Annotated in this window: 61 protein-coding genes and 2 pseudogenes (2 of these 63 running past the window's edge); 23 read left to right on the forward strand and 40 right to left on the reverse strand. The window is 51.7% G+C overall.

The genetic code is table 11. From position 1 onward, the window contains the following. From C1752_RS16045 to C1752_RS16055, 3 genes are all read right to left on the reverse strand, one after another. A protein-coding gene (locus C1752_RS16045) for a mechanosensitive ion channel family protein (protein WP_110987068.1) crosses the window boundary here: on the reverse strand, positions 1-1,471 show its 5' portion. 239 nt of this gene lie to the left of the window's left edge; only the first 1,471 of its 1,710 coding nucleotides appear in the window; it begins with the start codon at positions 1,469-1,471; its stop codon lies beyond the left edge, outside the window. 143 nt (positions 1,472-1,614) lie between these two features. Further along, entirely contained in the window at positions 1,615-1,962 is a 348-nt protein-coding gene (locus tag C1752_RS16050) for a hypothetical protein (RefSeq protein ID WP_110987069.1), read from the reverse strand. A 17-nt stretch (positions 1,963-1,979) separates the two neighbouring features. Further along, positions 1,980-2,603: a hypothetical protein gene (locus C1752_RS16055; protein WP_110987070.1), complete on the reverse strand. Its 624-nt coding sequence runs from the start codon at positions 2,601-2,603 to the stop codon at positions 1,980-1,982. 291 nt (positions 2,604-2,894) lie between these two features. Between C1752_RS16055 and C1752_RS16060 the strand changes: the two genes are divergently transcribed. Genes C1752_RS16060 through C1752_RS16070 form a run of 3 tightly spaced genes read left to right on the forward strand, consistent with a single transcriptional unit; the run spans position 2,895 to position 8,974 of the window. Next, a complete protein-coding gene (locus C1752_RS16060; RefSeq protein ID WP_110987071.1) occupies positions 2,895-4,268 on the forward strand; it encodes an AAA-like domain-containing protein in 1,374 nt (457 codons plus the stop codon). A 20-nt stretch (positions 4,269-4,288) separates the two neighbouring features. Next, on the forward strand, positions 4,289-7,810 hold the full coding sequence (locus C1752_RS16065) for a WD40 domain-containing protein (RefSeq protein ID WP_110987072.1): 3,522 nt from the start codon (positions 4,289-4,291) through the stop codon (positions 7,808-7,810). A 42-nt stretch (positions 7,811-7,852) separates the two neighbouring features. Continuing rightward, entirely contained in the window at positions 7,853-8,974 is a 1,122-nt protein-coding gene (locus tag C1752_RS16070; protein WP_110987073.1) for a trypsin-like peptidase domain-containing protein, read from the forward strand. 57 nt (positions 8,975-9,031) lie between these two features. Here C1752_RS16070 and C1752_RS16075 read toward each other — a convergent pair whose 3' ends face one another. After that, a complete protein-coding gene (locus tag C1752_RS16075) occupies positions 9,032-9,670 on the reverse strand; it encodes a CPP1-like family protein (RefSeq protein ID WP_110987074.1) in 639 nt (212 codons plus the stop codon). Between the two features lie 298 nt (positions 9,671-9,968). Next, a complete protein-coding gene (locus C1752_RS16080; protein ID WP_370664154.1) occupies positions 9,969-10,331 on the reverse strand; it encodes a DUF3465 domain-containing protein in 363 nt (120 codons plus the stop codon). Positions 10,332-10,418: 87 nt separating this feature from the next. Here C1752_RS16080 and pyrC point away from each other — a divergent pair, with 87 nt between their 5' ends. Further along, positions 10,419-11,447, forward strand: a complete 1,029-nt coding sequence (gene pyrC / locus C1752_RS16085; protein ID WP_110987076.1) for a dihydroorotase — start codon at positions 10,419-10,421, stop codon at positions 11,445-11,447. A gap of 624 nt (positions 11,448-12,071) precedes the next feature. Further along, on the forward strand, positions 12,072-13,043 hold the full coding sequence (locus C1752_RS16090; protein ID WP_110987077.1) for an integron integrase: 972 nt from the start codon (positions 12,072-12,074) through the stop codon (positions 13,041-13,043). Between the two features lie 152 nt (positions 13,044-13,195). Here the strand turns inward: C1752_RS16090 and C1752_RS16095 are convergent, their stop codons facing one another. From C1752_RS16095 to C1752_RS16120, 6 genes are all read right to left on the reverse strand, one after another. Next, positions 13,196-13,387 carry a hypothetical protein gene (locus C1752_RS16095; protein WP_110987078.1) on the reverse strand — a complete coding sequence of 64 codons (192 nt, stop codon included), beginning with the start codon at positions 13,385-13,387 and terminating at the stop codon, positions 13,196-13,198. Positions 13,388-13,485: 98 nt separating this feature from the next. Continuing rightward, positions 13,486-13,785 carry a type II toxin-antitoxin system RelE/ParE family toxin gene (locus tag C1752_RS16100; protein ID WP_110987079.1) on the reverse strand — a complete coding sequence of 100 codons (300 nt, stop codon included), beginning with the start codon at positions 13,783-13,785 and terminating at the stop codon, positions 13,486-13,488. Continuing rightward, a complete protein-coding gene (locus C1752_RS16105; protein WP_110987080.1) occupies positions 13,782-14,051 on the reverse strand; it encodes a ribbon-helix-helix domain-containing protein in 270 nt (89 codons plus the stop codon). The genes C1752_RS16100 and C1752_RS16105 overlap by 4 nt, the downstream gene beginning before the upstream one ends. A gap of 88 nt (positions 14,052-14,139) precedes the next feature. Continuing rightward, complete coding sequence (locus C1752_RS16110; RefSeq protein ID WP_110987081.1) at positions 14,140-16,323, reverse strand: AAA family ATPase; 2,184 nt, start codon at positions 16,321-16,323, stop codon at positions 14,140-14,142. 207 nt (positions 16,324-16,530) lie between these two features. Further along, on the reverse strand, positions 16,531-17,808 hold the full coding sequence (locus C1752_RS16115; RefSeq protein ID WP_110987082.1) for a S41 family peptidase: 1,278 nt from the start codon (positions 17,806-17,808) through the stop codon (positions 16,531-16,533). Positions 17,809-17,882: 74 nt separating this feature from the next. Continuing rightward, complete coding sequence (locus C1752_RS16120; protein WP_110987083.1) at positions 17,883-18,251, reverse strand: hypothetical protein; 369 nt, start codon at positions 18,249-18,251, stop codon at positions 17,883-17,885. A 107-nt stretch (positions 18,252-18,358) separates the two neighbouring features. On the opposite strand from C1752_RS16120, the gene C1752_RS16125 reads away from it, so the two are divergent. Beyond that, on the forward strand, positions 18,359-19,246 hold the full coding sequence (locus C1752_RS16125) for an SDR family oxidoreductase (RefSeq protein WP_110987084.1): 888 nt from the start codon (positions 18,359-18,361) through the stop codon (positions 19,244-19,246). An 82-nt stretch (positions 19,247-19,328) separates the two neighbouring features. On the opposite strand, the gene C1752_RS16130 is transcribed toward C1752_RS16125, so the two are convergent. The 4 genes from C1752_RS16130 to C1752_RS16145 form a co-directional block, all read right to left on the reverse strand. Further along, a complete protein-coding gene (locus C1752_RS16130) occupies positions 19,329-19,592 on the reverse strand; it encodes a hypothetical protein (protein ID WP_110987085.1) in 264 nt (87 codons plus the stop codon). Positions 19,593-20,041: 449 nt separating this feature from the next. Next, positions 20,042-20,497: a hypothetical protein gene (locus C1752_RS16135; protein WP_110987086.1), complete on the reverse strand. Its 456-nt coding sequence runs from the start codon at positions 20,495-20,497 to the stop codon at positions 20,042-20,044. A gap of 126 nt (positions 20,498-20,623) precedes the next feature. After that, positions 20,624-21,970 carry a DUF3370 domain-containing protein gene (locus C1752_RS16140; protein WP_110987087.1) on the reverse strand — a complete coding sequence of 449 codons (1,347 nt, stop codon included), beginning with the start codon at positions 21,968-21,970 and terminating at the stop codon, positions 20,624-20,626. A gap of 465 nt (positions 21,971-22,435) precedes the next feature. Further along, on the reverse strand, positions 22,436-23,017 hold the full coding sequence (locus tag C1752_RS16145) for a DUF2808 domain-containing protein (RefSeq protein ID WP_110987088.1): 582 nt from the start codon (positions 23,015-23,017) through the stop codon (positions 22,436-22,438). Positions 23,018-23,221: 204 nt separating this feature from the next. On the opposite strand from C1752_RS16145, the gene C1752_RS16150 reads away from it, so the two are divergent. The 3 genes from C1752_RS16150 to C1752_RS16160 are packed head-to-tail and all read left to right on the forward strand — an operon-like array spanning position 23,222 to position 24,464. Next, the gene (locus C1752_RS16150) at positions 23,222-23,578 is read left to right on the forward strand and encodes a hypothetical protein (RefSeq protein WP_110987089.1); all 357 of its coding nucleotides are present in this window, start codon (positions 23,222-23,224) and stop codon (positions 23,576-23,578) included. Between the two features lie 8 nt (positions 23,579-23,586). Then, positions 23,587-24,084 (forward strand): gamma-glutamylcyclotransferase family protein, encoded by a 498-nt coding sequence (locus C1752_RS16155; RefSeq protein WP_110987090.1) that lies wholly within the window; start codon positions 23,587-23,589, stop codon positions 24,082-24,084. Continuing rightward, entirely contained in the window at positions 24,081-24,464 is a 384-nt protein-coding gene (locus C1752_RS16160) for a hypothetical protein (protein ID WP_110987091.1), read from the forward strand. The genes C1752_RS16155 and C1752_RS16160 overlap by 4 nt, the downstream gene beginning before the upstream one ends. A 7-nt stretch (positions 24,465-24,471) precedes the next feature. On the opposite strand, the gene C1752_RS16165 is transcribed toward C1752_RS16160, so the two are convergent. Genes C1752_RS16165 through C1752_RS16175 form a run of 3 tightly spaced genes read right to left on the reverse strand, consistent with a single transcriptional unit; the run spans position 24,472 to position 26,872 of the window. Continuing rightward, positions 24,472-24,744 carry a YciI family protein gene (locus C1752_RS16165; RefSeq protein ID WP_110987092.1) on the reverse strand — a complete coding sequence of 91 codons (273 nt, stop codon included), beginning with the start codon at positions 24,742-24,744 and terminating at the stop codon, positions 24,472-24,474. Between the two features lie 30 nt (positions 24,745-24,774). Next, entirely contained in the window at positions 24,775-25,950 is a 1,176-nt protein-coding gene (locus tag C1752_RS16170; protein WP_233501642.1) for an alpha/beta hydrolase, read from the reverse strand. A gap of 49 nt (positions 25,951-25,999) precedes the next feature. Further along, positions 26,000-26,872, reverse strand: a complete 873-nt coding sequence (locus tag C1752_RS16175) for an S-methyl-5'-thioadenosine phosphorylase (RefSeq protein ID WP_110987153.1) — start codon at positions 26,870-26,872, stop codon at positions 26,000-26,002. 230 nt (positions 26,873-27,102) lie between these two features. On the opposite strand from C1752_RS16175, the gene C1752_RS16180 reads away from it, so the two are divergent. After that, entirely contained in the window at positions 27,103-27,420 is a 318-nt protein-coding gene (locus tag C1752_RS16180; protein WP_110987093.1) for a hypothetical protein, read from the forward strand. 164 nt (positions 27,421-27,584) lie between these two features. On the opposite strand, the gene C1752_RS16185 is transcribed toward C1752_RS16180, so the two are convergent. The 6 genes and pseudogenes from C1752_RS16185 to C1752_RS16210 form a co-directional block, all read right to left on the reverse strand. Then, positions 27,585-29,024, reverse strand: a complete 1,440-nt coding sequence (locus tag C1752_RS16185; RefSeq protein WP_158535112.1) for a S1 family peptidase — start codon at positions 29,022-29,024, stop codon at positions 27,585-27,587. Positions 29,025-29,200: 176 nt separating this feature from the next. Then, on the reverse strand, positions 29,201-30,214 hold the full coding sequence (gene chlG, locus C1752_RS16190) for a chlorophyll synthase ChlG (protein WP_110987095.1): 1,014 nt from the start codon (positions 30,212-30,214) through the stop codon (positions 29,201-29,203). Between the two features lie 184 nt (positions 30,215-30,398). Then, positions 30,399-30,694 (reverse strand): annotated as a pseudogene (locus C1752_RS16195) (hypothetical protein). Then, complete coding sequence (locus C1752_RS16200; protein ID WP_110987096.1) at positions 30,678-30,899, reverse strand: DUF433 domain-containing protein; 222 nt, start codon at positions 30,897-30,899, stop codon at positions 30,678-30,680. The pseudogene C1752_RS16195 and the gene C1752_RS16200 overlap by 17 nt, the downstream one beginning before the upstream one ends. Then, positions 30,899-31,090: a hypothetical protein gene (locus tag C1752_RS16205; RefSeq protein WP_110987097.1), complete on the reverse strand. Its 192-nt coding sequence runs from the start codon at positions 31,088-31,090 to the stop codon at positions 30,899-30,901. Before C1752_RS16205 ends, C1752_RS16200 begins: the two co-directional genes overlap by 1 nt. Before the next feature lie 120 nt (positions 31,091-31,210). Continuing rightward, positions 31,211-31,534 (reverse strand): VOC family protein, encoded by a 324-nt coding sequence (locus C1752_RS16210; RefSeq protein WP_110987154.1) that lies wholly within the window; start codon positions 31,532-31,534, stop codon positions 31,211-31,213. A gap of 105 nt (positions 31,535-31,639) precedes the next feature. On the opposite strand from C1752_RS16210, the gene C1752_RS16215 reads away from it, so the two are divergent. The 8 genes and pseudogenes from C1752_RS16215 to C1752_RS29000 all read left to right on the forward strand — a co-directional run bounded on the left by C1752_RS16215 (position 31,640) and on the right by C1752_RS29000 (position 37,294). Beyond that, positions 31,640-32,719 (forward strand): site-2 protease family protein, encoded by a 1,080-nt coding sequence (locus C1752_RS16215; RefSeq protein ID WP_110987155.1) that lies wholly within the window; start codon positions 31,640-31,642, stop codon positions 32,717-32,719. Positions 32,720-32,850: 131 nt separating this feature from the next. Next, a complete protein-coding gene (locus tag C1752_RS16220; protein WP_110987098.1) occupies positions 32,851-33,420 on the forward strand; it encodes an SRPBCC family protein in 570 nt (189 codons plus the stop codon). Between the two features lie 18 nt (positions 33,421-33,438). Next, positions 33,439-33,731, forward strand: a pseudogene (locus C1752_RS30320) (antibiotic biosynthesis monooxygenase family protein). A 128-nt stretch (positions 33,732-33,859) separates the two neighbouring features. After that, entirely contained in the window at positions 33,860-34,174 is a 315-nt protein-coding gene (locus C1752_RS16230; protein WP_110987099.1) for a DUF2605 domain-containing protein, read from the forward strand. Between the two features lie 100 nt (positions 34,175-34,274). Continuing rightward, positions 34,275-34,574, forward strand: a complete 300-nt coding sequence (locus tag C1752_RS16235; protein WP_110987100.1) for a DUF2973 domain-containing protein — start codon at positions 34,275-34,277, stop codon at positions 34,572-34,574. A 14-nt stretch (positions 34,575-34,588) separates the two neighbouring features. Continuing rightward, positions 34,589-35,899 carry a GTPase family protein gene (locus tag C1752_RS16240; protein ID WP_110987101.1) on the forward strand — a complete coding sequence of 437 codons (1,311 nt, stop codon included), beginning with the start codon at positions 34,589-34,591 and terminating at the stop codon, positions 35,897-35,899. Between the two features lie 56 nt (positions 35,900-35,955). After that, positions 35,956-36,168 carry a hypothetical protein gene (locus C1752_RS28995; protein ID WP_199464419.1) on the forward strand — a complete coding sequence of 71 codons (213 nt, stop codon included), beginning with the start codon at positions 35,956-35,958 and terminating at the stop codon, positions 36,166-36,168. A 361-nt stretch (positions 36,169-36,529) separates the two neighbouring features. Next, the gene (locus tag C1752_RS29000; RefSeq protein ID WP_199464420.1) at positions 36,530-37,294 is read left to right on the forward strand and encodes a cytochrome P450; all 765 of its coding nucleotides are present in this window, start codon (positions 36,530-36,532) and stop codon (positions 37,292-37,294) included. Between the two features lie 20 nt (positions 37,295-37,314). Here the strand turns inward: C1752_RS29000 and infC are convergent, their stop codons facing one another. Next, entirely contained in the window at positions 37,315-37,806 is a 492-nt protein-coding gene (gene infC / locus C1752_RS16250; RefSeq protein ID WP_110987102.1) for a translation initiation factor IF-3, read from the reverse strand. 325 nt (positions 37,807-38,131) lie between these two features. Between infC and C1752_RS28500 the strand changes: the two genes are divergently transcribed. Further along, positions 38,132-38,446 (forward strand): hypothetical protein, encoded by a 315-nt coding sequence (locus tag C1752_RS28500; protein WP_110987103.1) that lies wholly within the window; start codon positions 38,132-38,134, stop codon positions 38,444-38,446. A gap of 158 nt (positions 38,447-38,604) precedes the next feature. Here the strand turns inward: C1752_RS28500 and scpB are convergent, their stop codons facing one another. Both scpB and C1752_RS16265 read right to left on the reverse strand, forming a co-directional pair. Next, on the reverse strand, positions 38,605-39,099 hold the full coding sequence (gene scpB / locus C1752_RS16260) for an SMC-Scp complex subunit ScpB (RefSeq protein WP_110987104.1): 495 nt from the start codon (positions 39,097-39,099) through the stop codon (positions 38,605-38,607). A 30-nt stretch (positions 39,100-39,129) separates the two neighbouring features. Beyond that, a complete protein-coding gene (locus C1752_RS16265; protein WP_110987105.1) occupies positions 39,130-40,008 on the reverse strand; it encodes an ABC transporter ATP-binding protein in 879 nt (292 codons plus the stop codon). 208 nt (positions 40,009-40,216) lie between these two features. Here C1752_RS16265 and C1752_RS16270 point away from each other — a divergent pair, with 208 nt between their 5' ends. Then, positions 40,217-40,420: an Asl3888 family RNA-binding protein gene (locus C1752_RS16270; RefSeq protein WP_110987106.1), complete on the forward strand. Its 204-nt coding sequence runs from the start codon at positions 40,217-40,219 to the stop codon at positions 40,418-40,420. Here C1752_RS16270 and C1752_RS16275 read toward each other — a convergent pair. Next, complete coding sequence (locus C1752_RS16275) at positions 40,417-41,178, reverse strand: DUF8738 domain-containing protein (RefSeq protein WP_146242363.1); 762 nt, start codon at positions 41,176-41,178, stop codon at positions 40,417-40,419. The genes C1752_RS16270 and C1752_RS16275 overlap by 4 nt on opposite strands. A 502-nt stretch (positions 41,179-41,680) precedes the next feature. Here C1752_RS16275 and C1752_RS16280 point away from each other — a divergent pair. Further along, complete coding sequence (locus C1752_RS16280) at positions 41,681-42,010, forward strand: hypothetical protein (RefSeq protein WP_110987108.1); 330 nt, start codon at positions 41,681-41,683, stop codon at positions 42,008-42,010. On the opposite strand, the gene C1752_RS16285 is transcribed toward C1752_RS16280, so the two are convergent. From C1752_RS16285 to C1752_RS16300, 4 genes are all read right to left on the reverse strand, one after another. After that, complete coding sequence (locus C1752_RS16285; RefSeq protein WP_110987109.1) at positions 41,997-44,909, reverse strand: BRCT domain-containing protein; 2,913 nt, start codon at positions 44,907-44,909, stop codon at positions 41,997-41,999. The genes C1752_RS16280 and C1752_RS16285 overlap by 14 nt on opposite strands. Before the next feature lie 144 nt (positions 44,910-45,053). Beyond that, positions 45,054-45,461: an acyl-CoA thioesterase gene (locus tag C1752_RS16290; RefSeq protein ID WP_110987110.1), complete on the reverse strand. Its 408-nt coding sequence runs from the start codon at positions 45,459-45,461 to the stop codon at positions 45,054-45,056. Between the two features lie 174 nt (positions 45,462-45,635). After that, a complete protein-coding gene (locus C1752_RS16295) occupies positions 45,636-46,040 on the reverse strand; it encodes an NIL domain-containing protein (RefSeq protein WP_110987111.1) in 405 nt (134 codons plus the stop codon). A gap of 21 nt (positions 46,041-46,061) precedes the next feature. Continuing rightward, positions 46,062-46,295, reverse strand: a complete 234-nt coding sequence (locus tag C1752_RS16300; RefSeq protein WP_233501646.1) for a DUF4327 family protein — start codon at positions 46,293-46,295, stop codon at positions 46,062-46,064. 148 nt (positions 46,296-46,443) lie between these two features. Here C1752_RS16300 and C1752_RS16305 point away from each other — a divergent pair, with 148 nt between their 5' ends. Beyond that, on the forward strand, positions 46,444-47,574 hold the full coding sequence (locus C1752_RS16305; protein WP_110987112.1) for an NAD(P)/FAD-dependent oxidoreductase: 1,131 nt from the start codon (positions 46,444-46,446) through the stop codon (positions 47,572-47,574). A gap of 11 nt (positions 47,575-47,585) precedes the next feature. Here C1752_RS16305 and C1752_RS16310 read toward each other — a convergent pair whose 3' ends face one another. From C1752_RS16310 to C1752_RS16335, 6 genes are all read right to left on the reverse strand, one after another. Beyond that, on the reverse strand, positions 47,586-47,951 hold the full coding sequence (locus C1752_RS16310; RefSeq protein ID WP_110987113.1) for a DUF1823 family protein: 366 nt from the start codon (positions 47,949-47,951) through the stop codon (positions 47,586-47,588). 4 nt (positions 47,952-47,955) lie between these two features. After that, positions 47,956-48,573 carry a DUF3611 family protein gene (locus C1752_RS16315; RefSeq protein ID WP_110987114.1) on the reverse strand — a complete coding sequence of 206 codons (618 nt, stop codon included), beginning with the start codon at positions 48,571-48,573 and terminating at the stop codon, positions 47,956-47,958. A 3-nt stretch (positions 48,574-48,576) separates the two neighbouring features. Continuing rightward, positions 48,577-49,764, reverse strand: coding sequence for a Coenzyme F420 hydrogenase/dehydrogenase, beta subunit C-terminal domain (locus C1752_RS16320; protein WP_110987115.1), 1,188 nt, complete (start codon positions 49,762-49,764; stop codon positions 48,577-48,579). Positions 49,765-49,898: 134 nt separating this feature from the next. Beyond that, entirely contained in the window at positions 49,899-51,521 is a 1,623-nt protein-coding gene (locus tag C1752_RS16325; RefSeq protein ID WP_110987116.1) for a hypothetical protein, read from the reverse strand. Between the two features lie 278 nt (positions 51,522-51,799). Next, positions 51,800-53,089: a PQQ-dependent sugar dehydrogenase gene (locus C1752_RS16330; RefSeq protein WP_110987117.1), complete on the reverse strand. Its 1,290-nt coding sequence runs from the start codon at positions 53,087-53,089 to the stop codon at positions 51,800-51,802. A gap of 26 nt (positions 53,090-53,115) precedes the next feature. Then, positions 53,116-53,814 (reverse strand): DUF2459 domain-containing protein, encoded by a 699-nt coding sequence (locus C1752_RS16335; protein WP_110987118.1) that lies wholly within the window; start codon positions 53,812-53,814, stop codon positions 53,116-53,118. A gap of 622 nt (positions 53,815-54,436) precedes the next feature. Here C1752_RS16335 and C1752_RS28505 point away from each other — a divergent pair. After that, positions 54,437-54,592, forward strand: a complete 156-nt coding sequence (locus C1752_RS28505; protein WP_158535113.1) for a hypothetical protein — start codon at positions 54,437-54,439, stop codon at positions 54,590-54,592. A gap of 6 nt (positions 54,593-54,598) precedes the next feature. On the opposite strand, the gene C1752_RS16340 is transcribed toward C1752_RS28505, so the two are convergent. Together C1752_RS16340 and btpA are read right to left on the reverse strand one after the other, a co-directional pair. Next, positions 54,599-55,075: a hypothetical protein gene (locus C1752_RS16340; RefSeq protein WP_110987119.1), complete on the reverse strand. Its 477-nt coding sequence runs from the start codon at positions 55,073-55,075 to the stop codon at positions 54,599-54,601. Positions 55,076-55,205: 130 nt separating this feature from the next. Continuing rightward, positions 55,206-56,031, reverse strand: partial view of a photosystem I biogenesis protein BtpA gene (gene btpA / locus C1752_RS16345; protein ID WP_110987120.1) — the 3' portion only. The gene runs 26 nt beyond the window's last position; the window shows 826 of its 852 coding nt (coding positions 27-852); the start codon falls outside the window, past its right edge; the stop codon is at positions 55,206-55,208.

Here is a 56,031-nt window from a genome sequence, read left to right on the forward strand (position 1 = left end):
TATAAGCATTGATCTCGTAGCTGACATTGAAGTCTCCCAAGCTGGTCTGTAAGACAAAGGGAGATGGCTCTGGCAGAATATGTTGCGTTGCTAGGGCTGCAGCAATTAAAACCTCGTGTACCCTGGGCCAGGGTACATCATATCCGAGGGTGATTGTGGTGTGCAAAATTAAACCGGCGGGATCTTCTGCGGCGCTGAAGTTGATGATGTGATTGGCCAGCACCATACTGTTGGGAATCGTCACGACTACATTTTTAGGTGTGCTGACTCGGGTCACTAAGAAGGTGCGCTCCACCACGTCTCCAGTGGTGTCGGCAATTTTGACGCGATCGCCGGGATGAAACGCACGGGTATAGGTCAGTGCTAAACCGGCAAACACGTTGGCAACGACGGCGGTTGCCCCCAAGGAAACGAAGATTCCTAAAAAGATAGAAATTCCCTGCAGGGCGGGGGAACCGGCACCAGGGAGATAGGGAACGGCAATGGCGATCGCACCGGTAATAATCAGAAATTGCACAATCTGAGAGGTGGGTTTTGCCCATTCTTGATAGAAGCCCGGAAAGCCAATAATGCCTCGCTCAATGCTGGAAAGAATCAGCTTGAAGAACTTCGTGATGTAGTAGGCGAATGCACCAATCACAACCAGAACAGCGAGATTGGGTAAATAGGCAATGAAGCCGTCCCACAGCAGTTTGATGGCTGCAATCAAGTAGTCTAGAAGCTGCATGGCAAGGCCCTTCGTACCTGGGAATATCCCCAGAACTGCCAGCACATAACAATAGAGCAGCCCCAGCACTAGGGGCTGACGCAGGAATTTAGTGGTGCTGACCAGTAGACCGATGATCTGGTCTTCTGATAAAAGCTCAAGCTGCTGAATTCTAATCGCCCGAATCCGGCTGCCTTTCCAACTGTTGAGTCTGGCGTGGAACCTTGGCAATAAAATTCTGAGAAAAATTAAGGCAATCAGGAAAAGGGTGGTTGCGATCGCAACATAAATCCCACGATGCAGCACATGCCTAGAGTCATGGGTCTCTCGGTATTGATCGATAGCCTGCTGAATGATGCTGACGTGGCCACTAGCTAAATCTTGAGTTGAACGACCCGCAGATTGCGCATCTTTGGTTGTGATTGTGAGAATAATCTGTTCGCCCGCTACAATGTCAGCCCTATCGGGGGCTGACCTCACCTGGAAAGACGTTGCAGCATCAACCTCAGGATCTTTTGCTAGACGTTTTAACCGCTGGCTGACCGCACTCGCTCGCTCTTGAACCGAAAACGCCCCCATAGGATGCTGTAGGGGAAAGAGCGGCTGATCGTCGAGCGTCACCTGAGCCATCGAAGCACCATTGGCTGAAGGGCTGGGTGTCAGACTCGGGGACGAACTCTGGGCCATGGCTCCAAGACTGGCCCAGAAAAACATAGCTGCGGCCAGCAACAGAGCCACTAACCGGTGCTTGACTATCCATTTCATGCTTTTTGGAGCCAATCGCTACAGTTCTCTACTCTCAGCGTAAAAGCAGATGTTGAGAACAGAGAAAAAAGTAGGAGAAGCTTAAGACCCAGTTCACTATTCAGTCAGACCTCAAGTCTCAGACAGGCAAAGTGATTAGCCCCCTAGTCACAGGGCGGATATTTACAGTCTGGGTCAGATTGATGCAGCGTATCACTATCTAAAATGACGATTGCTAGCGATTCTGCATCACCGCTCAAACCATTGAAGCCGCCTGATGCCGCGGCTGAACTAGCGCCCAACTGACCGACGAGCGCCATACAAAACGCAATGCTGCCCAGTGCCTTGGTCACGCCGAGTCCTTTTATATCTTGTATATCTCTACTCAATTTCTTAAACCAGCCCTTTTGAGGTGCCATTGAGTGCTCCTCTAGCGTATGCGATTGACCCATCCATTGCCACTGGGAACAGAGGACTACTGACAGAGTACCCATCAGTAGTTCGTGATCCATCATGCCCCCGGCAAACTTTAATCGTCGTCTCGATTTCTGCGTCTACGAGCGCGCCGTCGATCACGGTTGCGATCGCGTTCTGTAATATCTTCAAGACGATCCTTAAGCTCGTCAATTCTCTGGTCTCGACGATTCAACTGCCGATTTCTCAGCCTGATCTGCTTCTTAAGAGAGTCTCGCTGATTTTTAAGACGTCGATCTGGCGAAAGCACTTTAATGCGTCTCCGGTCTCGCAGTCGCCAGAGATCATCCGCGTCTTTACTGCGTCGCCACAGGTCATTGTCATAGCGGCCAAACACTCGCTGTCCACGCAAAACCCTGCGCCGCCGGAAGCGATCTCTTCCTCTGCTGCCATAGCGATAATCGCGTTCGAAGAGGGAGTAGCACTGTTCCAGCGTCAGGCGATATCGGCAGTTCTTAATGTAATAAAGCTCAAAACTATCCTCGTAAACCCGTTTCCCCGAATGGCGCTGCCGCTCCCAAGGGATCCGTCCCGCAACCAGTTCTCCGTCCCCCACATCCTGAACCAAAACATCTGCTTCTTCCACGAGGCTTTCAGGGCTGACAGCTGTCGCCGGGGAAGTCAACGCAGCGGCTCCCAACACGATGGCTGTTGCGAGTATGGTTGGTAACTTAACCATTCTTCTTGCACTCCAAAACATTTCACCTTGACTGTACTCACAACCTTAGCCACGCCAAGACGGCATGTCAGTCTAATCAGATGGGGCAAGTAAGGGCAATCCGTAACTCTAAACTTCGCGTAAAGTAGAAATTGGTAGAGATTAATAGAAGAAGGTAATCGTCCCCTCCACAGCACTCTATATTTCAGGAACTCAAATCCACCATATGCCGGTCATATAGCTTAAACGCAAGCCGTCATCGGGGAAAAGGAGCGACGGTACGCTGAGCACTCAATTCGTGAATGTTAGCCCATGAAACCCCAAGGCTGGGATAATTTCCTGCAACAGATTGCCAAAGACTATCAGCTTCGCGGTCGACTCAAAGCGGTCTTCTTGGTTCGATTTGCCTATGAGAACTGGCGTAAACCCGACAAACAGGTCTGGAAGCTCGCAGAAGCCGCCAGCCACGAGACCTACAAGAAGCAAATGACCTCGGTGTATGCCTCATTTACCCAACAGGGAGACAACGCCGTTTACTGTCCAGAGCTAGAAGTTTACGGTAGAGGACCTGGGAAGTTTAATATCTTGCGAGAATGGCTGCAGGAGACCCAGTATCCTCAATGGCAGCAGAGCAGTGCCCTCCCCACCTCTACCGGCGATCTATCCTTTAGCTATCGAGTCCCGGTTCCCTACGATTCACCCTTCTATATCGAACGTCCCCCCGTAGAGGCAGACTGCAGTCAGCAAGCGCTGCAGCCCGGAGCACTCATCCGCATCAGAGCGCCAGAGAAGATGGGCAAAACCTCTCTACTGCGCCGTATTTTGGCCCATGCCGAAAGTCGAGGGTGCCAGCCGGTTTACCTAAATTTGCGAGAGGCAGAAACGGGGATTTTCGCAACGCTGGATAAGTTTCTGCGTTGGTTTTGCGCCAATATCAGTCGAGAGCTAGGCTTGAAGCCGGTCTTAGATGAAGACTGGTCAGAGGAACTGTACGGCAGCTTAATTAGCTGCAAAACCTATGTGCAAACACAGGTTTTATCGCAGCTTGAAAGTCCGTTAGTGCTGGGCCTTGACAACGTTGATCGCATCTTCGAATTTCCTGAGATTGCCCAGGATTTCTTGCCCATGCTGCGCTCTTGGAATGAAGAGGCCAATAATCAAGACATCTGGGCCAATCTACGCCTCGTCATTGCCCATGCCACTGAAATATACATCGACCTTGATGCCAATCAATCACCCTTCAACGTTGGGTGGCCAGTGCATCTGGAAGGTTTTAATCTTGCACAAATGCAGCAGCTAGCACAGGTTTGGGGATTAGACTGGTCTGCCCCCACCTTAGAGCCGATAGCAAAAACGCTGATGGAGCAGGTGGGGGGACACCCATACCTCGTTCAGATTGCCCTTGATGCCCTACAAAATCAGCAGATGCCCTGTAACCAGCTTTTGGAGCAGGCCCCCACCCAGGGCGGCATCTATGGCGATCATCTGCGTGCTGCCTGGGATACGCTCCATCGACAACCGGATCTGGCAGCCGCGATGAAACAGGTGGTCGAGTCTCAGGACGGCGTACAGCTTGAACCGAGGCAAACATATCAGCTTGAAAGCATGGGCCTTGTAACGCTTACGGGTGATACGGTCCGGCCTAGCTGCGAGCTTTACCGGCAGTACTTTAGCACCTGTCTTTAGGGACGGAACGGGAGCCGCCGATGCAAACATTACCGGATCGTTACAAGGTAGGGGGCAGCCTGGGATTCAACCATCCCACCTACGTGGTTCGTCAGGCCGATACTGAGCTATTAACGGCGCTCAAGGCAGGCCAGTTTTGCTATGTTTTTAACTGCCGCCAGATGGGCAAGTCGAGCTTGCGGGTACAGGCGATGCACCAGCTTCGGGCGCTGGGCATGTGCTGTGTCTCTATCGATATGACGGTGATGGGGGGACAGGCCACGCCACAGCAGTGGTACGGCGGCGTGATGACGCAGCTTTGGCAGGGCCTACAGCTCACGCAAGACGTGAATCTTAAGAGTTGGTTGTTAGACCATGCCCACTTAAACCCGGTACAGCAGCTCAACCAGTTCCTAGAGGATGTGCTGCGGGTCTATTGCCCCGATCTGCAGATCTTTATCTTTCTCGATGAGATTGATAAGGTTTTGAGCCTTGACTTTTCTCTGGATGATTTCTTTGCCCTGATTCGCTCTTGCTATAACCAGCGGGCCGATGACCCTGCCTACGAGCGCCTGACCTTCGCTCTATTTGGCGTGGTGGCACCCGCTAATCTGATCCGAGATAAGGCTCAGACACTCTTTAATATTGGGCAAGCGATTGAATTGACGGGGTTTCAGTTTGCTGAAGCTCAGCCGCTGGCGCAGGGGTTAGAGAGCATTGCAGAGCGTCCGGGAGAGGTGCTGCAAGAGATTTTGGACTGGACCGGCGGTCAGCCTTTTTTAACGCAGAAGCTGTGCCAGGGCATTGCTCGAGCTGATCTTGAGATTAAAGCAGGGCAAGAAGCTGAGGCAGTGGAGCAGTTTGTGAGATCGCAAGTGATCACCCACTGGGAATCTCAAGATCAGCCGATTCACCTGCGAACCATCAGAGACCGCATCTGCCGCAACCCCCAGACCCTCGGCCAGCTTTTGGGCCTTTATCAAACCATTTGGCAGCAGGGACAGATGGCCATCGATAACAGTCCTGAGCAAAGTGAGCTACGTCTGTGCGGTCTCATCGTTCAGCACCAAGACCAGCTCCGTCTCTACAACCGCATTTACCGCGAGATCTTCAACCAGCAGTGGATTGACCTCACCTTCAGCCGCCTGCGCCCCTACGCCAGTGCGATCGCAAATTGGGAAGCCTCCCACCGCATTGACGAATCTCAACTTCTGCAGGGACAGGCCCTACAGAGCGCCCTGCAGTGGGCCACCGGCAGCAGCCTGAGCAGCCAGGACTATCAATTCTTAGCCGCCAGCCAAGCCTTAGATAACAGACTGGTTTTGGCTGCAGAACGCGAAGCGCGACAGGTTCAACTTCTAGAAACACAGCTAGCCGCCGAGAAAAACGCCAAGCAGCAGCTTGCCGATGCCTATAGAGAAGCCCAGCGACGGCTGCGGCTGGGGTCCGGTATTTTGGCGTTCTCTTTAATCGGGGCGATTGTCTCAACCGGCTGGCTCGGCTATAGCTGGCGACAGCAGCGTCAATCGCAGGCTCAGGCGCTAGAGTGGGCCGGCAAGAGCGCCCTAAAGCAATTTGAATTTAGTCAGATCGAGGCCCTAATTACAGCAATGGAGTCCAGTCAGGTCTTAACGACCCTTGTCTCAGCTCAGCAACTCCGCGAAGATTACCCCACCACATCACCCCTGACGGCCCTGCAGGAAATTCTGGACAAAATTGATGAGCGAAACCGCTTAGAAGGCCATGAAGCCAGCATCACTAGCATTCGATTTAGCCCCACCAAAGATCAGATTGCGACCGCCTCCCGAGACGGAACCATCAAGCTTTGGACTGTACAGGGCAAGGAAATAAACACGTTCAAGGGTCACCAAGGCGATGTCTACAGCGTCAATTTCCGTCCAGATGGGCAACAGTTGGTCACCGCCTCCAAAGATGGCTCGGTTAAGCTTTGGACGCTACGGGGGAAGAACCTGGCAACCTTTACAGGACATCAGGGCGACGTCTACAACGCCGTCTTTAGCCCCGACGGTCAACGCATCGCCACGGCCTCTCAGGACGGCACCGCCCGCCTCTGGACGCTACAGGGACAGGAACTCATACAGCTCAGTCACCCAGGCGACGTCTACAGCATTGCCTTTAGTCCTGATGGTGAAATACTAGCCACCACCTCACGGGATAAAACCGCGAAGCTGTGGACGCTTCAAGGCCTGGAACTCGCAACCCTCAGCGGCCACCAGGAACCCGTCTTTGACGTCAGCTTCAGCCCCGATGGCCAGTATATTGCGACGGCCTCCGGTGACACACAGGTGAAGCTCTGGTCCCCGCAAGGCAAGCTCATCAAGACGCTACAGGGACATCAGCGACCGGTCTACGACCTGAGCTTTAGTGCCGATGCTCAACGGTTGGCAACCACCTCCGGAGATCGCACCGTCAAGGTCTGGGACGTCCGTAATCCTAAGCAGGCAGTTCTACAAAGAACGCTGGCGGGTCATCGCGGGGCAGTCTATGCAGCGGAGTTCAGCCCTAAGGGGCAGGCCCTAGCAACCGCAGCCGATGATGAAACCATCGCTCACCTCTGGACGCTAAAGCAGCCCAACGAGCTACCCCGACAGGCAGATGCCCAACGCATTACCAGCCGAAGCCTTAGCCCAAACGGACAGTACATCCTCACGGCCCTAAAAGATGGAACGCTATTCCTCTCAGACCGCCAGGGCCGCAAGCTACGAACCTTTCCTCTTAAGTCAGAAGTGATGACCAGTCTGGCCTTTAGCCCTGACAGTCAAAAATTTGCGGCGGCTTCTAGACAGGGCACCGTCCGCATCTGGACGCTGAAGGGACGACAGCCCACCACATTTTTGGCCCACCCCGATACAATTTATCGTCTACAGTTCAGTCCAGATGGCTATCAACTGGCCACTGCTTCCAGAGACGGCACAGCTAAGCTATGGACGGCAGAAGGGCAGCAGCTCGCCTCCTTTGAAGGCCATCGCGCAGCGGTCTATGGCGTCAGCTTTAGCTCAGACGGGCAAAAAATTGCCACAGCTTCAGATGATGCCACCGCCAAGTTATGGACGGTTCAGGGTCAAGAGCTGGTAACGTTAACGGGGCATCATAGCGCAGTCCACGACGTTGGATTTGGCCCCCGAGGTCAGCGAATTGCCACGGCGGCAGGGGATGGCACAGCCAAGATTTGGACGGTCCAGGGCAAGCAGCTAGCCACGCTGAAGCATGAGTCTAGCCTCGTTTATCGGACGAGCTTTAGCCCCGATGGGCAGTATCTTGCCACCGGCACCAAGGATGGCACGCTCGAAATCTGGAACCGCCAAGGCAAGCTAAAAACGGCCTTCACAGGGCATCAAGATCTGATTCATAGCCTGCAGTTCCTCTCAAATCAAGAGCTACTGGCCATTGCCCAAAACGATCTGCAGGCGAAAGCTTGGCCCGTCGAAGAGACGACGCTAGAGCGGACTCAGTTGCTTCTCGGCCAAGGCTGCCAGTGGTTAGCAGACTATTTTGCCAGCCATCCCCAAGCGCGCCAAGAGATCTGTCGCTCAAGACAATGACCGCCCCAGGTTAGAGTGAAGACAGTTCTACCCCCGCCTCAGATGTTACGACCCCTGTCCCCCATACTTGCGATCGCACTTTTAGGACTGCAAGGCTGCACCGCAATTCAGCCGAGGAATAGCGAGTCTCCACTCCAGCCCGCGACGACAGCCCCACCCGCAGTCGATCTGCCCGCAGACAATGAAGACATCGTCAAAGTCGTCGATCAGGTCGGACCTGCCGTCGTTAGAATCAACGCTTCTCGCACCGTGGGTCAATCCGATCCCTTCTTTGAGCGGCCTCAAGAACGGACTGAGCGCGGCACAGGCTCAGGCTTTATTTTTGATTCTAAAGGGCTGATTTTGACCAATGCCCACGTCGTTGATCAGGCCGATCAGGTGTTTGTTGTCCTCAAAGACGGGCAGCAGTTTCAGGGCGAAGTCCTCGGGGCCGATCCCCTGACAGACGTAGCCGTTGTGAAAATTGACGCCCAAGATTTACCCGTCGCCAAACTTGGCAACTCAGAGAACCTCTTGCCAGGACAGTGGGCCATCGCCATTGGTAACCCCTTGGGGCTGAACAACACCGTCACCGTCGGCATCATCAGCGCCACCGGACGCTCCAGCGCCGCCATTGGTAGTCCTGACCAGCGGGTTGACTTTATTCAAACCGACGCCGCCATCAATCCCGGCAACTCAGGTGGCCCCCTCCTTGATCTCAGAGGAGAAGTCATTGGCGTCAATACAGCGATTATCAGTGGTGCCCAAGGCCTAGGGTTTGCGATTCCTGTCGCCGTCGCGAACCGAATTGCCCAACAGCTAATCGCAACCGGGAAAGCCCAGCATGCCTATCTTGGCATTCAGATGGCAAATCTATCTCCAGAACTGCGGGCGCGGCTGCAGGAGCAACAGCCTGATATCTCACTGCCCGATAGCAAAGGGGTTTTAGTGATGCAGACCGTTCCTAACTCGCCCGCTGAGCAAGCTGGGCTTGAGCCGGGCGATCTGATCACTCAAATAAACAAAACGCTCATCGAGGACAGCGAGCAGGTGCAGCAAGTCGTTGAGGGTACGGTTCCCGGCGATCTGCTTGAGATTGAAGTCAAACGCGAGAATCAAACGCAAGTGCTGCAAGCCAGGGTGGGTGAACTCAAACCGTCCAGCTTCGAGGAGCGAAATGAGTAGAAACCGGACCTTGCGAACGTATGCTCATTGCCTAGCATAGAGAGCTGGAGCCGCTCCCTAGCGGAGGAAACTACTCACCAACCAAAATATAAACAGAACGGCCACGGTAATCACGGCATCGTCTTGAGCCGCTCCCGCAAGCAGGCCACTTTGATGGAAGCCCTGCAGGAATGCAGCTCCAATTAGTCCGCCAATGACCAATGCGGCGAGGGAGAGCAGCACCGCCCGTCCCAGCTTCTGTTCTTTGCGGTTGAGCCAATAGAGATTGATACCAAAGCCAATGGCGAGCAAGAACTGTAGAACGCTAGGGCTGGCCGCACCGTTCTGCTGAGCCAAGACGCCCACGAGGCCGAGAGCCGCGTAGGTACCGCCCAGTATCGAAATTTCTCGGGTGTTGGGGGTATCCATCGTCCGCTGCATCCAGGACGATGACGGGTTCACTCTGGGCAGTGACAGTTTCGGCTGCTTATCCGTGAGCCGCTCTGCAAACCGGATCCCTTCTGGAACCTTTATTTTGCCTTCTTGGCGCTTACGCAGTCGATCCATAAGAATGGCGTCGTAGGCCACCTCAACCTGCGCTCGGTTCCGCTCATCGTCTTGATAGACTTTGAACATGCGATCGCGGGCGGATTGGATATCGTCGAAGGTTGCATCTTCTGCAACTTCGAGCTGCTCGTAGGGGGTCTGCTCGCTCATGCGTTTAATTTATGATTGTCTTTACAGCTTAGCTTGATGATCGATTTTAAGTAATTCTACTGGCTTTGAAAAGCCGCCCTGCTACGCTCTGCCTTAAAGAAAATTAATGGTTTTCCCGCTGCCTAGCGCGATGGCTTGAACGATTGCGCATCCGTAATTGACCGCTTCTGGAATATACGATCGGGCAGTTCTTGAGGGTGGGCGATTTGAACCCGGCGTAGACAGATCCCAAAACATTGGTGCGAAAAGGCTGTTAGAGACGTATTGGAAATCCAGGAGATTTACAACTTGGGTGTGACTACTGGTAAACCTTGCCGTTGTGCTTGATCCATCCGCCAATATGGCGTTTGGTTGGGTCTTGGTGAGTCCAATGGATGACACCCCATTCAGGATTCCATTCGTATTCACCATAGAATTCGACATAGTCACCGAGCTGGACGGATTTTACCCTGGGAGCAAGGTCACTGTTGTGGGCAATCAGCAGGGTTTTTCCTGAACTGAGTTGCACAATAAATCGCTGGTGTCGACTGCCTTCGAGATCATCTGGAAGCAGCTTGACTATATTGCCGTGACTCTTGACCTGGAGATCACTGATCTGATTTGTAAACGCATCTTCTAGCTGTCGTACACTGTCATCCATTGCAGCTGAGGTTCCTGAGATACAAGCAAATGAGTACACATTCACAGCTTCGCAGATATTGGATTATTCTCAGCCGCCGATAGTTTTGAGTTACTTTACGATTAAAGAATGCAACAAATCACCATAACCCAACCCGACGACTGGCATCTACATGTACGTGATGGTGAAGTGCTGAAGGCGGTTTTGCCGCACACGGTGCGTCAGTTCTCGCGCGCTATCATCATGCCAAATTTGAAGCCCCCCGTGCGCTCGGTAGAAGACGCGGCGGCCTATCGAGATCGGATTATCGCAGCGATTCCGGCTGGCAGACAGTTTGAGCCTTTGATGACTCTCTATCTCACCGATAACACTAGCCCTGAAGATATTATCGCGGCCAAAGCGTCCCAGTTTGTTAAGGCAGTCAAGTACTATCCAGCCGGGGCTACGACCAATTCAGATTTTGGGGTAACGGATATTCGGAGATGCGATCGCATCTTCAAAACAATGCAGGAGGTAGACATGCCTCTATTGCTCCACGGGGAAGTAACCGATCAAGATATTGATGTGTTCGATCGTGAGAAAGTCTTTATCGAGAAATATTTGATTCCTCTCAAACAGCGATTTCCTAACCTGCGGATCGTGCTGGAGCACATCACCACCTCAGATGCGGTGGAGTTTGTCCTGGCTGCGGACAACGTGGCTGCAACAATCACACCACAACACCTATTGTTTAACCGCAACGTTCTGTTTAAAGGGGGAATTCGACCCCATTTTTATTGCTTGCCCATATTAAAGGCTGAAGAGCATCGTCAAGCAATTTTGCAAGCTGCGACTTCTGGCAGTCCTAAGTTTTTTCTGGGGACTGATAGTGCCCCTCATGCTCGCAACAGCAAAGAAACGTCCTGTGGCTGTGCGGGTTGCTTTTCAGCTCTACATGCACTGGAGCTATACGCAGAAGCTTTTGAGCGTGCTGATGCACTGGATAAACTTGAAGCTTTCGCCAGCTTCTATGGGCCAGATTTTTATCAGCTCCCACGCAATAATGAACAGGTTACTTTGACCAAATCGACTTGGCGTATTCCTGATGAAGTGCCGCTTATTAAATCTGAACTCGTGCCCTTGTGGGCAGGGCATGAGATAACGTGGAAAATGGTTTGATACTGATTCAGAACGGCTCACGGTAACATCGGCACCAAACAACTGAGTCTGCACTTGCTTAGCTCGTTAAGAGCAAACAACTTTCTACGGTGCAAAGAATTTTTCTTGAGAAGGATAACGGCTCGGCCATCAGGGGCGCGAGCAAAAACATTTAAAGAGTAACGAGTTGCTTCAGCCGAGCGTCCTTTGCATGGGCTGGTTAGACACAACTAGCACTGATAGCAGACTCTTTTGGATCATAACTGACCCACCCAAAACAAGCCCACTTCGCAATAGAAATTCAAAGCGTAACGCGCCTCAACCGAAACACTCAGCAATTGAAACTCAGAGAATTAAAGCGAAGCCACCGAATGCTTGAAAGCGAGACTGGGATTTGGATGAAGGTTTAGGAGTCTAACTACTTATTATACGGAATTAATCCTGATATACAGTCCCAATAGGTTTTTATATGGATTGTATTCCACATATCATGTCACCACAGGTGTTTATACGGAAAATTTTCTGTATATCATCCCGATTTCAGGATCTTATACGGAAAAAATCCGTATATATCCTCGTGTTCTTTAGGATCGGTTTTTCTATGATTGATATCGAGTCGATTATCAATTGGAAGTCCTGCTCCTTATGGAAGCTCGCCCAAAAAAGCTGCTTGACCAAGTTCGCGACCGACTTCGCGTCAAACACTATGCCTATAAAACGGAAGAGTGCTACGTCAACTGGATTCGTCGCTTTATTCTCTTTCACAACAAGCAGCACCCTAATATGATGGGGCCTGTTGAAGTCGAAGCCTTTCTAACTCACCTAGCCGTACATGACCATGTGGCGGCGTCCACTCAAAATCAGGCGCTGAGTGCCTTGCTCTTTCTCTATCGAGATGTTCTACATCGAGATCTAGGAGAAAACATTAATGCCATTCGAGCCAAGCGTTCCCAACATTTACCAACAGTGCTAACGCCAGACGAGGCTCTTGCTGTCATTGCTCAACTCTCAGGCGTTTATCGATTGGTTGCTCAACTACTGTACGGTAGCGGTCTACGATTAAAAGAGGCTTTGAGGCTAAGGGTTAAAGACCTAGATTTTTCTCAGAACCAGATCTCAGTTAGAGAGGCAAAAGGGAGCAAAAGTCGGTTCACTATGCTACCCGTCTGTATCGCAGATCCTCTGAAAGAACATTTACAAGGTGTGAAACGCTTGCATCAGCAAGATCTCGAACAAGGATATGGTTCTGTTTATTTACCCTATGCGCTAGAACGCAAATACCCCGATGCAGATCGTCAATGGATCTGGCAATACGTTTTCCCTTCGAGTCAGCGCTCAATCGATCCTCGCAGTCAAATGACTCGCCGACACCATCTCAATGAGAGTAGTCAGCAAAAAGCTGTCAAACAGGCAGCTCGAAAAACAGGCATCAATAAGCGAATCAGTTGCCATACCTTTCGACACAGCTTTGCAACTCATTTGCTCCAAAATAACTATGACATTCGTACTGTTCAAGAATTGCTCGGTCACAAGGATGTCAAAACGACTATGATTTATACCCATGTTCTCAACAAAGGAGGAAAAGGTGTTCTCAGTCCTCTCGATGCCTGTGCTTAGCATTCAGAGAGACAGCAGAAATATCGGTCATCTGAGCGTTCCAGATGATGTGCTTGAGGAGCTGTTGGGGCGTTTGCGATCGCAACGCATGCAAGTGTCCTTGGAAGCGCAAGACAGCCAAAAAATATCGTCACAAGCAGAGCAAGGTGAACCTACTCAACCAGGCAGTCAGCTTGAACAACCCGTTTGATATCTGCAGTCGTTAATCCATCAGCTTGAATACAGCTTGGCCTTTGAGTCAGTTCTAGCAAAACCTGTGTTTTCGTTTCTCCAGGCTCCAACGCATCAAATAACGCCCAGAGTGCTTCTTCCGGTAACTCAGTCAAATTAAGAGTGGCTGTCATTGTTATCTTCCTCTTGAGGTTGATAAGTAAAGATTCGGCGAACGCTTCTTTGATTGCAATGATGGAACATGAGAATCAGCTAAGTAAAACAATCAAAACTAATTATCAAATAGAGCTGATAAGTCACGATAACCACTGACGACCCTCAAGATCTCAATATCTTCGCCGATTGGCATGTATAGAATCAGATAACGTTCAAGGGAAAGGCTGCGCAAGTTAGGCAAAATTTCATTCCGCTGCCGCCCCAGGCTTGGGAATTGAGTGATTTTTATAAACTTGTCATTCAACTTTGCTAAAAACTGTTCGGCTCGGTCTAGATTGGACTGCTGTGCGATGTAATCTGCAATCTGCTCAATATCTTTAACGGCAGGCTCAGTTAGGCGAAATTGAGGAGTCACGTGTTACTTGACTCACGGCGGTCTCGTAAGTTAGCTCGAACCTGAGACATAGCGGTAGGACCATCTATGGTCTGCCCCTGCTGAGATGCTTCCCAACCGATCATGGCATCTTGCTGTAGCTCACCTAAACGCCCTTGATAGATATCTTCCTGCTGTTGTAGCAGTTCAACTGCAGCGAGGATCAGATCCTCAACACTTTGATATTTATCACTGTTCAGTTGGCGCTGAACGAAAGCTTCAATCTCTGGAGGAAAGGCAAGTTGCATCAATACGACTCGGGTAAACGGGCTATTTTTTGATCCAGTAAAGTACTTAGCTATTATAGCTATCCCGTAACTGTTGAGAAGTAGCTCATCATGCTGAATGAAAAGCCGAAATGTAGGCGATCTGAGTCTTCCAGGTGATGGTTTGGTTGAGGAGCTGTTGGGTCATTTGAGATCGCACCTCTCCCACTTCCCCCTCCGACAAATGCACCAACAAGCGGTCCCGATAAGACAACCGCTCCGATGTCGAAGAAAACCACCGCTCCAAAAGCTGCGCTGTCACGTATAAATCAAAGCTACTTTCTTCTAAAATTACTTCTACCTGTAGCCCCAACTCCTCAAAAAGCTGCTCTACCCCCCCAGGATTTGCAGCCAAATCTCCCACATCATAAAGACATTCCTCCGCCGCCACCCAGCGATCGTAGAGTCCCGGCTCATTGGGCAAATCCACCAAGTCATACAGTCGCTGACTCTGACTGGGAACGTTCTCAGCCAAAATGATTCTTCCCGTTGGCTGTAGTAAAGAGACTAACTGCGCCGCAATCTCTGACTGCTGCTCATGCCCCATCAACACATTGCGCCCCACAATCGCATCAAAGGGCTGATCCTGAAGTGTCTTTTGCAGATCGAGCAGTGCCGTTTGTACAACGATGGGCCGCTGCAGCTCGGGCAACTTTGTGGCCTGGGTCTTCAAATCCTGCGCCGCTTGTAGATCTGCAACACAAGCATAAACGCTGCCTTCTGGCACTTGGCGCAGGGCTTCCCAAGTTAGGAGTCCGGTTCTGGCCTGCAGGTCTAACACCACGTGATGTCGCTGAAGTTTTGTTAGAGAGAAAATGCGATCGCGTATCTCCCCTGCATGGTTTCCAGCCTGCCCAATTGTTCGCTGCAGCCACCGATCCTGAGCATGATTGACGGGGCTGTAGCTCACCACATCCGCCATCGACTCACCACTATCAAGCTGAGCCTCCCGCCTTCGTGAAACCTGCGCTGCAATTTCAGCTTCCCAACCTTGATCAGAGGGCTGATAAAAAACCTGCCCCTGGAGGTTATTGGGCAAATATTGCTGGGCGACCCAGTGATCGCGGTAGGCATGGGGATATTTATAGTTGGCACCGTGGCCGAACTGTTTGCTGTCCCGACTCCCATCCTTCAGCGGATTGGGCACCTCCATTTCCCGTTCTTTCTCCACCGCAGAAAGCGCATCAAAGTAGCCCAAGACGCTATTAGATTTTGGGGCTGCAGCTAAATACAAAGCCGCCTGAGCCAAAGGATATTGGCCCTCCGGCAAACCCACGCGATCAAAGGCTTGAGCACAGGCCATCACCACCCCCACCGCCTGCGGATCGGCCAGTCCCACATCTTCGCTAGCAAAAATCACCATCCGGCGAAAGATAAATCGCGGATCTTCTCCGGCATAGACCATCCGCGCTAGCCAGTAGATCGCTGCGTCGGGGTCAGACCCGCGCATACTTTTGATGAAGGCGCTGATCGTGTCGAAGTGAGCGTCGCCTTCTTTGTCGTACAAAATTGCCCGTCGTTGTATAGATGCCTCTGCGATCGCAAGTGTAATTGCGATCGTACCTGTCACGTCTGGCTCCGTCGTCTCCACCGCTAGCTCCAGCGCATTCAGCAAAGCACGAGCATCGCCATTGGCAATATTGATCAAATGCACCAGGGCTTCAGGTTCCAGCTCAATCGTTTTTTTGCCGTACCCCTGCTCTTGATCCGCCAAAGCCCGATGCACAACCTGCCTTAGGTCGTCCGGAGCCAGTGGCTTGAGCTGGAAAATACGAGAGCGACTAACTAAAGCTTTATTGACCTCAAAGTAAGGATTCTCCGTCGTTGCCCCAATCAAAATCAGCGTTCCGTTTTCGACCCAGGGCAGCAGAGCATCTTGCTGAGCCTTGTTAAACCGGTGGACCTCATCTACGAAAAGAATCGTGCGTTGACTGCGCTGCCCTCGCAGGTGTTGCGCGGTATCAACGGCTTCACGAATAGCTTTAACGCCAGCCAGCACCGCGTTGATCGAAATGAAGTGAGCCAGCGTCGTGTTGGCAATAATCCGGGCCAGCGTCGTTTTCCCGGTGCCAGGGGGGCCATAAAAGATTAGGGATGAAAGCTGATCGGCTTGAATCGCCCGCCGCAATAACCGACCTGGCCCCACAATGGCAGACTGCCCTACAAATTCATCTAGTGTATGCGGGCGCAATCGCGCGGCAAGGGGGGCTTCAGATTCAATGAGCTGCTGGCGCTGGTGATCAAACAAATCCATTACAGGAACCTTGGGAAGGAGATGCTGGACACCGCAGAACAGACAGTTCTGGAAACTCGCCCATTCACGACAAGATCATTGCCGACGACAAATCTGCGGCTAGGTTGAAGGTCTCTGCCTCAATATCTCACGGGCATGTCAAGAGTCCCTATTTTCCGCATTACGCTTTCCGCAACGACCCGGTCTCTTCTCTATCAAGAACTCAAACTACTGACTTTGGCCGACCACTTCCAGCACAGCCTCAATCGCTCGGTCTTTCTGAGGATCTGTACCTTGGGCATAGGGCACCGAAAACGGAACGTCGATATCGGGAGCAACGCCAACCCCCTCAAGACGCTGATCTCCATCAAGATAGATATCTTGAACCGCCACGTATAAGAGACTCCCGTCCTCCATTGCAAACAGAGTTCCGGCAACAACTGCGCCGGTTGTTCGAGCGCCGACCACAGGTCCGATCCCATGCTTGCGAAACCCATAGGCAAGAATTTCCTTGCCGCTGCGACTCCCTTCATTGACCAGCAGCACCACGGGTTTACTCCAAGCCGAATTCCAGGTTGAAGAAGGGCGGTTACGGCTAGAGCCAGTCAGTGGGATGTTGCGAGGATTGTAGATATTGAGATACTCAGGCGAAGCACCTCCCCATCCATCTCTGACATCCAGAATAAAGGCATCTGTATTTTTCAAGCGACCATAGAATAACTCTTCTTCTAACTTTTCCTGAAATTGATCACCCGCATAAGACCAGATATGGACATAGCCAATTTTCTGTCCTGCTTGCTCAATGACTTGAATGCTGGCGTCCATAGCGTCCAAAAACATAGTGATACCGTCAAACAGCTTGGGCTTAACGGTAACTTCTATTTGGCTATCGACTGTCGGGGTCCGCTGAATCAAAATTTTGACGGGTTGATCGACCTGATCCGCAAAAGACCGAATGGGATGGAAAGGCTGTCCCCCCACACTGAGGATGCGATCGCCCACCCGTAGATCTACGTTCGAGGCAGGGCTGCCATCAAGAATTCCACTGATGAAGATATTACCGTTCTGCTGTTGAGTAAAGATTCCAATACCGCTGTATTGAGGTTTGTCATCCGCTAGAAAAGGTCGTAGCTTCTGCTGCAATTTAGAGCTCCTCGGCAGAAAAACGCCTGCGAGTTGGTAATACTTTGGATCATCGGGGATATAGAAATGGGTATGCGAAGTTTGTAGCTCAGAGAGCATTTGATTAATGATCGGTGCCAGCTCAGACTGAGATTGAGCTTGCTTAGCCTGAGATTTATACTTTTTGCGGATGTCTTTCCAGTTGACGCCGTTGAAATTGGGGTCAAAAAAATGATCGTTGACGGTTTCCCAAACCTGCTCAAATGTATCGATTTGCGTTTGTCCGGCCGTGGGCAAGAGCGCTCCTGAGAGCAGCAATATGAAAGCGCTCATCAACGCAATAAAGATGAGACGGATATGATGCATTCGGTTAAGTTTCTGCATGTCCAAGTCTCAGAACTCTATCTAGTGAACCGACACAGACTAAAGAGACCACAACAACTGCAAAGAGAGAAGCGCTAACGGTGCACTAACTTTGCATAGGCGGAGCGAGAGACTGCAACACAGGGCATGAGTACCTGTAACAGACTGGTCTGATGACTGATGGCCCAGCTATTGATCGCCAAACACACAACCGCCACAATCGACAAAATGTACGTGGGCACCATGATTACACCAATAATCCACCAGCTCCAAACATGGAAGATCATGAAGCTAGCGGTGAGACTGGCTAAGCCTGCAGTCAAGTAGAGATGCTGGCGCGGATGCCTAGCCCCCACATGATAGAGACTCGTAAAGGTCATCAATAGCGAGAAAGGTACGAGAACGCCACAGATCGAAAGGCAGTGGGCGTAGGAAAAGTTAAGCAGAGACGTGAAGATACTCATGAGCAAGAGTTTGCCACAGATTCTTTTGGAGATGCTTTGAATATCGCAAAAATTAAAGGTCTGCTCTGATCCCTTAAGCTAAAAGCAACGCTATTCTTCGACGAATCATGTCATCCATCAATGCTCCTGTAGTGTTGATCACCGGATGCTCTTCAGGCATCGGACGGGCCTTAGCCCTTGAATTCTGGCAGCAAGGTTACTGTGTCTATGCCACCGCTCGGCGGGTGGATGCGATCGCATCTCTCCAACAGCCCGGTCTCAACATTGCCCAGCTCGACGTCACAGACACCTCTCAAATCACCCACTGCCTGAGGGAGATCGGGGATCAGGCTGGCAAAATCGATTTGCTGATCAATAACGCCGGTTACGCCGCCGTCGGTCCCTTGCTTGAAATGCCACAGAGCGAAGTCCAGGCTCAGTTCGCCACCAATGTTTTTGCACCGCTAGCGCTGATTCAGCAGGTCGCGGCTCACATGATTGAACAAGGCAGCGGCACGATCGTTAACATTGGCAGCGCTTCCGGGATTCTAGTGACGCCCTTCGCCGGAGCTTATTGCGCGTCTAAGGCCGCACTTCATGCTCTATCAGAAGCATTGCGCATCGAACTAGCTCCCTTCAATATTCGCGTTGTCCTAGTGCAAACCGGCGCAATTCAGTCCAACATTGGCAATGCCGCAACAGAGCGACTGGCAAATACGCTAGCAAAGCCCTCACGCTATGAGACCATCATGGACAAGATTCGAGCGCGGGCGATGGCTTCTCAGCAAAATGCCACATCGACAGAGACCTATGCTCAGCAACTTGTTAACGATCTGTCAAAAGAACAGATCCCAGCCTGGATTGTGCTCGGTCACCATAGCCGTTGGCTTGCGTTCCTGCGCCGGTGGCTACCGCAAAAGCTTCGAGACCAAATTTTGATCACTAAATTTGGCCTGAACCTGCTCCACCCCTCGCCACCAAGGCAGCAAAAAAGCCCAGACAACGATCGCCCCTGAGCCTTTTTGTTTTTAAGAAATACCAACCTCTATCGCCAAGCTTCCACAAAATCATGCAGCCTTTGAAGAAAGCGCTGCTAGCTTATAAAGCCTCAGCGAGAACCTTCTCTGGAGCCTGGATCGGTAGCTCGGGCACGGCCTCGTGAACTGCATCCTGCCACTGTAGCGGCAGCCTCTCTTCCAACTGATCCCAAGATGTTGTGAAGCTGGGGATCATTAGAGGACAGGGCTTCCAGTCTCCTCGAACATGAACATCAAGCCGTTGGCAAATTCCACCGCGTCGCCCCTCATGGTGAAAGTGTTTGCAGTGCCGACAGGCCAAAGCTGATGTATTTTTATTTTTCATAAGATGATATTAAAAAGGATTCACTGACATCCTCAGAGATTTAATGACTCATCTGGTCATTATCAAACTTTCCTTATAACGCCCAAGTAACTTTGAATATTTAAACTAAGGATGACTTGCCTTTAATCTTAACGATCCCAGCTTGGCTCTTTTGGCCTCTTGCACAACTCTGCAACATCGAAGGAGAGAGTTTTTTAGCAATCCCCTATACCGCGAGAGGGTTCAGACTTTCTTTAGAATCATGTAACTGAACATTGCCTATTGTTACGGAATATTTGATTCTCTAATTTAATGTTGGAGGTTAGCGTCAGCCTGCTTGTTTTTGGGAACCCTACAGCCGAGAAAGTAGAGTAATCATCATCCGACTTTTAGGTATGCCTGTGATCTGATCCCCGAAGGTGAAAGATAGAGAGTCGTTCTTCCTCCCTTCACCTCATGTGGGGGCTGCGCTATCCCAGATAGGTCTGCCAAGCAGCACGAAGGCTACGTTGATCTAGCTCGGGAATCCAGTCTTCGATAATGGTCTCCAGCAGGGAAGTTCCACCCAGTTGATAGAGGAGTTTGCCACTTGACTGAGCCACCCTTGTTTTAGATGCGATCGCATCATTCTCTGCCTGTTGATAGGCTGAGCGTTGTTCACCAACTGAGCACCGAGCATCTTCCGCCAGGCTCAGATACAGCAGCTTAAGAATCACCTTGCTGGCAAAGATCGCGTCGAAGGCCATCAGGTCCGCGTGGGGCAACAAATTAGGCGTAAAACCAGACTGATAGCGTTTAAGCACTCTACTGGCCCGAACTCTAGCGACGTAATCTCGCTGCTGCTCTCCCGGCGAGGAGGAATGATCATCGCCAAGGATTTCTACCGCAGCCTCAAGCGGAGCCAGCGACTCTTCTGAGTTTGACATCTTGAACTACTCTCCTTAAGCGGTGGTCTCTACCCACAGGCCCATTGGAGACACACCCTTACTCGTCAGCATAACTCACGGTTCAAGCGTGCATTCGGTTCAGACAGTCCTGGGTTTCAGCAAACGTTAGGGAGCCATCGTCTCGACCGTCAGCACCTGGGGCGGTGTGGCATCAGGGGGATATAGAAAGTCAACTTGAACCAGCTTTGTTGACTGAGGATCGAGCTTCATGGTGGCGAGGGGATCGCCCTGCTGCCCGCGAAATTGAACGAGGTGAACATACCTTGTCCGTGGACTCCCCTGATCGTCTTGATAGCGAACCCGTACAGTTCCCCGGAAAAAGACGCGCTCTGTGGGGTTATCAAAAAACTGTAGATTGCCTGTTTTATCATCATTTTTGAGAGCTGTCTGCAGCTTAACCGTCGCCGTTTGGGGCTGACTGGTGGGGTTATGGAGCGGCAGGCTCAAGCTGTACTGAATGCCGTAATTGCCGTGGGCGGCATAGGCAGTATCCGGGTAGCGAACCAGCATTGGCGCACTCTGAACCTGACCGGTGCCGAAGGTGCCGTTATCCACGCTGCTAACGACGTAGGAGAAAGCTTTGCCCGGGTCTGGAATGTTGAGCTTGAAGCCGTCGGCATCGGCCAGTTGCGATCGCCAAACCGAGCCACGGGCCACTCCGGCCACACGACTATAGATTACCGGTCGCGCCCCAGTGGGAGTGGGCGTTTTGTCTCTAGGCCCTGAAAGTTGACCGGATTCTAAAAGCTTTTCCCATTCTTCTAGGGTCGGGGCGCGTTCAGCACCTGCGGCATCGGTGCGCGCAAACATCGCCAGACTGGCCGCGTAGACATTGCCCGAACTCCGCAATCTTGCCAGCGTTGAGCGACCATTAATCGGGGGATCAAGCTCACGTACCGGAATCGGAATGTTCAGTAGCATTCGGCTTTCTCCGGCGGGGATCGTCAACTGTGCAGGCCAGCTTTCCTGTCGCTGGCCGCGCAGAACAGTATCAGTAGCGCGGCCCCCTGGGCCGGCATAGACTTTCCCGTCAGGATTCTCGGAGACAGCCGGTAGTTCGATAAAGGGAGCGTCGGGCTGACTGAGGTAGCTAGCCGCCTGCAGCACGTCCACTCGTACTTCTTGAGGGCCTGGATTATGAAGGAGCACGCCCATATAGAGCGTCTTCAAATCATCGGGGCCCGTAGCTTTGGCAATATGATGGGTAAAAACATCGAACCGCCCGCCTAAAAGCTGGTTGAGGTGAGCGGCGGGCACGGCTTTATCGGTGCCGGGGAAGGTTGAGAGTAAAATGCCTTCGGTCTGCACGACTTCAGGACTGTTGCTGTTGAAGACTAATACATTGTCTAAGCCACCGGTTAACGGTCGCACCTCTTGGGGTTGAACGATAACTTCAGGTTGGGGGGCGGGGGCTGATTGGGCAATCAACAGAGCAGACAGAACCGGCAGCATATGCTTTTAATGACCAACAACAATTTAGGAGATTATCACGATGGGGAACGCTTCAGCATTCTAAGACCTATGATGTCTCTCACAGTTCCTGTCCGTTCTAGAACCGTTTTTGCTATTGGATTGGATTTGATGGCAAAACTTTAAAAAGCAAAAAGCCCTTGGGCGTCTTTCCTTGTTTCGACTCCAAGAGCTGTTTTGCTAATCACTCCTCACATTCACAAATGTAGTGGTTGCCACTACGCTTATGCGGTTACTTAGTGACACTTCGTTGAGTGTCCACCGTTGAAAGCTGAATTTTGCACAAAAAAAAGCTCTCGGGCGTCTTTCCTTGTTTCGACTCCAAGAGCTTCTTTATAAATCACTCCTCACACCTAATAATCTACAGGGGAGTAGGGAGAAGGTTGCGATCGCAAGTGCCACTTTCTGAACTGTCAGCCCAGAGCTGATCCCACCCTCACACCTTATTTACCAAGCAGAGTGAAACCGAAAGTTATCGTAGAAATGGAGCCGCCCAAACCCGAGAAACTGTCCCTGACTTTTCTCTCCTGCTGGGAACGCCGTCACCCCAAATAAATAGACACCATCGGTGTAGGGATTCCGGCGCGGACGCAGACCCACCACCAACGTCTCACCCGGCGCAATGGGTGGATCGAACCAAACTGAGACCCTCCCCTGCTCATCAATCTGAACATCGCTGGGGATCACAGGCTGCCGCCGCCGCTGGTCGGCAAATGCCCGTGTTCGTTGGGGCAAAAATTTAACTCGATTTAGCCCTTCCCGCTGCTCAAACATAACCCGCTGCAGCGGTTCGCCTGCATCATCAGGAACACTGAGCGTGAAGTAGTAGGTAGCTCCAAAGTCACCTGCATCTTTATTCGTGGTGCGGGCCTGCAACAGACGCGGAACCCCAACAAAATGCACCGTACCGTCAGCCAGTTGGACAGCCTGTGTCGCAGAGGGAACAAACGCCGCCAGACTCGCCACCAAACTCCCGAAAATTCTTGCCTTTACAGCCATAGCAACCCCGCTTTTGACTTCCGTCGTCATTCTTACTTTTCTCCATCCTAACCATTGAGAATCTTGATGGCCGCCGCTTAGAAGCATCAACGATCTCTGACAAAATCGACAATTCCCGGTTCTGTTGCCAGAATAGAGACGATCCAAGTTACAGTGAATTCACTGTTGAGGCGAGCAACCCGGCACGCATGTGGCCAGCTTTTGCACCCAGAACTACATAGATATACCTAGATCATGTCAGATTCCCCTACTCGCAGTCCCCTGGCAACGCTGCTCACCCAGCTCACCGCAACAAATCAAGAGCTATCTCAGTCCCTAGCTCGCCTAGCCCAGACAACAGAGCGTTTATCCCAGAACCTAGATTGGGTCGACGGTCGCATCACAATCCTTGATGAAGATCAGCATCGTTTGGCCGAGCCTGAAGCCACGCTGACTCAGGCCATTCAAGAAGCAGGTCCCGATTTGATGGCAACCCTAATGATGCAGCGCTCTCAGCTGCAGCTGCAGTCTCGGTCCTTAAGCCACAATTTTCAGCAAGATTGGCTCCAACATGGCTCCCGTAAAGGCCAGCCCAAGCCTCAATCAGACTAGCCTCAACCGTGCTCTATTTCGCCTATGGCTCTAACATGCTGACGGCACGGCTGCAGCAGCGTGTTCCTTCCGCCACAGCCGTGACAAGCGGCCACATTGAGCGACAGCATCTTGTCTTCAATAAGCTGGGCAAAGACGGCTCCGGTAAAGCCAATATTGAACCTCACCCCCACCAGCGCGTGTACGGCGTAGTCTATCGGATGGATCCTTGTGAGCTGGGGCCACTGGATCAAGCCGAAAGTCTCGGCGTTGGCTATGAACACCACCGAGTCACTGTTCAATCGGCTCTGGGAGAACAAGAAATATTGACCTATCGCGCAATCAAGCTGGCCACAGGGCTAAAGCCCTACAGATGGTATCTGGACTTGATGCTCTCCGGTGCGATGACCCATGGACTTCCCCCCGACTATATTGCGGCCTTGGCCACCTGCCCAGCAGCTTTAGATCCTGATTCTGAGCGTCGACGACGACACCACTCTCTCTTAAATATGAGCATCACAGCATGACTGAACTCCCTCAAAATCACATTGAGCGCGTTGACCTAACCCTAGAGGTTGTGACCCAGGCACAACTCGAGTTTGCGACGTCTTTACGGAAGCTGACGCAGCGTATAGAAGGCGTAACCGGGCAAATGGACCGGATGGTCGGGCAGGTCGATCAGGTGATCACTCATGTCGGGACTCTTGCCGACTCACAGCGAACGTTGATCGAGAACCAAAGAGCATTACTTGAAAGCCAGCAATCTTTAGCGACCAGTATGGGACAGCTTGCAAGCACGGTTATCCCTCGACTGCAGGAAAATCAAGCATCAACAGGGGCCGCCATTGAGCGCCTTGATCGCATTCTGGACTATCTACTGCGCCACGATTCTGTCTGTGAAGAGTAGGCGATCTTCACGGATTCTGATTAACCTGCACCCACTCATGCAGATCATAGTCAACGCAGCCATGAACCACGAGGGGATCTTGCTTAACGAGAGATTCCGCTGCTTGCCGGGAGTCAGCTTCAAACAACAGCATCCCCCCAGCGCTGTTGCGCCAGTATCCCGTTTGCGCCTGATGTCCTCGCTCCACTAGTGCCTGGACGTATTCAAGGTGAGCCGGTACATGACAATCAAAGGTTTGTTTATCGACAATTCCCCGCTCAATTTTGACGAACCAGGGCATAGGCTTCACTTATAACGGCACTACTCTATCTTAGGACCGGCTGTCCCTCAGAAATTGGTCAATCTCCTGACGCCAAAGGTCTGGATCAACGGTCACCAGTAGCTGATGCCCTGCAGTCGGAAAGACAACGCGCTGTGTGGGTCCGCGAAACTGTTTCTGTAGCGCTTCAATCTCGGCAAGTGTTGTCCACGGATCTTGCTGCCCTTGAAGAATGAGGCTTGGAGCGGTGATCTGCTTGGCGTAGGTAATTGGGTCATGGGTGAAGCCATTAAAGCCCTGCTGGATGCCGCCCCAGAACACTAATAGCTCAGCCATCGGAGAAGTGGGCAGCGGAAACAGGGATAATCGACTTCTGATAGCCTGAGTCAAACGGCTAAAGGGTAGCTCCAGAATGATGGCAGCGGGTTGGACCTTGTGGGTTGCGATGACCTCCGGTCGGCCTGTCTCTGAGAAAGGAGCTTCACTAACGGCCATCGCCCGTAAAATGGCGGCAGTCCCCATCGATACGCCGTATAAAATCAGCGGCTGCGGCAGATTGAGCTGCTGCGCCTGCTGTAGGGCTAGAGCAACATCTTCAGCCTCCCAAAAACCCACGCTCGTCTTGTAGCCGCTGGAGCCACCCGCCCCTCGAAAATCAACGAGCAAGCAACTGTAACCGAGGTCATGGAAAACCTGCGCAGGGGGTAGTAGCTGTCCTCCTTTGGTTCCATGATTGCCGGGGAACAGTAAAACCGTTCCCTGAGGCTGTGGATTGGGAATCAGCCAAGTCTCTATCCATTCGGCTTTGTTAACGCGAATGCGATGCGAGGTATAGGCCAGTCCGAGATCGGTCGGTTGTCGAGAACTCTGAGGTTTGGGCCTGCCCAGCCCCCATTGCCCCGGCGTTGGAGAGTGGGTCAAGGCATAGGCTCCCGTAAAAGCCACCATGTTGAGGCCGATAAAAACAATGCAAACCACCCCGACAATCTGTTTCTTTGTGGGGCGACCGCAGAGCCAGCCACTCACCCCACAGATCAGGCCACTGATCGCAAGAAAAACGCCAAACGGGCGCAGCGGCAGTTGCAAAATCGGGAACATGCCAAGCCAATAGCTGACCAGCGCTATCACAATGAGCGTCAACCAAAGAAGTAAGGCAATCTTCCCAGCTTTGATTAGCTGCCTGGACGGCAAGGATTTACGACGAGGCAACGGAACTGGAGACGGCATGAAACGTAGTCAGGAGAATCTGAGAGCAGGTTAGCCTAACGAGAGAATGCTACAGATATTTTTTCAGCAGTGCCGCTAGCTTCTGTTTAGTAGCTTCTGGGATTTGATCCATGGGCGTAAAAATGGCGCTCTTTAAGGCGCGATGGGCTTTAGAATCCGGCGGATTTTTGCTGAGTCGCTCCACGGTGGACTGGATGACGAGCTGAGCATTTTTAGCGTTGAGCTGCAGGTTGCCAATAATCATCTCAACGGTGACGCTGTCGTGTTCAGGGTGCCAGCAGTCGTAGTCGGTGACCAGCGCTAAGGTGGCATAGGCTATTTCGGCTTCACGGGCCAGCTTCGCTTCGGTGAGGTTGGTCATGCCGATCACAGTGCCGCCCCAGCTTCTGTAAAGGTTTGACTCTGCTTTGGTCGAGAAGGCGGGGCCTTCTATACAAATGTAGGTACCGCTGCGGTGCAGGGTGACGTCGGGGAGATTTAAAGATGCGATCGCATCTCCCAAAACCCCAGCTAGGGACGGACAAATCGGATCGCCAAACCCAATGTGAGCCACAATTCCATCACCGAAGAACGTCGCCTCTCGGTCCTTCGTGCGATCAATAAACTGATCGGGCACCACCATATCCAGAGGTTTGGCTTCGGCCTGCAGAGAACCGACCGCCGAGGCCGACAGCAAATACTCAACCCCCAGACTCTTCATGGCGTAGATATTGGCCCGAAAAGGTAGCTCAGAGGGCAGCAGATGGTGATTGCGGCCGTGGCGAGCGAGGAAGACAACGCGATGGCCGTCTAAGGTTCCCAGAATAAAGGCATCGGAGGGATCACCAAAGGGAGTTTCAATCTTAATTTCTTCAACATCAGTCAGCGCCTCCATTTTATAAAGGCCACTGCCGCCAATGATGCCAATTTTTGCCTCGGGCATTGCTTCTATCAATTGCTGTAGGTCTTTTGTAGTGTACTGACTTCGTTGGGCCATGACAAAGGATTGCCGCTCACGCTGTTTCTATTTGACGCGAAGCGTAGATTTATTGTGCCAATGGTCAATATTAAGAGCAAGCCACGATCGGAGCCGAGGGTAAACCCAGGCATTTGAATCGTCTCTGACAAAAGCCATACCGGTTTTGAAACCATCTTTTAGCTTTGGGAAGAATCATGACCTCACTGAAAAAAACTGTTTTGGGTTGCTTGGGTGTTGCGATCGCATCTAGCCTAACGCTTGCCTATTCCCCTGCATCAGCACAATCGAAGCCCCAGCAAGAGAAGGCTGCAGCCCTGGGTGGCCCACTTACCCCCTCCAATCCGGCTCTCTTTCAGGCACAGGCTGAGCCAACAGACTCCAGCATCAAGCTAGAAGAGAAAGAAAAAGCGCTGCAGTCCGGCAATACTTCTATGGATTGGCAGTCAGAACATTTAGACGAACAGCGTCAGTTTGACAGTAATTTTTCAATTATCAACGTCGATCTGAACTAGCTCTGTATCAGTGTAAGCAGTCAAAACAAATGCGGGGCATCGATTATCAGCACGCTCCGCCGATTGCCCATTGAGCAAAAGTTTGCCCGTGGCTTCAAATAATCTTCCACTGTTAACCGCAAACAACCCTGCAGAATAGCTTAGGCTAACTGAGCCTAATCCTTCTACTTAGCCTTAGATTTTTTTGGTTGCGATGGTTTATTTTTCACCTTTGGCTTTGCCGATGACCGCACCTTCTGATCTGACTGGGTTACTTTTTTGCGTTGCGCTTTGGGTTTTGTTGCTTTCGTTACTTTAGCTTTTGGCTTTGCTTGTTTCAGAGTATTTTGTGCCGGTTTGGTCTTAGTTCGGCGCTTCATGGTCGACTTTGTAGGCTGCCGCACGTTCTGAGCTGACTGGGTTGTTTTTTTGCGTTGCGCTTTTGGCTTTGTTGCTTTCGTTGCTTTAGCTTTTGGCTTTGCTTGTTGCGAAATATTTTGTGCCGGTTTGGCTTTAGCCCGGCGCTTCATGATCGGCTTTGCAAGTTGCTGACCGTTCTGAGCTGGCTGGGGCTCTTTTTTGCGTTGAGCCTTGGTTCTTGTTGTTTTCAGCGCTTTAGCTTTTGGCTTTGCTTGCCGCAGAATATTTCGCGCTGATTTAGCTTTGGTCCGGCGCTTCACGGTCGGCTTTGCTGTCTTTGCCGTTTTGCCTTTAGGCTTCTCTAGTTCAGTCTCGTTCATATCAAGACTAGGATAAGAACGCATTGGTGTCCGGTAAGCATTCTTTGGGCGTACAAATCTGTGTCTTACCCATTGATGTCTAAGAGAAAGCCACAAATGTCTTTGTTGAAAGGATGGTTGCTGAACAACTTGGAGCCCCTCCTTATATCGAAAAATGGGAATCCCAAGATTAACCCATTGATCAGGAACACTCCCATCTTCGTTCGTTTCTTTGCGCCCATGAATAGCAATCACATGGCCATACCGATTGAAAACTGGGCCGCCACTCATGCCACTACGCGTAAAGTTGCTGTAGGCAACACTATATCCATCTCGTCCTGCTTTAGGAAAAAGGGTAGTAATTTTACCTGTCGTGATAAAAAATACAGGGTTTTGAATGTTGAGTCCAGGCGTTGGATAGCCAGCGACGTGAACTTCATCAGCTTCTCGAACTTGCTCAAATTCACCTAAGGGAGCAACATCATAATTTTCGTCACTTTCGAACTGAAATCTTGCCAAGTCAAGACCTGGAAATCTTTGAACATTTTGGACTGGGTATTGAAACTCATCTTTAATTTTGACAGTAAATGGGGCATCACTCTCTAGTACATGAGCTGCCGTCAGAACTGCATATGTATTGCCTTTCTTCGCAATAATCACTCCAGAGGCAAAGTGCTCGGGATCCTGACTATTTTGAATGAAAGCTGTAGTATTTCTGGCAATTTCGTGAACTTCTTCTGCTCTTTTCTGGTCAATAGCTTCTTGGTTGGTTAGGTAAACTTTTTCTTCCTTAACCTTTTCCTTTTCTGTAACTTGACCAAAGGCTGGATAGTTGGTAGCAAAGGGCTGAACCAGGGTAACCATGGCTCCAGTTAACCCTGCCATCAATGTGTATAGAAATTTCATAAGCGCACTCATCGCTGAATACATTACACAGACACAGTTCTACTGACGTAGAACCCTGTAAATATTAGTGCTACATATTACAAACCTGTAGTCCAGGTGAATAAATAGGGCCATCCCAAGAGTGGGTGCTCTATTCCAATCTTAATCTGTGTCTGTTTCCGTGCGATCTAGATGGCTCAAACGCCAGCGTGACCCAGGGCTAAACCCGTCACCAACATTCCGAGGACGAGGAAAGGCTGGGCACTCGCTTGGTACTTGACATCGTTCTTGAGGGGATCGCGCAGAAAGTACATATCCTGGAAGGTGATTTGCGGAATCACCAGCAGGATTAAAATTACGGCATAAATGTTTTCGTGAATGCTCATCAGGTACGCAGCCATTCCGAGCTGAAACACGTCGATCATAGAGACGCAGATCCAGGCAGCGGTGGTAATTCCGAACATGACGGGGAGCGACTGCAGACCAAGCTGAGCATCACCCTCAACGCTCTTGAAGTCGTTGACGATCGCAATGCCTAAGCCCGCCAAGCTGTAGACCAGGGTCAGGATAATCACCTTGAGGCTTAGGTCACCAAATAGAGCTTGACCCGCCCACCAAGGTAGAGCAATGTAGCTTGCGCCTAGGGCATAGTTCCCGAGCCAGCCGTTCTGCTTCAGCTTTAGTGGTGGAGCAGAGTAGATGTAGGAGATAAAGGAACCACCAATGGCTAAGACCGTGATGGTAGGAAAGGTGTGACCGGCCCATTTGTCTAGGGTATATGCGATCGCAACTCCGGCAATCAGCAGCACCCAAATCTGCACAATCACGCGCGGTAGCGGAATCGCCCCCGAAGGAATCGGTCGATAGGGTTCATTAATAGCGTCAATCTCGCGGTCGTAGTAGTCATTAATAGTCTGGGTATAGCCCGTCAAACAGGGACCGGACATCACCATACACAGCAGCGAAATCGCAACATATTCTGGCTTCCAGACAAAGTGACCGGATGATGCCGCACCACAGACAACGCCCCAAATCAGGGGCACCCAGGTAATCGGCTTCATCAACTGCAGATGAATCTTCCAGATATTGGTCTCACCTGCCGCACCCTTCATTCCGAGCAGTTGGCGAGCAGCGCTACCTTTCTCTTCCGCAGCGGGCGTGGCTTCGGTCGTCAGCTCTGATGCTGGAGTGGAAGAATCAGAATCAGCCATAGTCGTTTGTGATTTCAATAGGTGAACTCAGATCGGATGACCTGCGCCCTCATTCTGACAAGTTCTGGAAGATATTCCAAATCGTTGACGGCACCGAACGTCATCCATTGCCCATCACACACAACCATGAATTAAAATCTTTTCAGTCAGGCTTGCTGGCCTCATTGTGAAGCTGGGAAGGATCCTAAAAACCTCCAACCTCTATCACATCTCCCGGAGCGACTGTATTCAGTGCATTACAGGCGCCTGGAATCAAAGGAACTAGATCAGGAAGCCTATTGCTGGAGGCGACAAGGACAACAACGGCGACACCCGCTTGCTGCAAGTTTTGCTGATGACGTAAGTTCTGATCTGTGGTGAGCAGGATCGTGAACCCTTCTTGAGTCATCAATTTAAGCAATTCACCATTTTTTTACCCGACCACCCCATTTCAACGACCGTACAGATCTCGTAATCGGAAAGTTTACGCTTCATTCGCATAGGCCATCAGCATTTCCTTCGCTAGTTCAAGGGCCGCGATCGCTTGCTCGCGGTTGACGCTTGGGAAGTGGTCTAAAAATTCATCTAGTGGATCGCCCGCTTCAAGATAATCTAGGAAAGTTTTGATCGGCACACGAGTCCCCACAAAGACAGGGGTGCCGCCCAGGATATCAGGATCGCTATGAATCACACGCGCTGCAGTCATTATGTCTGCTCCACACTAAGATCTTTCTCTGATCGATAGGCAGTCAGAGGATTTTTTTGTATTTCTATATCAACTTGAGCTATCAATTCATCCAGAGTAATGTTCAACTCGTCAAACTGATGGCAGACTTTTTTTAGCGCGGATACAGTCTTATCTATCTTTTTTGAATCAGGCAGAATCGGCTGTGTCATCAGGTGCTCCAGTCATTTCTTGCTTCTCTAATCGTAGCTTCACCAGCAGCAACCACAGCCTGAGCTTGATCTATATGAGTGGTGTGAGTCCAGGATTGGCAGTATCGCTATTTTTAGAACTCACAATTCTGGCTGATAAGTTGCTGACGGCCATAAAGCGTTGATTTCATCTGCCTGATGCTGGGCGCTAAAACGCTCCCAAACAATGCCATTCACATCTGTCTCTTCACTAAATTCTGGTGCAGAGGCATCCTCCCAGCCCAAGTGCCGGAGTGCTCCAGGTGCATTGGCGTCATAGCGAATGGATATATTAAGCGACTCAGTTCTCCATAGGGCATATTCACCATTGATGACCGAACAGGGAGAAGCGCCAAAGCGTTTGCTGTAGTCTTTGACTGTTTCGTCTATCTTGTCTGTAGAAATAGCTAAGTGTAATTTCTTCAAAATTTCTTCTCTGCTCAGGCCCATCCAAAATTTACAGTAGGCTACAGGAAGATAGCAATGCTGCAAGGCTTAGAAGCGTTCGGTGCACGATTTGCGAGGTGGGTGATGAATTCAGGGGTCCGCGTTGGCTCAATCGTAGAGATTCCTCTGTTGATTGATCGATCATGGTTGGTGATCATGGTGCTGCTGACGACGACCAATGCACTGACCTTCGCCCCCCGGTTTGGCATCATTCCCGGATTTTTAGCTGGGTTTGTGATGGCGCTGCTGCTCTTTGCTTCCGTCTTACTGCACGAGCTAGGTCATAGCGTCGTCGCCCAATCTCAGGGCATTAAGGTGCTGTCAATTACGCTGTTTTGCTTTGGTGGGGTGGCTGCAATTGAACGTGAATCCAGTTCACCAGGGAAGACGCTGCAGGTTGCGATCGCAGGTCCAGCAGTCAGCTTAATTCTTTTCTGTATATTCAGTACCCTAACGCCCCTATTCCCCAGCGGTAGCTTAATCCATCAACTTGCCGTCAACTTAGCAACCATTAACCTAGCCCTAGCACTCTTCAATATGATTCCAGGGCTACCCCTCGATGGCGGGCAGGTGCTGAAGGCTATCATTTGGCAGATCACAGGCGATCGCATACAGGGGTTTCGCTGGGCGGCTTACAGTGGAAAGTTGTTGGGAGGAGTTGCGATCGCAACTGGCCTTACCCTCACAATCACAGCTGGGCAGTGGGGCGGCCTGTGGATGGCGCTGATCGGGGGCTTTATCTGGCGCAACGCCAACCGCTACGGCCAGCTCACTAATCTTCAGGGTGCATTACTGAAGCTGGTGGCCGCTGACGCCATGACCCGAGACTCCTGGGATGTCACAGCCAGCACCCTGCGCCAGTCGATTTCGAGATTTTTGCCCGTGGCCCAAGAGCACGTGGTCCAGGAGCAAACGCCTCTACTAGAAGTCATAAAGCATCTGGAGCGCTCCCGACTCCGGCAGATCACCGTCCTCACATCCGCAGGTTACGTCGCAGGGGTGATCGATCGAGGCGATGTTGTGAATGCCGTTGCCCGTCAGCTCAAAGTGCCCCTTTCAGAAGGACAGATTCAGCAAATTAAGCTGCAGGGAATTTATCCACAGCAGTTGCCGCTAGTTGCGATCGCACAAACAATTGCCCCCATCGACGTCCAGCTCGGCTAACACCCACGATCTCCGGGGCCAGCGGCAGAGAAGATCTATCCCATAACAGAGGTGCGATATTGAGCGAGCCTGTCTAATCAAAAGTGTTAAAAGCGTTAAAGATAAACGATTCAAAGAGTTAAATCATCAGCATGACCGGACAGGCATCAAAAAAATCTTTTCAAGAATTAGCTGCAGCGCTTGCTCCAGCAGAGCAAGACAGTCTTCGCAATGGGCAGGTTGTGATATCTGGAGACGCCGGTGAATACATTGCCAGAGTTCTTGTTGACGCTTCGCCATCATTAGTGTGGGAGGTGCTAACCGACTATGCAAACTTCCATAAATTTCTACCCAACGTCTCTGCCAGCGAGGTTTTAGAGACAGACGACAGCCGTACAGTTGTGGAGCAAACCAACAACACACAGATTCTGCTCGCTGACATTGAGTCAACTATCCAGACAGAAAATATAGAGCGAGGGCAGCAGCGCGTCGACTTCACAATGACAGAAGGAGACCTCAAAGAGTTTCGCGGATACTGGCAAATCACGCCCGTTAACAACGCTGAGCAACAGGATCAAACACTCATCAAGCAATTCGTTGTGGCTGACGCTGACCTAGGTCTAATGGATGGAACCTTCCATGCCGTATTCCGAGGAGCACTGCAAACCAGCCTCAAAGCCATTCAGACAGAAATCAGCAGGCGTCAACAACAGACAGATTAAGCAACCGAGGGTTTGATCATGATTCTAGAAGTTGCAATTCTTGATGTCATTCCCGGTCAAGAGGTCAAGTTTGAGCAGGCTTTTTCCCAGGCACAGCCGCTTATTGCCAGCGTCTCTGGCTACATCAACCACGACCTTAAAAGTGCATCGAGAAACCGCATCGATATATCCTGCTGGTCACCTGGGAAAAGTTGACTGACCATACCGAAGGCTTTCGCAGTTCGCCTCAATATCAAGACAGGAAAACTCTACTCCATCCTTTCTATGAAACCTTTCCAGAGGTCGAGCACTACGAAGATATCGTCACCTGAGATCTCAAGAGTAGAGCAGACTTTAAGTTGTGTCTTTAGCAGATTATGTGCAGAAAAAGGTACATCAGGGACACAGAATCACCAACGGCAGGGTGATAATATTCACCTATTAAAAAAAATTAAATCCGATGTTTGAATCCAACCGATACTCTCCGGAGCCACTGCCCCTTGATTCTTTACTGGCAAACTTTCAATATTGGCTGAGCCGTGCACGATCGCTCTTAGAGCATGAATCGCTTGATTTGCTAGACGAGCAAAGACAGGCAGAGCTACTCCGCCGCGTTCAGAGTACATTGCCAAAGGTCGCAGCAGCCCGCAGCCTATTCAAAGCGACCTCTGGACAAATAGGGATAGAGCCGCCCATTCTCATATGCTGGCATCAGCTGGTCACAGAATGCTGGCAGGTTATTTTTGAGTTTCGACGCAGCAGCTACGCAACGTAAGCCATCAGCAATTGCCCTGAAATGAGTAGAATAGATATAGTGCGAGCGTCTTTGTTCAGATGCTGCTCAAGTTTCCGTTGGCAATGGAGAGACCAAGAACATGGTACAGCTACTCTACATTCTTGCGTTCACGGTGCTGACGACTCTAGTAATCAGTAACCTAATTCGCAACTTACTCATGTTTGGGCGTGAGGCCCAGCGTCCCTACTCCCGCACCTCTCCTCGCGCTTCTCAACGACGTAAAGCCCCCCACCCAGAGCTGATGGATGATCACGGCAATGTGATCGATGAGCCGTTGTTAGTCATGCGTTCAATGACGGTAGATGATGCCCGCGAACAGCTTGATGCACTCTATGACCAGTCTCCAGGTTCAGATGATGCACCCAGCGGTCGATCCTAGACGCTGACGACAGCATGACCCAAGATGCTGAGCATAAGCCCGAAAATTCTTTGCCCAAAAATGAGGGTAAGAATCGATGGCGGCTCCCTAAGAGTTTTCCTCAAGACTGGCTGAAAAATGCCCGTGGCCTTCTTTCGCCACTTCAGCAGGCTCAAGAGTTAGTCAGCCGCTGGTTTAGCGTTAGCGATCAAGATATGGCGGCGATTCTAGAGCAGATTCGAGCTGAGCTACCGACAACAGAAGTCTTGATGATCGGCAAGCCTCAGACTGGTAAAAGCTCTATTGTGCGCGGATTAACGGGGGTCAGCGCCGAAATTGTTGGCCAAGGATTCCGGCCCCACACGCAGCATACACAGAACTACGCCTACCCCACAGAAGATTTACCACTGCTGATTTTTACAGACACCATCGGCTTAGGGGAAGGTGGCAACGAAGCCGATGAACTGGCAGACGAACTAAACAAAGTCCTTCCCAAGGATGTCGGGCAGGCATCACGGGTGATTATCCTAACGGTGAAGGCCACAGATTTTGCCACGGATTTTTTGCAGCAGCTTATGATGCGGATCCGCGGTGCTCACCCCGAGATTCCTTGCTTGCTGGCGATCACCTGTTTGCACGATCTGTATCCCACAGACCACCATCCGGCTTATCCACCGACCTATCCTGAGCTGCAGCGAGCTGTAACAGCACTAAAAGAGCAGTTTTCTGAGATTTGCGATCGCACCACCTTAATCGACTTCACGCTAGAAGAAGACGGGTTTACTCCGGTTTTCTACGGCCTCGACGCCTTCGCCAACGAACTAGCCGAACTGCTCCCCGCCGCTGAATCTCAAATGATTCATCAACTGCTAGAGCAAACGGAGGGCGGAGATGAAATTGGGCAGCTGTATAGAGACGCGGGCCGCCGGTACATTTTGCCGTTCTCAATGATGGCGGCAACACTAGCGGCTGTCCCTTTGCCCTTAGCCACGATGCCGGTGCTGACAGGGCTACAGGTCACCCTCGTCAGCCTGCTAGGCCAGCTTTACGGTCAGCGACTGTCTTTTTCTCAGGCAGGGGGCGTTGCCAGCGCCATTGCCGGTGGCTTTTTGGCACAGCTCATTGGCCGGGAACTGATTAAATTCATCCCAGGTATTGGCAGCGTTGTGGCTGCCTCTTGGGCTGCTGCCTACACTTGGGCCTTAGGCGAAGGAGCCTGCGTTTATTTTGGTGACTTAATGGGCGGCAAAACACCCGACCCGCAAAAAATCAAACAGACCATGAAAAAATCCTTTCAAGAAGCTCAAAAGCGTTTTCGTGATTCAGTGCGGTCTCAGAAGTCGTAATACACAGGAGCCGCCCCCCTGACTCTAAAAGCTCATCACTGTAATGGATGATCGTTATGACTGCTCCAGCTATTCCCAATGCGTCAGACGCCCCCCGTTGGCTACAAACGCTTCAATATACCTTCAACCCGCTGGAGTCTATGGATCAAGCGGCGGTTCGCTGCGGAGATCTATTTAATGCACCCGTCATCGGCAAGCACGCTCAGGTTTTATTTGTCAGCCATCCCGAAGCCATTCAAAAATTTTTTCCAGCGACACCAAAGAATTAGCCGCGCTCTCTAACCAGCTCCTGCGGCCCATTGTCGGGGACCACTCGGTGTTTGGTTTAACAGGGCATCGCCATCGCCGCGAGCGCAAACTGCTGATGCCCCCTTCCACCGAGACCACATTGCGAACGACGGTCATCTGATTACGGACCTAACACTCAAGGCTCTGGCTCCTCTATCGATAGGGGAATCCTTCATTGCTCGAACGTTAGTGCAAGATATTTCCATTGAGGTGATTCTGCGCGTTGTCTTTGGCCTCAATGAAGGCTAGCGATTCCAGCAATTAAAAGCACTACTGGTGGCGTTCTCTGACCGGATCCAAAATCCGCTGTTCATCCCCGCGCTGCAGCAAGACTAGGGTAAATTGACGCCCTGGGGGTACCTGAAATCACTGCAGCGACAGATTAGCCAATTGCTCTATGCTGAAATTCAAGATCGCAGAGGCCAGCAAGACGCTTCCCCACAAGATATTTTGAGTCTTTTGATGGCAGCTCAGGACGAGGAGGGGCGGCCAATGTCAGCCGCAAAACTTCACGATGAACTGCTGACACTTTTGCTAGCAGGGCATGAAGCCACAACAAATGCGATCGCATGGGCCTTATACTGGATCCATCGCACCCCAACTGTTTTAGAGAACCTACAGTCGGAGCTGAAGAACGAAGGGGGAAATCTGACGCCAATCGCCCTGACCCAGCTCCCCTACCTCACTGCTGTCTGTAACGAAACATTACGAATCTCATCAGTAGCCTTTCTCTCCTTTCCCCGAGAGGTTGCGGCACCGATGGCCTTAATGGACCACCCCCTTGAACCCGGCACTCGGGTCTATGCCTGCATCGACCTAAAGCACCGTCGCCCCGATCTCTACCCAGAACCCGAGCAGTTTCGACCGGAACGATTTCTAGATCGCAAGTATTCTATGTCTGAGTCTTTACCCTTCGGCGGCGGCGTTAGACGCTGTATTGGCGACGTTCTCGCCCAGTTCGAAATGAAGCTGATTGTGGCCCAAATACTCTCTCACTATTGCTTAACGCTAGCCAATCAAATGCCAGAGACACCCAAACGCCGAGGCGTCAATGTCGCGCCTGCATCGGGAGTCAAGATGATCGTTCAAAGCCCAGCGGAGAGATGATGGTGACCGCCGCTCAATACTCAGATGGCAGTTACCTGCAGCACAAGTGCCTTCTTATCAAAGACCTGGACTTCGCTAGCCTTACTCAAGTCTTCAATCACCCGATTAAGCAGATCAACAGCGCGATCACGGTGTTGGTGTTCGCGCCCTCGCAGTCGAACCTGGAATCGAACCGTATCGCCTTTCTCAAGCCACTGCAGCGCTCGGTTAATACGGACGCCGTAGTCGGCTTCTCCCACGTTCGGACGCAGCTTGACTTCTTTCAGAGAAGGCTTAGCCGCACTTTGCTTTTGCTTCTTCTTCTGCTCATACCGGAACTTACCAAAATCTAAGATCTTGGCAACCGGCGCTTCTTCTCGTTCAGAGACAACAACCAAATCTAGCTTTGCTTCCTGAGCCAGCTTCAAAGCCGTTGGGGTGTCAGTCAGGCCGTGATTGGTTCCATCTTGATCAATGAGCAGAACCTTGGGGGATTCAATTCGGTGGTTAATCTGTGACTTTTTCAGGATCAGAAGTCCTCACTAAAAATTTATGTTCTTCTATCGTAGTTCAGTGTCCACAAAATTTGCTTCAACCAATCGGTAGAGACACCTTAGTTATAGATCAAGTCTCACCCGCATTGCCCCAAAGGATCATATTTCTCAACGACTACCGCTTTATCCTTTTTGCTACCCTCTGCGGCCCCAACTCAAATCATCTCTGCAAGATTCATGCGAGGTAACACTACAGCATTGATCCGCCTATTCTCGAGGCGCAGGAATTGGGGTACCTTCAGCAGTAGGACTAGGACTCGGCGTTATCTCAGGAGCGGATTGAGGAGATGGCGTAGCGGCAGGCGTGGGCAGCGTCGGCGTAGTGGGAGGCTGCGGCTTAGGCCTCGGGGCCGTAATCGCTTTGGGACGAGGGCTCGGCGCTGTAATGGGCTTAGGTTGGGGCGGCAGGGGCGGCAGCGTATTAGCTGGCGGTGGCAGCGGTGGCAGTGACGGTGGCGAGAATCTAGTGGGCGGGGTAGCAGAGTCAGAGGGACGCGGCTGGGGAGAAGAGGCAGTAGGAGTCGGTTGGGGAGAGGTTTCTGGCGCTTGTGCAGGTACATCTTGGCGGCAGCTACTGCAGGCAAGGCTGCAGAGGATCAGCAGTATACCAATGCGCTGAGAAGAGGGGGAACCTTGAACAAGAGCTAACGGAGAAAGAGAAAACTTCATGAGCTGGGCAACCACAAGACTAGGCTTGAGTAGGATTGGTTGGCAGAATCGACTGGTCGTAGCAGCCCCCACTTCAGTACCATAGACCGATCCAGGTCTATTGAAACATCAAATTTTGGGCAGCTCATCAACTTCGAAGTACTGATAAAATTTATCGCTGACCTGCAGCCGAAAGGAACGGCCATTGGCCTGGCGCCGCTTGTGAACAAATCCCTGTTCAGCTAGCTCCTGGACATGCTGATACACGCCCGATCCGCGCAGATCAACAAGGTCTGTTTGTAGAATGGGGCCTTTGAGGGCGATTGCGGCTAAGGTTCGCAGTGCCCCCACTCCAAGATCAGCGGGAATCATAGTCTGCACCAGGGCATTGAAGCGCTCCCGCAACTGAAGGCTGTAGCCCTGATCGGTTTCTACAATCTCTAGAGCGCTATCTCGCTGGGCATAGTCCTGCATCAGCTCGATCAGGGCATCTTCGACGTCGTCGCGTTCTTCCCCTACGTACTCGGTAAGCTTGGCCAGCGTGAGCGCCTGAGACTTGAGGTATAGAACCGCTTCCAGCTTGGTAGACAACCGTAGGTCGGTGAGGCTATCGACAGAACTCATAGGCCAGATGCATAGACGGTTGCGAATATTCTAGTCAAGATTGCGACCGGTCAGTTCGACAAAAATATCTTCTAGGTTAGTAGGACGGACCATCATGCCCACACGGTCGGCCTGCTGATCGAGGTGGGATTGAGCGGCAGCTAAGGTCGAGAAAAATTGATAGTCCCACTGCAGTGAACCCTGATTCTGATTGTGTGAGGCCTCAATTTGTTTGACGAGCAAACCCTCACCGTGTTCCTGCCGTAGCTCGGCTAAGGTACCGAGGGCAATGAGCTGTCCCTGATCCATAATGCCGATGCGATCGCAAAGGGCTTCCACCTCCTCCATATAGTGCGTGGTTAATAAAATCGTCATACCCTGCGTATTGAGATCACGAATAATTTCCCACAGCCGTCGCCGCGATTGCGGATCTAGGCCCACCGTTGGCTCGTCCAAAAACAGCATCTGCGGCTCCTGTAGCAGGGCACGCGCAATCTGTAGCCGCCGCATCATTCCGCCAGACAAACCGCGCACGGCATCCTGCTGACGGTTGAGCAGGCCCACATAGTCAAGATATTTTTCAATGCGCTGCTTCCGTAGGGGCTGCGGCAGATGGTGCAGCCGACCATGGAACTCCATGTTCTCCCAAACAGAAAGGTCCATATCGACGCTGATTTGCTGCAGAACCACGCCGATAGAGCGCTTAACTTGACGGGCCTGAGTGACCACATCAAAATCTGCCACTGCAATCTGCCCAGACGTGGGCTTCGTTAGCGTCGTCAGCATCCGAATCGTCGTGGACTTGCCCGCCCCGTTGGGGCCAAGCAGCCCAAAAATTTCCCCTGCATGAATCTGCAGCGAAAAATCTTTCACCACCGGAACATCGTTGTAAATTTTAGAAACGCTATCTAGGACAACAGCCATTGTTATGACTCACAGTGCAGGAAAAGACCATTAATAATTCTATACATTTACGGCGACTGGCACGAGCCTGTCTGAATCTTTCGCGTCGTCGGTAGTTGCCCACTTGCTCCCAAAAGACGTGATATCATGAGTGACTGCTGAGCAAGCTCCGCCAATTTCATAGAATAGGAGCGTCCCTGTTGCCCAACGGGGTCAACACATTACTGAGGTCAATATGGCTAAGCGCCGCAACCTAAAGAAAGAAAAAGCCCTTCGGAACCAAGCCTATGCCCGCAAGTTCCGTAAGCGGAACACCGGTCGTTTTGGCAAGAGATTCTACAACCGTTCCGACAACCAGGAAAATAATTCCGAGAATCAAGAGCAAGACGGTGAGAAGCAGCAGTCTAATAATTCAGGGGCTGCCGATAGCCAGAGCTAGGGCATGAGTTGTGTCCAAGCCTGAATGACGGTCTGCAGAGCTGAGGGTAGTTGCGCAGAGCTAGGTTTTGTATAGCAAACAGTTGTTTTTCTGCTACGGAAGAATGTTTTGCTTGCGTCAGCAGGTTGATCGGTTCCCAGATAGCAGAGACCATCAAACTGGTGAAATTGCTGCTGCTTGAGTAGGGCTGCAAACATCTTGACCGCTTCTGGCGAGATCTCACCAATGCGCTGATTTTCGGTCAAGGGTATTTGAGAATCTTTTCTCTGCAGAATGCTGCCATCTTTGAGCAGTAAAGTTTCCCGTTGGGTCTCTAGACTACCGTCGTGGGTGATGGCGCTGAAGACGACTTTTTTCGGGAAGCGTTCTGGTTTCTGTACGGTATCGATGGGCTGAGACTGGAGCGTAAACAAGCTGTCCAGCCTACTGCCAGCCTGATCCCAAGACACTAGCTCTCCAGAATTGTTGGATCGATAGACCCACTGTTGGCGGCGACGGGCAACGGTAACCTGCCAACCCATAACCAGCACCTCTTGGCAGAACTCTCCCGGTGGCGCGAGACCTAGACAGCCATCAGACCACAGCTTGGGCTTTGTTTGAATGACACGCATTTCTGTGGGGTCTAGGCTCCAGCGTGCCTCAATATCTTGAAAAACAGCATTAGCCACCGATGTCGGCAGCGATGGCCCGGATAGGTTGGATATCGCCTGGGCAGCGCGGAGAGGCGAAGGCTGATCACTGGCCTTTGGCCGTCGCATCTCCCCGTTAGCTTGTGCAGGTAGAGCCACCATAACACCGCAGAGAAGCAGGCTTGAGCAGATTCGGCAGGCCATAGAGATCGTAGGGCAATACAATTAAGTGCAAACAAACTGACGACGACAGAAGTAGCCAGACTCACATTGGAAATGAGGAACGGGCAAAGGCCACGTCTTTAGAGTTTACTGTAGCCCCTCAGCTCTTGAGCAATTGCGGTCGGGCAAATAAAAAGACCCTAGCCCAAGGGCCAGGATCTGAGATGGTGATATCTGCATTTGAGGATAAGGAGTAAACTCCTATGAATATTTATCTAGCAGTCGAGACAAAATTATGCAGGATTAGGGGCAATTTTATCTTTATGTAGGCCAGCATCAGCTTCGTCACCCGCAATTTAAGAAAGAAATTTTGTTCAAAGAAAGGCCATAGTGACTGCACGGCTGAGGTTTGACCGGCCCCAGGATTTTGAGATAGGGTAATAGCACTTCAATACGCGCCACTGACGTCATGGCACAGAGACCCTCTCAAGCATCTAATGAAGAAACCTACACCAGCGCCATGCGCGTGTATGGGGGCGTGGCGTGGGGCAGCTTACTTTCTTTCTTGGTTGCCGTGACGCTGATTATTTTGCCGCAGGTGTCACGCTCGTGGCTATGGAGTGTTGTCCCTCTTTGGTTTGGCCTGTGCGGAATTGGGGTTTTATTGCAGTGGTCAGTGGCCCGAGGGGCCTGCCCAAAGTGCGGCCATCGCCAATCAACAACACCAATGATGACGAGATGCCCACAGTGCCGCAGCTATCTGAAAGCCGTCAATCGCAAAATCGTTAAGGTTGGCTAGGTTCGAGACCCAATAGATCTAGAAACTGGGCCTCCGTCAACTGCGGAACACCGTATTTTTCAGCTTTCTGTAGTTTATTGCCTGGGTTTTGACCCACAACGATATAGCTTGTTTTAGCACTGGGGTGAGCATTGATTTTGCCACCGGCAGCTTCAATCAAAGCTTTCACCCGATCTGAGCTGAGAGAGGCAAGTTTGCCTGTGATTACGAAGCTTTGATCAGCAACAGAAGAGCGGGAGACTGGCTCTGCACTAGTGGAGTCAACGGCATTCGGGGCTGGGGAGGTGGCTCCTGGTGCCTTCTGCACCTGCTGCTGCAGAGTGGCGACAACCTGCTGGGCAAGCTGCATTGCTTCTTCAAGCTGTGCTTTCTCCTGCTGCAGTGTTTGGACCTGCTGCTCAAGCGCGGCACCTGCTTCGCAGGCCGCTCGAAAATCTTGACTTAACTGCTTCTGCTCGCGGGTCAGCGTCTCAATAGTTTGCTGTAGTGTCTTATCCTCTGCAGGAGCCGTGCACTCTTGGGCTTCCGCCTCTCGTTCAGCAAGGGTCGTCTGGGCCACCTGCAGATCTGCCTTGAGCTGATCTCGCTCTTGAGCTAGATTGCTTTGCTGCAGCTCTAGAGTATTGGTCAGCTCTTGAAGCTGCTGTCTGAGCGCTCGACTTTCTCCTTGCTCAGACACAGTGGCGGCCTTCGCCCACTGAAGATCTTGCTGGATGCGATCGCGTTCTTGAATCACACTCCTTAGCTGTTGTTCAAGGGGCTGATCTTCAGCCTCTTGTAAAGCCTGCATCACGTCTCCCAGATTGGCTTCTAGACGCTGAATATTCGTCTGCAGATCTGTAATCACACCTTCGGCTTCACCCACTTCAGTCATCAGTAAATCACGATGGTTGGTAAGGGTAATCACCTGCTCTGCTAAGGGAGCTGCTGACGCCACAGCCTGCTCTAACGCCTCTTCAATGCTCGTCTTTTGGTTCTCTAAGTTTTCTAGCTCTAAGCTCTGTAGCTGCTTCTGAGAGCTAGAATCACGGACCTGAACCTGCAGCCGCAGGATCTCTGACTTGGCTTGCTGCAGCTCAACTTGGCTCTGTTGGTGCGCTTGCTCCAGCACCTCAATGTGTTGTTCTAGAGCCACAGGTTGTGCCCTAGTCTGCTGTAAATCGGTCTCTAGAAGCGCCTGCTGCTGCTCTAGTTGATGGATGACGGTCTGGAGCTGAGTCGCCTCAGCTTGCGTTTCAGTCAATGCGGCAGCGGTTTGATTGCGGTCTTGCTCTAGAGCCAACAACTGCGCTTCTAGCGCTGTAACTTGCGTTTGCTGAGCACTTTGTTGAGAGGACGTTAAGGTCTCAGCTCGCAAGACGGCAGCGTCAAGCTCTTGCTGGATCCGATCGCGTTCTTGAACGACCCGCTCCAAACGCGACGTTAGCTCCACGGTCGCCTGATCCGCAGTTTCTCGAACCTGGGTTTGCTGCTGTTCTAGCTCAGATATTTGGTGCTGTAGGTCGGTGGTCGTCTGCTGGGTTTGATGCAGCTCTTGGGAGATGAGATCGCGTTCTTCAACAACACCTTGAAAGCGCTGTTCCCAATCTGACGGTACCTTTGCACTCACTGCCCGCTGTTGTGAGAGCGCCTGAGTTGCTGTTTCCAATTCAATGATCAGGCGCTCTCTTTCTTGGCTCACCGCCCGTAACTCTGCCGTCACCTCTGGCGAGACGGCCTGCTGAGCCTGCTCAAGCTCAATCCTCGTTTGCTGGAGCTGTGCCTGCAATCGCTCAACATCTTCTACAGGACAAAGCTGATTGTTCTCTGCCGTCAGGGTTTGAACCTGAATCTCTAGCTGCTCACGGTGCGTCCAGGCCGCTTCTAATTGTTCTTGCAGTGTCTTAACTTGGGTCTGGAGAGACTGCAGCTCCGTCAGATGGACTTGCGTCTCCTGTAGCTGGGCAAGTGCCTGGTCTCGCTCTTCTGCTGTGCGCTGTTGAGATCGCTCCAACTCCGTCAAGCGCGGATGAATTGCCTGTGCTGACTCCAACCGCTGCTCTAGGCTCTGGACGTGCTCCCGTTGCTCTGCCTGTTGCGCCTCCCGCTGCCGAAGCACCTGCTGCATCTCATCGTGATCTTGAGTGAGCCGGTCTACAGTTTGCTGTAGCGATTGAATCGTAGCCTGAGACTCTTGCGCCGTTGCGCCCAGGGTTTCTTTCTCTCGAATAAGCGTCTGGAACTGAGGCTGCAGTCGGCTGGCTTCAGACCGAGCCTGCTGCAGATCTTGAGTCAGCTTGGCCTGCTGCTGGGTTAGCGTTTCGATCTGCTGCTCTAGTATTCTGCGCTGGGGCTGCTGTGCCTGCTGCTCAGCCTGCAAAGATTGGAGTTGGTTTTGCAGGGTTCGAATCTTATTTTGAGACTGCCTCAAGTCTATTCCTATCTGATTTTTAGCCTCGGAAAAAGTCAGACGTTCCTGTTCAAGCCCCGTCACATTCTCCTGCGCTTGCTGCAGACGGGTGTGAAGCTGCTCCTGTTCTTGGACGAGCGTTTGCTCTTGCGCCTCTAGCATCTGAATACGAGAGGCTTGGGAGGCTTGTTCCCGCGCCCAAGTTTGCTGCGCCTGAGTCAGGGCTGCAGCCTGATGTTCTAGATCTGCAGTTCTTGCTTGTCCCTGATCGACAGACACCTGTAGGTCTTGGTTGAGGCCCGTGGCTGCACTCAACTGTTCCTGGAGTCGCTTAGCTTGCTGCTGAGCAGTCTTAAGCTGTGTAACTTGGCGAACCTGCTCTTCTGACTGTTGCTGGTCACGACGACGAGAACGCATCAGTAAAGCCAACAGGACACCTGTGCTGCCGCAGGTTAACCAGAAGCCATAATGAGTCAAAGCGAAAACGGTGGAGCTGATAGTGTCACCCATACATTCAACAGTTGCTAGATTGCCAATAACTCACGCAGATCAATGAGGGTCATAGGCAATTCCTCTCTACACCGCTTAGCTAATGGACGTCGAGGGAACTCCAATAGTTCTATGATCACATATTTAAAGAAGGGAAAGGGTGCCTCAGGCAATGCTCCAGCGTCGTAGCCAAGCCGCGATGTCTTCAGGAAGGGGTTTGCGATCGCGACTAATCGGATTAATACAAACATGACGCGTCATCGCCTTCCCGATGAGTGCCTCTGACTTATGCGTCGAGACAATCTCGTAATGTACCTCAAACTCTGTCTCAGACAAAGAATTGACCGTGAACCGAATCACCTGCTGATCACCACAAAACGTAGGCTTAAGAAAATCTACGTGGGCGTGAACAATCGGGATGGCCGTTTCAGGATTACTGAAAAAAGAGCGCATATCGATACCGGTGGCCGCCAAAGAATCTTCATAGGCTTCATGACAGCTTTCTAAGATTGAGGTGAAATAGGACACCCCCGCGGCATCGGTATCACGCAGCCGCACGGTACGGGTATACATCAATAGCGATTTCTATACAACGATCGAGGCAGCCGCCCCCGTACAAACAGGATTTTGCATTGCTCCCCCAGCCTTATTAAACCTTGATGCCTAAAGTACGTCTAGGACTTCAAAGTTATTTTTATTTATCTGGTGAATATAGGAGTTTTGGCGGCGGTAGAAGTCTTTAAACGCCTAAAAATTCGTTGAAATTGCCTGAACAGGGCAAGTAGGTACACATTGCTCACAGACAATACAGCGCGATCGTCGAAAATTTAGCCGAAAAGTTTCAGGCTCAAGCGTCAGGGCTTCGGTCGGGCACACCCCTGTACAGAGACCACAGTCAACACAGCAGTCTTCATCAATGACAATCTCTCGACTCGCAAAGGAGACATCAATATGCTGCGCCTGCATCCAGTCAATAGCAGCATCTAACTGATCGATATCTCCCGCTAACTCCAGCACCAGCTTACCCACTTGGTTCGGGGCGACCTGGGCACGAATAATATTGGCTGCGATGTTGAAGTCTTTAGCGAGCCGGTAAGTGACGGGCATCTGCACCGTCCGTCGCGGGAAAGTTAGAGTAACGCGTTTTTTCACAGGTGGGGGGAGAGTACAACCCTAGTCTTCATCCCAGTCTTCGACATCCAGGAAGCTTTGGATCGGATCCTGCATGGAGAATTCAAAGTCCAGCAGCTCTTCCTTCCAGTGCGTCCAGTTGTCTCGAAACAGAAAACCGACTTTCCAGATCGCGTCACCGGGCTGTAACTTGCCCGAATCTACCAATGACTGCACCTGACGCTGCAGCTTACCCATCGGATGCAATACCGGACGGGTGATCGTATTATTTGTCATATTCAGATTTTGCGAGTCCTAATGCTTATTACTTGTTGAAGACGATAGCGGCTGAGCGGGTGGCTACCTCTTCGAAGCAGTCATATGCTAGCACAAAGTTTTTCACGGAGGGGCGTTAGGTTATTAAGTTTCAATACTGGAACCCAATATGAAGATTGCCATCGTCGGATGCGGGATTGTAGGCGCTGCGATCGCCTACACCCTCAGCCAAAAGACAGACTGGGAAATTACCGTCTGGGACCGCCGTACGCCTGATAAATGGGAGGCGACAGGAGCCGCCTTAGGCGTTTTAATGGCGGTAGTCCGCACGCGCCTAAAGGGCAAGCATGTCCGGCTTTGCTTAGAAAGTCTGCAGTGCTATGAATCCATCATTCCCCAACTAGAAGCCCTAACCAACATTGCTATTCCCTATAACCGTGGGGGCATTGTCCAGCTTTGCTTTAATCCACAGGATCTGGTCTATTGGCAAAAGACCCAGGCCATGCGCCAGCGTCAGGGATTCACGTTAGAAATTTTGAATCGCGCTCAGCTACTAAAGCGATACCCCGACCTATCGGAGGCTCGACAGGCAAAAAATGCGGCAGTGGGGGCCATCTACTCTCCCCAGGATCGACAGGTGGATCCGGTGATCTGCGCGCAGGCTCTCATTAAAGCGGCCCAACTCCAAGGCGTCCAGTTTATTTGGCAGACGCCCATACAAGATTTTCGCTGTGGGTCTGATCAACGAGTTACCTATGTTGTCACAGAAACAGATGTGACTCCGGTGGATGCGGTTGTAATCACGGCAGGATTAGACTCACAATTGCTTACAGCTCAACTACAGCCGTCGCTGACACTACAGCCAGTATTGGGACAGGCCTTAAGACTGAAGCGCCCCGATCCGTTCGCCTATCCCTATCCGGTGGTGAATGGAGGAGACGTGCACCTTGTGCCCCTTAATGCTCAGGAACTTTGGGTGGGGGCGACGGTGGAGTTCCCTGAAGAAGATTCTTTGGAGAGTCCCCAGGCAAATCCGGCTTTGTTGGAGCAGGTTTTAGGAGATGCGATCGCACTTGATCCGACATTAGCAACAGCTGAAATTCTACAAACCTGGTCCGGCCTCCGTCCCCGACCTGACGGTAGACCCGCCCCTGTTATTGAGACCTTAGCCAGCCACCCGAATGTCGTCCTGGCAACAGCACATTATCGCAACGGTGTTTTACTCGCTCCCATCACTGCCGTAAGGGTTCAGAATCTGTTGGCAGCCTTACTCAACGACCCAAGATTTATCGTTGTGTAGACGCAGACCCGCTACTCAATTTGGCGCAGATAACTCAACAGCCAATTTACAGCCGTCGCTCGTCTCGTCTTTGTTGGCGTCAGTTCCCCAACCTTATAGCCCTCAAATCCAAGCTGTTCCTTCAGGAGCTGCTTATTCTCTTTTGGAATGGATCGCGTTAGCTTAACGGTGGCCGGACGGCTATCAATAAAATTGGGCGGTTCTGGATAAGCCTCAACCCAGTCCGGCTCCACAGCAGAAATATCCCATTTGCCCGTGTCAGGGTCTTTTCGATACCCTAGCCCCTCCCACACCAGTTGATTGACGGTGTCGTCAGGAATATCGCCGTGGATGATGGCCCATAGTGTTTCAGTTGTGAGAGGAGGTAACTCAGCCATAGCTCTATTTAGAGGGACGAATTTGAGTCGTGCGCTGCAGCAGCCACAGACTTGAAGCAATGCCCGCGAACTGCCCTGCCATTGTATTGATGCAGGCCTGCACCACCAACAGCTCAATCGGTTCAACAATGCGAGTCAGGCCCGCAAAGACCACGCCTTGAGAAATCGCCTTACCAATAATGACGCCCACAATCCACTCTCCCCCAATGACCGCCATCAGCATGCCAAACACATCAGTGACCAGCGCCAGCTTCACCATGCGCAACGTTTCTGCCTTCGTCGGCGGATTCGCACCCGGGATTAAAAATCGCCGAGAGAAGCGCGTAAACCTAAAGCTCCAGAACACGCTCACGCTCAGGAAAACGATCCCAATGGCAATGATCAGCAGCCCCAAGCCACCGGACGGGCTAGAGGCAGCGACCTGACTACCCGGAACGTTGGGAACATTGGGCGTTAGATTCTGACGAAAAAAGGCAAACGGAAAGGCAAACAGAATCGTGACGCCCGAGATGATGGCGAGAACTAGCTTGATCCAGAAGCTAGCCCAGCCCACCAATCGAAAAGAGATGCCTAAACCTCTGAATCCCGCCGAGGCATTGCCACCCTCTAGCATTCTGCTCATCTGTTAATCCGGTAGGGTGTACTGCTCCACAATTTTCTGGGCATATGCTGGCACATGGCCCTCCAGCTTTTCGGGATAGTTACGCTTCACGTACAGGTAATTCCGGGTGAAGTGAGAGTCAATGGAAAAGCGGGCGTACTCTAGGCCTCGGGGACCAATCCTATCAATCACAACGCCCATTAATTTTGCGGCCCACATTGGCAAAGTCACACCTTTATCGTAGGCGGGGATGCTGTTCTGGACGGCGCTTTTGCGATCGCCCTCCGACATCACCGGCTGTGTCTTGAGCTGATCCATAACCAGATCTAGCATCTCTTGCCCTGTTTCGTTACGCACCACCACCCACTGCCAGCCATAGGGGGAACCCATATAGCCCACGACTAAATCGGCCAGAGAATTAACGTAGTCAAAGCAGCTCATACAGGAGGGGGCAAAAATATTCTTCAGCTTGTCAGTCTTCAGGCCAAAGAAAGGCACCTGCTCTTCTGAACCATCTTCATGCTTGAAGTGGACCCGAAAATCCTGCATGAACTCGTAGGACACCACGGTCTCAGGGGACTTACTGGTGGTTTCAAGAAATTTCTGCAAACCGTCCCGAGGCACGTTGTCAACGCAGGGAGTGCCCAAAACGTAGAGTTTTTCTAAGCCAAGTTTGTCCTGAACGCTGCGCAGCGCCTGAATTTGACAGCCGACGCCAATCACTAGCAAGCGCTTGAGACCCGACTGTTCAATCTGCTCCAAAATCGACAGGTTGGGAGACAGGGTCGGTTTATTCACCCGAGCAGCCAAAATATCCTCCGGCGTCCGGGCAATCACCGGCATGGGCTGGAAACGATCTTCTGGCGTGTTTTGAACGCAGACCACGCCTTCCACTAATCCTCGGTTGAGCATTTCAATGCCGATGGTGCTGACGATGCCGGTCCATTGGGCGCCTGGAATCGGATCTTTTTTGCGGGCCGTCAGCATCTGTTGGTGAACCCCAAAGTACCAATCGTCTTCGCTGTCTAAATCACGACTTTGACCGTGGGCCTGCTGCTCAAGCTCAGCCACCTGCTGATTGAGGAAGGCACAGGCTTCTTTGACATAGTGGATGTAATAGGTATCGCAAAGGCCACAGTCACTACAGAGCGCCTTTGCCGGTCGGGGACTAGAGCGCTTTAGTCCCTTAGATTTGAAGTGTGCAACAGTCATGAATTTAGCAATGTACTTACTGGAGCATCGACCCCACAGCATAGGTTGGAGGGGACCACTCTGATTGTAAACGCTTTGCGCTCGGGCAGATAACCAACGCTTGGGTTTCGAGCAGAGGGTTCAGGTCGCGCTCATCAGCGCTCATCGTAGCCAGGGACAAAGGACTGCTCCTGCGTTTCTGGAGCCGGGTCAGACTCTTGATTACCGCGCAGTGCCCCAAAAATAATTGCCCCAAAAAGGACCAAAATCATAATGAATCCAAAGGGGACCAACCAACGATGGCGAGGACGCTCTAATAACGTTTTAAGCGTTACGGGCGGGTGTGCATCTGCTTGAGAGCTAACGGCAGCAGGCGTATCAATGGAGGCTTGACTCAGGCTCACCGCTGGCTCAGAGAACGTAGGCTGAGCTAGGGGAGGCAGGCTGGGTAATTCTGGTCCAGAAAAATCAGGGTCTGAATCGGTCAGCTCTAAAGGTTCGCGGGCTGCAGGTTCCTCCACAGGATCCTCTGGCTGACTAAAGGCCGCAGCAGGCATGGCGGGTTCAGGCTCTGCCGCAGCATCTAAGGGGGTCGGGCTTGGTTCGCTGTCGAAAGCAGTCGGTGCTGGCAAATCGGACTCTGACGCCTGTCCCCACGGCTGTTCAGTGGCCTGTGGCTGAGAAGCTTCAGCGCTTTCGACCTCTTCTTGCGGAGGTTCCTCCAGCGGCTGCTCTAGAGACTGAGCCTCGGCGGGAGAATCGCCAGCGACAGTATCAGTGAAACTAGTAAAGGCAGGTTCAACAACGTCGCTCTTAGGTGCACTGAAGGGTGGCTCTGATGCTGCTGGGGAAGCGGTAACGGGAGGCTCGAAGGGGGAAGGAGCCTCGGTACCACCACCTATCGCTTCAAAAGATGCAGCTGCTTCCATTGAGGGAAGCGTAGAAGAATCGGGCTGAGGTTCTGGCTCAGCGATCGATTCTGGGATCGAGTCAGCGGCTGACGACGCTGTCGCAGATTCTGGACTATCTGTGAAGGCGGCAAGCGTGTCATCTACTGGCGCAGCAAACGGCGACTCGACATCGGTAATAGACTGCGAAGGAAGCGGATCAAAGGGGGATGCTGGCTGTGCATCTGCGCTGGAGGCACTCGAGTCGGCGATCTCGAACGAGATTGATTCCTCTGGCTCGGGAAGGGCAGATGCGAGCGGCGGATCTAGCGCATCAGCACCGACCGTTGCTTCGATGGCTTGCGAGTCTGTACTCAAGGGCTGCTCGCTCTGGCTAGAGATGGCGGAATCGGCGATAGAGTCTGCATTGTCCGTGACAACTGATTCCAGGACCTCACCAGGTGGGTCAATTGGCAGTGCAGGTTCGTCGGGAGACTGAGAGACAACGGGCGAGGCTGGCTCGCCAATATCTGAGAGGATCGACTCAGCCGAAGCCTCATCCACCCATTGCTCTGACTCTGCAGAGATATTCTCCATGCGGATGGGTGTGGCGTCAGGGGCAGATGGCTCAGGTTCTAATGGACTGGGCGCGGGAAGGGCTGGCTCTACTAAGGTAGGCTCGATGGAATCGTTGACGGTTGAGGCGAGCAGATCATCGGTGTCTAACGTCTCTGGTACCGATAATTCGTCTGGCTCATCTTCTGAAAGACTAGCGAGGATATCGTCTAAAGACTGTTCCTCTTCAGAACCCTCTGCAGTCAGGCCTCTCAAAACATCGTCAAGGGACTCCTGATCTGAAGGATCGTTGGGCGTGTTGTTAGGCTCAGTCATATCCAGGCTCCGATACCTGCTCAATGTTCAAAGGAAGTACCCAAGGGGATATGCTTGGGATCTTGGAGTTGAAAGTCGCTGCACTCGTTTCTGACCGGTCGGTTTCCAGGGAAAGATATACCGCAGAACAACTGCGAGGGCTGTTACGCAATCAGCTTCTGTGGAAGAACCGAATACGTGAGAAATCAAGCGTTTTCAACCGACATGATCCCACAGTTATTGTCCCTTTCTGCAGATATTAAGATAATTTCAACTCTGGTCGCGATTAATGCGGCAGTCTATGAAGGCGTTTGATAGCTAATCCGCCAGATGATGCCCCCAGGTTCGTCTGTGATCAAAAGGCTACCATCAGTTGCGATCGCAACTCCCACAGGCCGTCCCCAAACGCTGGGCACTTGCGGATCAACCAGCCACCCGGTCACAAAATCTTCGTAATACCCTTTCGGTTTGCCTTGATCATCAAAGGGCACCCGAACAATCTTATAGCCCGTCCCCTGTGAGCGATTCCAAGAGCCACGAAAGGCCACAAAAGCATCATTTCGGTACGGCTCGGGGAACTGCTGCCCCGTATAAAAAGCCAGCCCCAAAGCCGCAGAATGAGACTGAAACAAAACATCTGGAACGCGCGCCCTATTCTCTAGCTCAGGCGATCTCGGCAAACGCGGATCGGGATTAGATCCTAGATAGCTGTAGGGCCACCCATAGAATGCACCGGGCTGCACCGCCGTCAGATAGTCAGGTACCAAATCGTCACCGAGGCCATCGCGTTCATTAACGGTCGTAAATAGCGCCTGCGTCACTGGGTTAAAGCCTAACCCCACCGGATTGCGAAGGCCCGAGGCATAGGTTTGACGATTGTTCCCTTCCAGGTCCATCACCTGAATAGAGGCGCGAGGTAACGGTTCGACCTCTGCATTACCACGCGACCCAACACTAACAAAGAGCTGCTGGCCATCGGGACTAAACGTCAGATTGCGAGTCCAGTGCTGACGGTATCCGTTTCCCGGTAGTTCGGTGATTTGCTGCGGTTTCCCCTGAAGCTGCGTTTGCCCAAGCTGATAGGGAAACCGTACCACCGCATCGGTATTCGCCACATAAAACCACTTTTGATCGGGAGAAATTCCCATCCCTAATGGCTGATTGAGATTCTCGGCAAACACAGTATTCTCGTCGGCTTGCCCGTCTGCATCGGTATCTCGCAGCAATCGGATTCGATTGTCGTAGGATTCAGCCAGAAACACATCTCCATTCTCAGCCACTGTCAGCCAGCGAGGACGGGACAGTCCCTGAGCGAAAATTTCGGCAGTGAACCCTGGCGGCACCTGCAACTTGGCATCAGCAGGGCGCGGAATCACTTGAGGCCGCTGGCTGGCGGAGCGAGAGGCATAGGGCTGCGGCAGGTCACCCACTTGAATTTGAATTGGCTCAACAGGCTCCACTCTTTCTTCAGACAGGTCACCCGATGAAGCAACAGGCACAGGGTCTGAACCCGAAGCTGCAGTATTGTGGCAGCTGACTAAACTCAGGCTCACTAAAACGCTGAACGATAGACCTCGGATATATGCCATTTTGCTCCCTAGTTTCCTTTCCTATGTTAGTGACTGCGGGATAGAGCCTGAAAATGCCGCAGTTTTGGTGCCACTTGCTCTGCCGCTAAAACGGACCATCCGGGCCTTGCTAAATCTGCTGCCGCTAGATGATTGACGGTCCAGGCATTGCAGGCAGACCAAAAAATATAAAACTCACGCGCAGGGTAAAAGCGGCCTCGAAAACGTGCAACAGGTGGCAAAGCTTCCGGGCGCTGGGGTTCGGCCCCTTTGAAGCTAGTCTCCAGGCTACCGATTAGAGTGCTGAGCTGCTGGGCGTTGATTTGTCGATGGTAAAGATGGCGCATCCCGTCATCGGAGGTAGGAGCCTGCGACCAGTTTCTTAGATGCAGCACCGATTGAGTGGGTAAGAAAACGGTAGCGAAGATGGCCGATGGAGAAAAATCTGCGTTCATGTAGAAGTTGCGATCGCCCCAGCTATACTCTACAAACGGTGCGTCTACGGCGTTCGAAGGACCGAGACGCCAGCCCTGAGGCTGCTGCAGAATGATGGAGGTATGGTAGCCCCAGTTGGCAACGTAAAGGTCATAGGCATTCCCAGGCGGAAGTGACCGGCCCTGAAACAAAGGAGAGGAGACGGAATAAGGTGTAAAAACTGCCATGTATACAGGCGGCAAACCCAATAGAAGCGCGAGGAGCGCCAGCGCGCACCTGCTCCACTGAACGAGGGCAACTGCCTCCTTCATCGCTATCGCTCTCTTATGCAACTTGAGTCTGGTGATGCAGATTGAACCTCCTCTGACTGGCCCCTGTCACAAGTTCAGTCAAACAGCTGTAGCCTGGGACAAGTTTACGAAAGGACTTATTTCATTCATTTTTGGCGTTAATTGGCAAGATTTTGTTCAAATTGGGCATTCTAAAATGAGATTGAAAGGTAAAATCGGTATTACTATTTGAGACTAGCTAAATAAGAAGTGAGCAGCTGATGCTTCAAACGCTGTTTAACAGAGCAACTGTTCTGGCTTACCTTTGTTTTTCACTCTTTTGAAGAGATAGAACAATAATGTCAGCAGTGAGTGGCTTAAGCATCGACGGAAATTGTTCAACTCTGATCATAATGCTCCTGAGCATTGGCCATCCATTAGCAGGGTCTTGATATGTCTAGTCGCTTGAACTCACGGGATGCCCTCCCCCATCGATAACTAGACCTCCAATTTGAAAATGCTCCCGATTTACCGCGCTATATCAGGACTGACACCAGTAAACTCCGCCAGATCTTGATGAATTTGCTCGGGAATGCCCTCAAGTTTACCGCTCAGGGCACAGTACACCTGACAGCCCAAGTCAACAAAGATCTAAACAACCGTCGTGCAGGACAAAGAACGAACGCTGCAGCTGATTGCCAACCTTCCCTCTGGGCAGCAAGCGTTGAGCCAGGCGCTGCGCCAGTTAGCAGGCAGCTTTCGCTTCGATGTGATCATGACTCAACTGGATAAAATTTTCCCCACCAGTTCTTGCCTTTGAACCACGCTATTGAGCAGGCACTTGGACAACGCTCCGCGGCTGGAATTCTGAAGCCGACCGCTGGCAAGTCTTGAGGCTATTTTTCTCACTGCTTCCTATAGTTCCAACAGCATGGAGTTGAGATAGAGGCACATTCACCGATGAGGGCGCTTCTTCTCCCAAGGCAAGGGTTACAACCTGAAGCCGCTTGTTGATCATTTTGCCTGTAAAACAGCTAAATTCGGACTGCGGGTAGTGGAAGGCCCCCACAACGCTGTGCCCCTGTCGCTGAAAAACGACATAGCCTTTTCCGACTTGGTTCGCCTGGGCCGACTCGCCATACAGGTAGGTTTGGGTCTCCAGACTCTGGTTTGCTTCAGGAACCAGAGTCTCTGCGAGGGCAGCGGGGGGCGTCAACCTCACAATACTCAGCATAAAGATTGTCCCAATGGTTAATGCTTGGCGGTGACTAGCGGCAAAAGCCTTAATTTTGGGGAACACCATCTCTTCTCTCCTCATCCAGTGGTGTCACCATCTTCAGAGATTTAAGACGATCAAGCAGTGACCTCAGGCGACCCATCCTGTGTGCTGCATCAGGCTGCATCGTGATAGAAATCACAGGCTACAGTGAGGGTCAGTCGGTCCCTAGCATGACCGATGATTTAGCCTGACTGGATTCTTGGGTCGCCAGACTACGTCGCATTGATTCAACGAAACGGCTGACGCGAATGGGATCGACGGGCTGGTCAATCTGACCGTGACGCTTCAAAGAGCTGGAGATAATCACGCCGTTCGCGGCCTGAATGAGCTCGGGGATATTTTCCCAATCGGCACCGCTGCCGATCAAAACCGGCACCCCTTGGGCGGCAGCCATCGCCAGCTCTAAATCGCTCAGGTTAGGTGGGCTACCGGTAGCCCAGCCAGACAGAATCACACCGTCCGCTAACCCCCGCTCGATGGTTTCCCGCACTGCCGTCGTTAGGTTGGGAGTCCCCAAGGGGCGGGCATGCTTCACCAACACGTCTGCAAAAATCTTGACGTCGCTTCCTAACTCCCGGCGATAGCGGAGTAGCCGATGGGCTTGCCCTTCAATGAGCCCCTGATCCGTTGCCATCACCCCCGTGAGCACGTTGACACGAATAAACTGAGCACCCACACAGGTTGCGATCGCCATTGCACTACAGGCATCGTTCCGCAAGACGTTGAGGCCAATGGGCAAGGTAACCAGATTCATGACCCGCTGCACCACTAGGCTCATGGCACTCACCACGGCGGGATCAACCCGATCCTTGGGGAATGGCGCATCAAAGAAATTTTCGATAATCAGCCCATCAACGCCACCAGCCGCTAGAGCAGCCGCTTCTTGCTCAGCCCGATCGATGACGGGCTTAAGGTTCCCGCCCCAGCGTGATGACGTGGGTAACGGAAGTAGATGGATTACCCCAATCACAGGATGAGGG

This window comes from Acaryochloris thomasi RCC1774 (assembly GCF_003231495.1).
Taxonomy (GTDB): Bacteria; Cyanobacteriota; Cyanobacteriia; order Thermosynechococcales; family Thermosynechococcaceae; genus RCC1774.

Coding starts and splice junctions, on each gene's coding strand:
- C1752_RS16050 (WP_110987069.1), bottom strand. CDS start 1,962: ATGGATCACGAACTACTGATGGGTACTCTGTCAGTAGTCCTCTGTTCC.
- C1752_RS16055 (WP_110987070.1), bottom strand. CDS start 2,603: ATGGTTAAGTTACCAACCATACTCGCAACAGCCATCGTGTTGGGAGCC.
- C1752_RS16060 (WP_110987071.1), top strand. CDS start 2,895: ATGAAACCCCAAGGCTGGGATAATTTCCTGCAACAGATTGCCAAAGAC.
- C1752_RS16065 (WP_110987072.1), top strand. CDS start 4,289: ATGCAAACATTACCGGATCGTTACAAGGTAGGGGGCAGCCTGGGATTC.
- C1752_RS16070 (WP_110987073.1), top strand. CDS start 7,853: ATGTTACGACCCCTGTCCCCCATACTTGCGATCGCACTTTTAGGACTG.
- C1752_RS16075 (WP_110987074.1), bottom strand. CDS start 9,670: ATGAGCGAGCAGACCCCCTACGAGCAGCTCGAAGTTGCAGAAGATGCA.
- pyrC (WP_110987076.1), top strand. CDS start 10,419: ATGCAACAAATCACCATAACCCAACCCGACGACTGGCATCTACATGTA.
- C1752_RS16090 (WP_110987077.1), top strand. CDS start 12,072: ATGGAAGCTCGCCCAAAAAAGCTGCTTGACCAAGTTCGCGACCGACTT.
- C1752_RS16095 (WP_110987078.1), bottom strand. CDS start 13,387: ATGACAGCCACTCTTAATTTGACTGAGTTACCGGAAGAAGCACTCTGG.
- C1752_RS16105 (WP_110987080.1), bottom strand. CDS start 14,051: ATGCAACTTGCCTTTCCTCCAGAGATTGAAGCTTTCGTTCAGCGCCAA.
- C1752_RS16110 (WP_110987081.1), bottom strand. CDS start 16,323: ATGGATTTGTTTGATCACCAGCGCCAGCAGCTCATTGAATCTGAAGCC.
- C1752_RS16115 (WP_110987082.1), bottom strand. CDS start 17,808: ATGCAGAAACTTAACCGAATGCATCATATCCGTCTCATCTTTATTGCG.
- C1752_RS16120 (WP_110987083.1), bottom strand. CDS start 18,251: ATGAGTATCTTCACGTCTCTGCTTAACTTTTCCTACGCCCACTGCCTT.
- C1752_RS16125 (WP_110987084.1), top strand. CDS start 18,359: ATGTCATCCATCAATGCTCCTGTAGTGTTGATCACCGGATGCTCTTCA.
- C1752_RS16130 (WP_110987085.1), bottom strand. CDS start 19,592: ATGAAAAATAAAAATACATCAGCTTTGGCCTGTCGGCACTGCAAACAC.
- C1752_RS16135 (WP_110987086.1), bottom strand. CDS start 20,497: ATGTCAAACTCAGAAGAGTCGCTGGCTCCGCTTGAGGCTGCGGTAGAA.
- C1752_RS16140 (WP_110987087.1), bottom strand. CDS start 21,970: ATGCTGCCGGTTCTGTCTGCTCTGTTGATTGCCCAATCAGCCCCCGCC.
- C1752_RS16145 (WP_110987088.1), bottom strand. CDS start 23,017: ATGACGACGGAAGTCAAAAGCGGGGTTGCTATGGCTGTAAAGGCAAGA.
- C1752_RS16150 (WP_110987089.1), top strand. CDS start 23,222: ATGTCAGATTCCCCTACTCGCAGTCCCCTGGCAACGCTGCTCACCCAG.
- C1752_RS16160 (WP_110987091.1), top strand. CDS start 24,081: ATGACTGAACTCCCTCAAAATCACATTGAGCGCGTTGACCTAACCCTA.
- C1752_RS16165 (WP_110987092.1), bottom strand. CDS start 24,744: ATGCCCTGGTTCGTCAAAATTGAGCGGGGAATTGTCGATAAACAAACC.
- C1752_RS16170 (WP_233501642.1), bottom strand. CDS start 25,950: ATGCCGTCTCCAGTTCCGTTGCCTCGTCGTAAATCCTTGCCGTCCAGG.
- C1752_RS16175 (WP_110987153.1), bottom strand. CDS start 26,872: ATGCCCGAGGCAAAAATTGGCATCATTGGCGGCAGTGGCCTTTATAAA.
- C1752_RS16180 (WP_110987093.1), top strand. CDS start 27,103: ATGACCTCACTGAAAAAAACTGTTTTGGGTTGCTTGGGTGTTGCGATC.
- C1752_RS16185 (WP_158535112.1), bottom strand. CDS start 29,024: ATGAAATTTCTATACACATTGATGGCAGGGTTAACTGGAGCCATGGTT.
- chlG (WP_110987095.1), bottom strand. CDS start 30,214: ATGGCTGATTCTGATTCTTCCACTCCAGCATCAGAGCTGACGACCGAA.
- C1752_RS16200 (WP_110987096.1), bottom strand. CDS start 30,899: ATGACTGCAGCGCGTGTGATTCATAGCGATCCTGATATCCTGGGCGGC.
- C1752_RS16205 (WP_110987097.1), bottom strand. CDS start 31,090: ATGACACAGCCGATTCTGCCTGATTCAAAAAAGATAGATAAGACTGTA.
- C1752_RS16215 (WP_110987155.1), top strand. CDS start 31,640: ATGAATTCAGGGGTCCGCGTTGGCTCAATCGTAGAGATTCCTCTGTTG.
- C1752_RS16220 (WP_110987098.1), top strand. CDS start 32,851: ATGACCGGACAGGCATCAAAAAAATCTTTTCAAGAATTAGCTGCAGCG.
- C1752_RS16230 (WP_110987099.1), top strand. CDS start 33,860: ATGTTTGAATCCAACCGATACTCTCCGGAGCCACTGCCCCTTGATTCT.
- C1752_RS16235 (WP_110987100.1), top strand. CDS start 34,275: ATGGTACAGCTACTCTACATTCTTGCGTTCACGGTGCTGACGACTCTA.
- C1752_RS16240 (WP_110987101.1), top strand. CDS start 34,589: ATGACCCAAGATGCTGAGCATAAGCCCGAAAATTCTTTGCCCAAAAAT.
- C1752_RS28995 (WP_199464419.1), top strand. CDS start 35,956: ATGACTGCTCCAGCTATTCCCAATGCGTCAGACGCCCCCCGTTGGCTA.
- scpB (WP_110987104.1), bottom strand. CDS start 39,099: ATGAGTTCTGTCGATAGCCTCACCGACCTACGGTTGTCTACCAAGCTG.
- C1752_RS16270 (WP_110987106.1), top strand. CDS start 40,217: ATGGCTAAGCGCCGCAACCTAAAGAAAGAAAAAGCCCTTCGGAACCAA.
- C1752_RS16275 (WP_146242363.1), bottom strand. CDS start 41,178: ATGCGACGGCCAAAGGCCAGTGATCAGCCTTCGCCTCTCCGCGCTGCC.
- C1752_RS16280 (WP_110987108.1), top strand. CDS start 41,681: ATGGCACAGAGACCCTCTCAAGCATCTAATGAAGAAACCTACACCAGC.
- C1752_RS16285 (WP_110987109.1), bottom strand. CDS start 44,909: ATGGGTGACACTATCAGCTCCACCGTTTTCGCTTTGACTCATTATGGC.
- C1752_RS16290 (WP_110987110.1), bottom strand. CDS start 45,461: ATGTATACCCGTACCGTGCGGCTGCGTGATACCGATGCCGCGGGGGTG.
- C1752_RS16300 (WP_233501646.1), bottom strand. CDS start 46,295: ATGACAAATAATACGATCACCCGTCCGGTATTGCATCCGATGGGTAAG.
- C1752_RS16305 (WP_110987112.1), top strand. CDS start 46,444: ATGAAGATTGCCATCGTCGGATGCGGGATTGTAGGCGCTGCGATCGCC.
- C1752_RS16310 (WP_110987113.1), bottom strand. CDS start 47,951: ATGGCTGAGTTACCTCCTCTCACAACTGAAACACTATGGGCCATCATC.
- C1752_RS16315 (WP_110987114.1), bottom strand. CDS start 48,573: ATGAGCAGAATGCTAGAGGGTGGCAATGCCTCGGCGGGATTCAGAGGT.
- C1752_RS16320 (WP_110987115.1), bottom strand. CDS start 49,764: ATGACTGTTGCACACTTCAAATCTAAGGGACTAAAGCGCTCTAGTCCC.
- C1752_RS16325 (WP_110987116.1), bottom strand. CDS start 51,521: ATGACTGAGCCTAACAACACGCCCAACGATCCTTCAGATCAGGAGTCC.
- C1752_RS16330 (WP_110987117.1), bottom strand. CDS start 53,089: ATGGCATATATCCGAGGTCTATCGTTCAGCGTTTTAGTGAGCCTGAGT.
- C1752_RS16335 (WP_110987118.1), bottom strand. CDS start 53,814: ATGAAGGAGGCAGTTGCCCTCGTTCAGTGGAGCAGGTGCGCGCTGGCG.
- C1752_RS16340 (WP_110987119.1), bottom strand. CDS start 55,075: ATGGTGTTCCCCAAAATTAAGGCTTTTGCCGCTAGTCACCGCCAAGCA.